The sequence below is a fragment of the Sporosarcina sp. Y352 genome (genome assembly GCF_056786535.1).
Genome location: NZ_JBXCJE010000002.1, coordinates 1 through 57,671, shown reverse-complemented (window position 1 = coordinate 57,671; position 57,671 = coordinate 1). Strand labels below are relative to the sequence as shown.

Below are 57,671 nucleotides of genomic sequence, written 5' to 3'. Positions count from 1 at the left end.
CAAATGTCATCCAGCTATTACGGCGAATGCTTTTGAAACTTTCGCGCACATGCCGACCGAAAGTTCTAGCCTTCATAGTACTCACCTCCGTATTCATCACGGGTAATGAGTCCGCCTTCAATAGCAATAACGCGGTGTTTTATCGCATTTACAATCTCCCTATTATGGGTGGCCATGACAATCGTCGTTCCACGAGCATTAATCTGTTCGAAGATCCTCATGATCTCCCATGATGTTTCAGGGTCTAAATTTCCTGTCGGTTCGTCTGCAATGACAACCTTAGGTACATTGACGATTGACCTTGCGATGGAAACACGTTGTTCTTCCCCACCTGACAATTCATTCGGAAACATCCGCGCTTTTTGCGTGAGTCCGACAAGCCCAAGGACATCATTCACTTTTTTTCGGATTGATTCGGGGGATTCTTCGATAACTTCGAGTGCAAATGCCACATTCTCGTAAACATTCAGTTTAGGTAATAATTTGAAGTCTTGAAAAACGACACCAATCTGCCTGCGTAAATGGGGAATACGATTCTTGCGAAGTGTGGCAAGGTTTATACCATTGATGATAATGTCTCCGCTAGTAGGTGCTTCTTCACGGTACATCATTTTAATGAACGTTGACTTACCGGCTCCACTTGGACCGACCACATACACAAACTCTCCCGGATCGATTTCAATGTTTATGCCATTTGCTGCAACGACGCCATTCGGGTACTTTTTGTAGACATTTTTCATCACAATCATTCTAAAACCACCTGATTATTAATATCTCGCTTTTTTTCCAATAGCCCAATTATAGCATGATTCGACTCTATAAACATTACAGTTGTGTTTCATTTGAAACTTGAAAACCATGTCGGTAATATTCTAATTTATTACTATTGGCATTGTTGTAAAATGTGACAGAGTAACTAACGTATTTGTACTATTCACCCTTTTTAAGGGCAATTCCTCCTTAATATCAATTGTGTAGCGCGTGTTTTTGTCTATTGCTGTATGGATATACGTATTGTTACAGAAGTATGTGATTGGAGTGATTTTGAATGTAGTTGTGGGTTGTAATTCGCGTGTTGATTAACCATTCAATTGCATAACAGGCTGGCGAGAAGGGTTTGTCGGTCGCTGTTTTCACTGGACTATTTTAGGTTCGCTTTCGGCGAATTAATCACGACCGTTTTACCGGGGGGGGGCATCTGTTTCTAGAAGTGACTTAGTCACTTCCAGAAACACATTTTTCGCTAATCCTGTTGTGATTTATCGCCTGTCGCGTACCTACAATCTTCAAGTGAAAATTGTAGCTGCTTTGAAAGAAAAGAATAGATGGTTTTCTATATAGTGTGTAAGTGCCCGAAGATGCAATTTCGGGCACTCTCGCACGCTGTATATTACCACTCTCTGCTAGCCTTTTAAGAGATTGATACTTTCTAATAATATAATAGAGAAACTATAGTCGAAGGCATGAGCGGCCAAAATTGTATCTTTGGCCGCTACTCTCTAGATGAGAATCGAGCTATTCTTTCGTCCCGAAAAGCGACGGTACTTCTTGTACTATTGTATTTGGAAGCGTCGGATGAACAAGCGCCATACGATTACCGAAAAAATAGGCAGGGATTCGACTTTGTCGAATTCCTGCCTATTAAAACATTTCGATAATGATATAGTAGTTTGTTCGATTCAAAGCAAACCAAAAGTAATTTTACAAGAAGGTCCCAGTGTGTAGCCAAGTTATATACTGGTTCTTCCTGGTTATTCAACAGTTGTGTTAGGAATTCGACATTGAATCATGAACTCCTACTCAAGCACAAAAAAAACCGCTGTCAGGAAAAACCCTGACAACGATTTAATTTATAACCTTATTTTTTCGCTGCAAGCCATTTAGAAACTGCGTCGATTTCTGCTTCATCTTTAATAAGTCCGCCTGGCATACTGCCTTGACCGTTAACGATTACGTCGTGAATTTCAGACTCTGACAAACGTGAACCTACGTCACTAAGTGCAGGTGCGCCTCCAACACCTTCGAGGTTACCTCCGTGACATGTAATACAGCTTGTACTAACCACTGCTTCTGCATCTACTGAAGCTGTTTCACTACCTGTATCCGTACCTGTGTCTGTTTCGTCTGCTTTATCGTCGCCGCCGCCACATGCGCCGAGGACAAGTGCAGCTCCGAACATAACTGCTAAAAACTTGTTTTTCATTTTTCTTACCTCCATCTGTTAATTGTTATACTTCATACCACAGTATACCAAAGTAAAACGCATTTGAACCACTTGAAGGTTGCCGATACTGACAAAATGATGACAATTACCGTCGAACCAACTCTTTTCACGCCGACGACAGGCAAACAAACAGCAATTCCTGTCTATATCTTTTACTATACACATAATTGAATGCTTCAAAACCTGTTTGCTTATAAAAAAAAAGCGCACCGAAGTGCACTTCATTTCATTCCATTCAATTACGAAATACGTGACCGTAAAAAGGCATTAATGAACAAATCGATTTCGCCGTCCATGACTGCACTTACGTTTCCTGTTTCTGCACTCGTACGGTGATCTTTCACCATGGAATACGGATGGAAAACGTATGAACGAATCTGACTTCCCCAACCAATTTCTTTTTGATCTCCCCGTATTTCAAGAAGACGCGCTTCTTCTTCTTCGACCCGGATCTGGTAAATCTTCGCTTTCAATAAATTGATTGCGCGATCACGGTTTTTAATTTGCGAACGTTCGGTTTGGCATGTAACGATTGCTCCTGTTGGTATATGTGTCATACGGACAGCAGAATCTGTCGTATTGACGTGCTGACCACCCGCACCGCTTGAACGGTACGTGTCGATTTTGACGTCTTCCATTTTAAGGTCAATGTCTACATCGCCTTCGAACTCCGGCATTACTTCTATAGAAGAGAATGACGTATGGCGACGGCCTGATGAGTCAAACGGAGAAATCCGAACGAGACGGTGAACGCCTTTTTCCGCTTTTAAATAACCATATGCATTATGGCCTTTAATGGATAGCGTTACGGATTTCACGCCGGCTTCATCCCCTGCTTGGTAGTCGAGTGTCTCGACTTTAAAGCCGCGATGCTCAGCCCAGCGTGTGTACATGCGTAGCAGCATGGATGCCCAGTCTTGAGATTCCGTACCACCCGCCCCCGAATGAAGTTCAAGAACTGCATTGTTACTATCGAATTCATCGCTCAGAAGCATTTGCAATTCAAAAGCATCCAATTTTTTCTTGAATTCTTTCAACTCAGCCACAAGATCTTCTTGCATCTCTGCATCGTTTTCTTCACGCAAGAGTTCTTGTGTCATTTCAAGGTTTTCCTGTTCATCTGTTAACTCTGTATACTCGCCGACAACGTCTTTCAACGCGTTTGATTCGGAAATTACTTTTTGTGCAGCTTCCTGGCTATCCCAGAAACCGGGCTCCAGCATTGCTTCATCTAACTCTTGGATTCGTGCCTCTTTGTTTTCTAAGTCAAAGAGACCCCCTAAAGTCCGCTAATTTCTTAGCTGATTTGTCGAGCTCGTTGCGTACATCGGATAATTCCATCATAATAGTTTCCTCCTGAATTTTGAGTTGCTGGGTAGCTTACGCTTTGCCGTGGCAGTTTTTGTACTTTTTTCCACTGCCGCATGGGCATGAATCGTTGCGTCCGATGTTAACCGCACGTCGTACTGGTTTCTTGCGTACTTGCTCGCCATCCTCTTTCGGATTAACGGCTTGCGCTTTCACTACTTCCTCACGCTCAAGGTTGTCGCGAATTTCTGCCTTCATCACGTATTTCGCTGAATCATTTTCGATTGAAGCGACCATTTCCTCGAACATTGCAAACCCTTCCGACTGATACTCACGGAGCGGATCGGATTGTCCATAGGCGCGTAAATGGATACCGTGACGTAATTGGTCCATTGCATCGATATGATCTGTCCATTTCGAATCAATGGCACGAAGCAGGACAACTTTTTCGAATTCGCGCATGCGCTCTTCCGACATTTCCACTTCTTTTTCATCATAACGCTCAATAACCGCTTCATGAATGAATGCCGTCAATTCTTCAACGGATTTCTCTTGCATACTAACAACTGTCACACGGCCATCAGGAAGCAAGTTGGCACCTAGGAAATCTTCGAGACCCTTTAAGTTCCAATCGTCTTGTTTTTCTTCTGTCGTATGAATTGCCACTGCATTGCCGATGACATTTGACAACATTTTTTCTAATACCTCACGGATGTTCTCGGACTCCAGAACTTCATTACGTTCTTTGTAGATGATTTCACGCTGAAGACGTAGCACATCATCATACTGAAGCAACCGTTTCCGTGCATCAAAGTTATTCCCCTCTACCCGTTTCTGAGCAGCTTCAACCGAACGCGATACCATTTTCGACTGAATTGGCGTCTCGTCGTCCATACCAAGTTTTGTCATCATCGATTTCATCTGATCGGAGCCGAAGCGACGCATTAATTCATCTTCAAGCGATAAATAGAACTGTGTGATACCAGGATCTCCCTGACGTCCAGAACGTCCACGGAGCTGATTGTCAATTCGACGTGATTCATGTCGCTCGGTACCGAGAACTGCCAGACCGCCAAGTTCTTGCACGCCTGTTTCCAATTTAATGTCCGTTCCCCGACCTGCCATGTTTGTCGCGATTGTAACAGCGCCTTTATGACCTGCTTCCAAAATGATTTCGGCTTCTCGGCTATGGTTTTTCGCATTTAATACATTATGCTTCACACCGTATTTCGTCAAGTGGCTCGAAATGATTTCGGACGTTTCAATCGCAACCGTACCGACAAGGACAGGCTGCCCTTTTTCATGACGCTCTTTAATGTCTTGAGCCACAGCTTTGTACTTGCCATCCATCGACGCGTAGATTAAATCTGCGCGGTCATCACGGACAAGTGGACGGTTCGTTGGAATTGCAATGACGTTCATGTTGTAAATATTGCGGAATTCCTCTTCTTCCGTTTTCGCTGTACCCGTCATACCGGAAAGCTTATCGTACATCCGGAAGTAGTTCTGGAATGTAATTGTTGCGAGCGTCATTGTTTCGTTTTGCACTTCTAGGCCTTCTTTTGCTTCGATTGCCTGGTGAAGTCCATCACTGTAGCGGCGCCCTTTCATAAGGCGTCCTGTGAATGAGTCAACGATGACGACTTCGCCTTCCTGGACAACATAATCGACATCGATATGCATACTCGCTTGCGCTTTCAACGATTGGTTAATCGCATGGTTGAGCGTCGTATGCTCCAAATCGAATAGGTTTTCGATACTGAACGCAGCTTCCGATTTCTCGATTCCGCTTTCTGTCAGTACGACACCTTTCGTTGACTCATCATATGAATAATCTTCTTCTTTTTTGAGCGATTTCGTAAACATATTTGCTAAACGGTATAACTCGGCCGCTTTGGCGGCTTGTCCCGAAATGATAAGCGGTGTACGGGCTTCGTCAATTAAAATGGAGTCAACCTCATCGATAACCGCGTAGAATAGCGGACGCTGTACTCTATGTTCACTGTAAAGCACCATGTTGTCACGCAAATAGTCAAATCCGAGTTCGTTGTTCGTCGTGTACGTAATATCTGCACTGTACGCTTCCCGTTTCTCTTCTTTTGATAAACTATTTAAGTTTAATCCAACAGATAGACCTAGAAACTCATAGAGCAGTCCCATATCTGTTGCATCACGGCTTGCTAAGTATTCGTTGACTGTTACAACGTGTACGCCATTACCAGCAAGCGTATTCAAATAAACCGCTAGAGTCGACGTCAATGTCTTCCCTTCACCGGTTTTCATCTCTGCAATATTACCTTCATGTAAAGCAGCAGCTCCAATGATTTGCACGCGGAATGGATACATGCCAAGGACACGTCGCGATGCCTCTCGTACGACTGCAAATGCTTCTGCCTGGAGGTCGTCGAGCGTTTCTCCGGCTATAAACCGTTCTTTGAATTCCACCGTTTTTGCTGTAAGGTCTTGATCTGTTAGCTGCTCCATCTGAGTTGCGAGCGCTTCAACCTTGTCCGCAATTTTGTCGAGCCTTTTCAAATCTCGTTTATTCATATCAAACATTTTATTCAATACGCCAAGCATTCAGGTCACATCCTCATTAGGTTCACCCTTTATTTTAACACTGAGAATTGCACGGTGCAAATGGTCTACCTAAAACAACTCTTTTTTAGCCGGGAGAGTTGATGATTTTTGATGGTTTCTACGAGGGTAACCGCATGGGAATGCTTCTCGTGAGAGTACAAGGGTACTTATTAAAAGTCCTTATATACTGGATAAAATTAGAGATTCTACTAATACCGCTTTGCGCTTTGTGGATGCCTCCCGCGATAAGCCGGAAAGAAGCCCACTTTCAGTCTTATCGCTTCGGCTACCACTGAGTCGCGCCTTCGCTGGATAGTCTATTTAAGAGAGCGCATTTCATTATTAGGGATTAGACCCGCAATCTGTAATGCATCTTTCTTGAAAGAGATTAGTATCAAATAGTCAACACTTTATAATCTCAGTCCATACATCTCACTATCGGAACTCCCCCGATAGTGTACACACCAGCGAAGGCGCGACAAGGGGTAGCCGAAGCCGTGAGACTGGATGCGAAGCGCTTATCCAGGCTCAGGGCCAGAGGCATCCCCAAAGCGCCAAGCGATATATATATCACACTCCAAATCACAACTCTCTCTCGATAATGTACACACTAGCGCAGGCGCGGCAAAGGGGTAACCAAAGCGCCAAGCGTTCTACATTCTACAATCCATCTCACATAATTGAAATACAAAAAGAAGACTATCCTGAAGAGTTTCTTCTCTTCTTCAAGATTGTCTCCGCAATTACCTGCTATAATCACACACTATTTCCGCTACCGCTTTTGCCGCTACCAATAGTGCATCTTCATCAATATCCCATTTCGGGTGATGATTAAAATATGGTTTTTCTACTCCTTTTGGTGCACATCCTATATAGATGAATGCGCCCGGGATTTTTTTTGTATAGTAAGCAAAATCCTCAGAACCGGACATCACCGGAAATTCTACGACTTCTTTTATTTCTTTTTCCTCTGATAGTTGTAATGTTTCTATGACTTCTTCCACAATTTCCGGATCATTATAAAGTGGTGGATAATCTGCGACATAGTCTAGCTCGCAAGCAACGCCAAACTCTTCCTCAAGCCCTTTTACGATGCGGTGAATTTCCTTTTCAATCAGCGCTTGCGTTTCATCTGTCATGTATCGCACATCACCTTCAAGCTCCACACTGTCTTTTATGATATTAAAAGTCCCTTTTCCGTCAAACGAACCTATCGTGATTACACCCATAGCGAAAGGGTTTAGGCGACGACTAATAATTGTTTGAACAGCTGTTACAAAGTGAGCTCCTGCGACAATTGGATCATTCGCCATATCTGGAGAAGAACCATGACCCCCTTTGCCTTTAATCACAAGTTTAAAATAAGTACGACCTGCCATAGCTAACCCACTTCGGTATGCTACGACACCTGCAGGATGCGTGGGAAATAAGTGAACCCCGAATACGGCATCTACGTCGTCTAGCACACCAGACTCAACAATGCTTTTTGCTCCACCTGGAGGCGTTTCTTCTGCGTGTTGATGAATAATTTTAATCGTTCCAGTAAGTTCATCCTTTAATTGGATTAAGCAGTCTGCTAATACGAGTAAATAAGCCGTATGTCCATCATGTCCACATGCATGCATGACGCCTGGATTTTTAGATTTGAAAGGCACGTCCGTTTCTTCTTCGATGGGCAGCGCGTCAAAGTCTGCACGTAAACCAATTGTCTTCCCAGGTTTAGCTCCTTTAATCGTGACAATTATTCCAAAACCGTTGCCGACATTTGTTCGAATCTCTACATCCTTTTCGGCGTAGAAATCGATAATATACTGAGCAGTTTGTTCTTCCTGAAATGACAATTCTGGGTTTTCATGTAGGGTACGACGGATAGCGATCATTTCACCACTACGTTCCTCTAGCATTTTCATCAAGCGTTGTTTCACGAGGGATGCACTCCTTTTTCAATATATATGATTAACGAGGGAACAGTAGAAAATACCTTTAACATAAAAATAAGACCTCCAAGTAACGATGCCCCTTGGAGGTCCCTCTGATTTTCTTAGTTAGCTAGTTTCAATAACGCCATATTTACCGTCACTGCGTTTATAGACAATATTTGTGCCATCTGAATCTGCATCAGTGAAGATGAAGAAATTGTGGCCCAACATATTCATTTGTAGAATTGCTTCTTCTTGGTCCATTGGTTTCAAATCGAAATTCTTTGTACGAACAATCGGGAATTCCTGATCTTCTTCAACTGTATCTCCATTTTTTTCTTCGCTTTTATTGACGGAAGCGAAGAAAGCTGCAACGCCTTCGCGTTCGCGGAATTTACGGTTTACTTTTGTTTTAAATTTACGAATTTGACGTTCGAGTTTGTCGACAATTAAATCGATGGCTGCATATAGATCGTTATGACGCTCTTCAGCACGAAGAGTCAAGTTCTTCATTGGAATTGTTACTTCCACTTTTGTTTGCTTATCGTTGTACACTTTCATATTTACATTAGCTGTAGCATTAGGGCCATCTGTAAAATATCTTTCTAGTTTTTGCAATTTCTTTTCGACGTGTTCACGAATTGCTGGAGTTACCTCTAGATTCTCACCGCGGATATTAAAATCAAACATATGAACTCCTCCTTTATTTAAACCATATTGTACTCTTCTACATCTTCCCCATAAAACCCTTCTAAAAACATTTTGAAAATTAAATTAATGTCGATTTGTGACGAATATGTGCAAAAACGTCTATAAATCAACGATGAAAACGCTTCACAAGTCGATTTCGGATTTCCGACGAAGTTTTAGCTCTTCCACAATTAATTTTTCAAGCTCGGCATTTTCATCAAAATCGTAGCCGTACATATACCCATCACTATATGGCTTCTTCCAGACAATTACGCCTAGTAAATCAATCATTTTTTCATGCAACTTAAATTTGAGATGTAAATGCACGGGCTGAGTCCCATCGAGCGGGATATCAAAATAAGTGAAAATCTTAGCACCGCCCGGACTGATATCGATGAGCCGACAGTCTCCAGGGCTCGATTCCCTGTCCCCACCATTTTTAACGACAATCCGCATTTCAGCTTCAAGCGGTTTTCCAAATGTGTATCTAAAATATTCTGTCCGTTTGTAGAGCATATTCCCCACTCCGTTCCATCGCACTGCGATTCGTTTCTTCTATTGATAGCAGACGAGTATGTTCCCCCAGAAGTTTCTAGCTCTAGTATTTATTTCACCAGAAAATAATTGAACTATTCAACAGCTCTTTGTAAAAGGCCCTATTATATGACTATGTTAAAAGAACCCGTTCTCATTTGTTACTCCCTATGATAAAGTATATTTACAGAATTCACAAAATAATGGATTAATAATAGCAATCAACCATTGGTAGGTAAAATCTTTATAGAAAGGTGAGGAAAGTTATGGGTTCGAGAATAATGCATTTGATTATCGCTAATCGAATGGCAGAGTCACTTTCAATAGTAGATAGAACTCCATTTTTACTTGGAGGTCTTGCTCCAGATGCTGTTTCCCCTAAAGACTTATCACATTTCTTTAAAGGTGAAGTACAGGATTATTCAAGAAACGTTGATTATAAAGGATTTTTACAGAAATACAGTTCACAAGTAGCAAGTCATTATATATTGGGTTATTTTACACATTTAATCGCTGATGATCTATGGCTGAAAGGTTTTTATCTTCCATGGCTGAAAAACAGAATGGAAGTAAATAAAGACATGGCCGACTTATACCATAATGATTTCCGATTACTGAATGGAAAGTTACTGGAACACTATGGTGTTACAGATGAATTGAGAATAATGTTAGGTAATTCTACTGCAACCATTGATTTGCAAGAAGTTACGTCTAGAGATGTTGAAGAATTCATTCCTTATGTAATAGGCGATATGGAATACGACAAGGAAGTGATCCATGAAAAACTTAATGTATTTACGTTTGATCAGATAGTTGGCTATATCGAGACATCCGTTGATAAGGGATTAATGAATCTGAGGCCATTATTTACCGACTAAACACCCGCTTAAAGGGACAATCCGTCATCGCTTTCATTGAATAAATAAAAGCCCGAAAAGAGTATTATCCTTTTTCTGGGCTTCTATTTATTGCTTTGTATCGTAAAACGTTCCGTCGCGCGTTACATTGCTGTAGGGATTGACGTAGTTTTTCATCGTATCTTTTTTTGCTTGTGCTTCAGTAATGTCCATCCGTATTAATTTCGAAAAGGATGCCAGTTTTTGCTGAACGACTGTTTCAGTTGCGACAAGTACTTTACCGAACGCTTCTTCTTCCGGTGTGAACGGGCCAACAATCTGCGTTTGCAGTTTATCGCGATCATCGAGAAGTGCTTCGATTCGTGCAATCGTTTCGTCCCGCGTGTCTTCTGTCGTTGCTTTGGTCAATTCTAGTAACTTTTCGGTCACCTCACGCCAAGCGATTAGTGCAGGGCGAATCATATTTCTTCTACATTCGCGTATTGTTTCTGGCGGTTAATCTGAATAACCTGCTTCCACGTATCGCGAAACTCCGTAATAATGGCAGAGGCTTCATCGAACAAAGCACTGTCGTTTTGTATATTGCCGTCCACCAGTCTGCTGTTTGCAAATTCATATAGAACCAGCATGTTTTGAGCAACGGGGTACGTTGTATCAAGCGTCAGCATCAATTCAGAAATGATTGCCTGCGCTTTTTGGATAGACTTATTTTTCTCTTCAATATTGTTGTCATTCATCGCTCTCTTCGCCTGCAAAATGAATTTCAGACAGCCATTGTAAAGCATAAGCGTCAGTTCGCCGGGCGTTGACGTGTTGACTGTATTGTTTTGGTAAGTTGCATAGGGATTGTTGATAGCCATTTATAATCTGTCTCCTTTTAGGTCATTGCCGTAGTTAATAATTATTGAATGCATTCATAAGGCTCGCGGACTGTGAGTTTGCACGACTAATAGCCGTTTCCATTGCCGTAAACTGCTTCCAATAACGGTTTTCCATCATTTTGAGACGTTCTTCGAAACGTTCAATCTGATTGTTCATGTCTTTGAGTGAACGGCCAAGTGAAAACGTATCATTGACAGACCCTGTTTTCCCCGCGCGCTGTGCGATTGACGTTTGCGTACTGTCAACGATTGTTCGGAGTCTCCGTGCAAATCCTTGATTATCCACATTAGCATCGTCTTTTGAGAACAATTCATGCACTTTGCTTGGATCATCACTGATTGCTTTCTTTAAATCTGTTTCATTAATAACAAGTTTCCCATTGGCTGTATAGTCATTTGACGTTGTAATACCAAGACTTTTCAACGTTTGTCCATTTACAGTCCCCATAAGAGCTGTCCTCATTTGCGTCAGCATACTGGAAATAGTAGGATCTCTACGAAGCGTACCACTTTTCGCTTTTTCATCCCATAGTTCAATATCCTTTTCATTCATTTCCTTCCGCTGTTCAGCTGAAAGCGGCTGGAAATCACGATATTTAGGTTCGCGAATTTGTTTGTTTAAGTCTTCGATCAGTTTGTTATATTCGTCTACGTATTTAGTGACGGATTCGAATATTTTATCGGCGTCGGGGGCGGAGTTGAATGAGACTGTTTTATCACCAGGCAGAACTGTTGTCCCATCTTCTCCAAGTGGTGCAGTTACCTGTTTTAACGTTACTTCAAAACCGCTTACTTGAAAGGTATTGGATGACCGTTGTGTCCTAAGACCATTGATTGTAATATCGGCGTTTTGACCAGCTGAGCCAGATCCGTTCAAGGCTGCTGCTGTATTTGTTCCGTTCAATTTCATTGTACGAGCAAAATTTCCGCTCATTACGATTTCTGAGCCTCCAGAAATACCCCCACTATTTTTAGCTGTTACTCCTATTTTCCCTGTGAACGAATCGTAGAAAGCATTTACGCCTGAGTTTTTGTTAATTTTATCAAAAACGGATTGAAGGGTTTCTTCAGTTGGATTAAAAGTTAAGGTATAGTCTTCGCCTAATTCACCTTTTTCATTTATAGCCTTTATAGTTATTGATTGTTCACCAGTTATCCCTAACTCAGACAATTTATTTGTCATGTCCGCACTCTTTGGAAACACACGTAAATCCCCTGCACTTTGCATCGTTGCATTTTTAGCCAACTGATGAATCTGTATCGTGCCCGAAAAATCACTAGTAGATCCCATATTCCTAATCGCTACATCATTTGGTGATGAGATATTCACGGTCTTTGCAGCAAACGATGTTGATAGAATCATCGTATCAAACGTATTTTTACTAAAATCAAATAGCTGACGGTTGGTTGAGCGGTAATCGTCCAATTGCCATTCTAAGTATTGTTTTTTCTGTGTAATTTTATCAAGTGGAATACGGTGTGCTTTCATTAAATCCGTTACCATTGACTCCGTATCCATGCCTGAAGCTAGTCCACTAATTCGCATTTAACAATCACGCCTTTCTTATATTTTCCGATCGACAAGAAAGCCGACAAATTCGCGCATTTCGGCATGGATGTCTAATAGTTTTTTTGATGGGATTTCTCGGATGATTTCGTCTGTGGTTGAATCAACGATTGTTACATAATATTCGTTGAGTTTTTCATGGAATTTGAAGCGCAATTGCGTATTAGCCGTTTCTAAAAACTTGTTTATGCTATCTGTCATTTGCATCGCTTTGTCTAGCGGCAGTTGTTGTTCATTGTCCTGCTGCTGAACTTTCTCCTGAATTGCTTGCACTTGAACGACCGCTGTTTCCATGTCGGGTGCCGTTTTTTCTGCTGATGCATTCACTTGAGTTCGCACTGCTTCCCCATTCATCCGACTCACCATCCACCAAACCTCCCTAAGTTCAAGATCATTCGTTATGATTTATATCGGCTATGGAAAATGGAAGTTGAGTCAATTGGCAATAAAAAATATCAAAAATACATTTACGCCTACCTGTTTTTAAGATTGAATTGTCACCTCTGTTGATTAACGATTTAGTTACATAAACCGGTGGCTAGAAGTGCTTGAAAATCGCCATTTCCACTTGACTATTTCCGGTCCGCTTTCGGCGAATTAATCATGGCAGTTTTACCGAGGGGCAAGGATGGCTAGAAGTGACTCCGTCACTTCTAGCCATCCTCTTTTAGGTAATACTCTTGTGAATAATCGCCTGTCGCGTTCCTACAATATTCAAGTGAAAAATGCAGTTACTTTGAAAAAGTGAATAGATGACTTTCTATAGTGATTGTAAGTGCCCGAAGATGAAATTTCGGGCACTCTTGCACGCTGTACACTGTATTTTTTGCTCTACTCTTGCTTTACTCTATAAGAAAGTGACACTTCCCTAAAAAATAGAAAAACTATAATAGAAGGATTGAGCGGTCGAAATTGTATCTTTGACCGCTTTTCTCCATGTAAGAAGCCGTCTATTCTATCATCCCCAAAAGCATCGGCACTTCTTGTACTCTTGTCTTTGGAAAGCGACGAAGTCGAATCCCTAATTACTTAGACCTCTCGATAAGCATATAGAAATTGTTCATTTCAAAACGATCCAAAACCAACTATACAAGTAGTGCCTGATGTGTGATCAAGTTATTTACTAGTTACTATTAGTTAAATAGCAGGCGTGTTTTATTGTCAGACTTTTCTTAGTAATAAAATTTACTGCAGACCCTTAATAATCGCTAAAAAATACCGAAGTACTTATAAGTGAATTCATTTTAAATATAGAAAGAGAAGGTGCTATATGTTCAAGTCCATCAAGACAAAAATCATCATGACGGGTATGGTGCTTTTTCTAATTGGCATAGCCATTATGACTGCCATTAGCAGTACACAAGTAAAAAACAAAACGGAAGAAAACGTGGTCGCGTCAAGCGCTTCTCTCATTAATGAAATGGGCTTTGCGATTGAGAACTATCTGGGACAATACGAGTTGGGTCTTGCTCAACTATCGACTTCCCCTTTAGTGACAGAGTTTTCAACCGCAACGGGAGATGAACCGGCTGACGATCCACTTCCAAAACTCAATGAATCATTCGAACACTTTATGGAATTATACGAAAATACTTCCGGAATTTATTTTTCTCTTCCTACTAAAGAGACCTACATTATGCCAGTTGCCGATTTAGGCGCTGATTTCGATCCTACAACACGTGAATGGTATATACAAGCAGTTGCAGATCCGGGCGCTGTGCAATGGACGAAACCTTATATAGACCAAGCAACTAGTGAATTTGTAATCAGTGCTTCAAAAGCGGTACAAGCTAATGGGAAGGTCATTGGCGTTGTCGGCCTCGATATTCAGCTATCCGCGTTAACAGACAAGATTTCATCCAGCGATATTGGTTATGACGGTTATCCCGTCCTTTTCGATACGGAAGGAACAGCGATTGCTCACCCGACATTACAGGGAGAAAACTCGATGGAACTTCCATTCGTCGCCGAAATGTACAAAGAGGGCAATGAAAAAGGCGCGATTTACTATGAATATGAAGGTATCAATAAAGCCAATATCTACTCAACGATTCCAAAATTCGGTTGGAAAATCGGTGCCATCTATGATGAAAAAAATATAGATGTACTGGCAAATGACTTGCGTAACTCTATGCTGATTGTGGCTTTGATAACGCTTTTGATCATCTTTGCAGCTCTTTATTTCATGATCAGTCGTACCATTAAACCACTCGGTACATTGAATTCACTTATGAATTCTGTTTCAAAAGGCGATTTAACAGTTCACTCAGACATTAAAACGAACGACGAAATTAGTGAACTTGGGAACAGCTTCAATACGATGATTGACAATATGCATTCCATTATCTCTGTTGTTAATGACTCTGCATCGAATGTGCGTGCAAGTTCCGAAAGTTTGAGCGCTGTCGCAGAGGAGACTAGTGCATCAAGCGAAGAAGTCGCACATGCCGTTTCTGAAATTGCACACGGCGCGTCGAAATCTGCTGAAGATGCAGAACTCGTAACTGAAAAGGCCGACATCCTTGGCCAACAAATTAACGAAATTACAACGAAAGCCGGTGTCATGTCTGATATCGCAACAAGAGCCGGTGAAATGAATACCAACGGCCAAGGCCAAATGCATGAACTAAAACTTTCCTTCAATGACTGGGAAACAAATTTACAGTCCATGTCTGAAGTAATCGGAACCCTTGAGAATAAAGTCAAAGCAATCGGCGGAGTCATGGAAACCATTACGCAAATCTCAACACAAACAAATTTACTTGCGCTTAACGCGAGCATCGAGGCGGCACGCGCAGGTGAACACGGTAAAGGATTTGCGGTCGTCGCAGATGAAGTAAGGAAACTCGCTGAGCAATCAGCTAGGTCAACAGATGAAGTAAAAGTGACCGTCCAAGAATTGCAAACAGAATCTAGACTCGTCTCAGCGCAAATGAACGAAACTCGCGAAAACTTCTTGCGCCAAGGTACGGTGGTAACCGATACGGAAGTCACGTTCAGTGAAATCTCAACGTTGATGGTTGATATGCAAGACTCGATTGACGCTGTGTATGAAGAAATACAGAAAGTGGCGACTCATAAAGACGACGTCGCTGAAACGATCCAAACAATGGCAGCAACATCGCAAGAAACTGCCGCTGCTTGTGAGGAAGTAAGTGCTTCAACAGACGAACAGCTTCGCGCGATTCAATCAGTAACGGATGCAGCGGAGACGTTGACGGAGTTGAGTGAAGAATTGAGTATGGCGGTTAATCGATTTAAAGTTTAAAACAGTGCAAAAGCGCTCAAGACAGTTTCTGTCTTGAGCGCTTTTTTTCGACTAATTCTTAGTAGTAACCCTTTTTTGTATAGAACACAATGCTGAATAATTTCACTTACACCTTTTTTACTACGCACTCTACCTAATTACGCCAACGATAAATACCAATCCAACATATGATTTACTTCACTCTTAACCAATTCAATGAAATCATCGTATATATCCGTAGTATGCGCTTTGTCTAGTGCATCATAGTAAGAAAGGCGATTTTCTGCCTTAATGATAATTGGAGGGAATCCAGCTTTCATTAAGTCCAAGTTAAGTAGTAATCTAGATGCGCGGCCGTTTCCGTCGATGAATGGGTGAATACCCACAAAAATAATATGTAGCATTGCGGCACGCGCAATTGGATGCATAGATTGTGCCTCGCCGTCATGCCAAATAATTAGTTCTTCCATCTTCTCTTTTATGAGAAATGGTTCAGGCGGGACATGCTCTGCACCCGAGATATAGACTTGCTGGTCGCGGTACATCCCTGCGTATCCATCGTCAATTCCTTTTAGTATGAGTCCATGCAAGTTCTTAATTTGCCATTCGGTTAGCAACTCATTATTAGCCACAATTTCTTCTACATACAGTATTGCATCTCGATGGTTGATCACTTCAAGATGCCCCCGCATCGTTTTACCACCAACCGTAATCCCTTCAAGAACGACTTTTGTCTCTTTTAGCGTCAACGTGTTTCCTTCTATCGCATTCGAGTTGTACGTCCACTCCAGTATCAACTTCTCCCGTAAACTCTTCAATGTATAGGGCGGCAAGGGACTTTTTCCATCCAGCAATTGTTTTTTACGATCGATTTCCTGGAACATGTCCGTCCCCCCTTGTCATAAGTCATAGCTCTTTTTATCAGTCACATACATTTCTTCAATCAGGTAGCAGTGTCATCATTATTTGTTATATTACCAATCCTATTATGATATTAGGTTCACTAATCAGGTCGGCAAAGTGATCATTTTGTGCTTTTATTTGATGTATAAGATTATTTTACCTCCGCGTTCAATTAAAGACAATTTTTTGATGAGAGTCTATGTAATGCATAATGACCGTATCCGCTTAGATTTCTGGTCAGCAATGATTTTACAGATATGCAACGCTAGTAGGGACAAGTGATAACATCAGTAAAGTGGCTCATTGATTGGATCCTCTTCTTGTAATTCTAAATAATAGGGAGTTAAACCCAAATAAATAAACAATAAACAACTAAAATAAACGACTATACCTATCAAGGTATTATTGAATATTTGCGATACTAAAATCATAAATGGAATGAGAAATCCAATCAAACCACCTCGTTGCGATGACTTTTTCGTCCGGTATTGTTTTTGTTTACATTTCGGACAAGTGATCTCTCCGTTTTTCATACTACACTTCAAGGCTTCTCCATATGACCATTCTTCATTACATTTAACACAAACAGGCAAACCCTTACCCTTTTTTCGTAGTCTCCTTTTTAGGTAGATATACAGGAGTACAAAGATACTGACAAGGAGAATCGATTTTATGAAATCATTGTTAAGCTCCATCCAAATAGTAGTCGTATCAGATTGATTCGAAGCTGCAGTTTGTGATGGACTTAAAGGTAATGGATCTTTTTGTTGCCAAAGTAAATAACTGAAGCCCAGTGTAAGAATCGTACAAGTTACGAGCACAATACGGTATTTCCACTCACTGCGCCGTTTAGCTCTAATAGTATTTGTATTTGTATTTGTTTTTGCTTTTGTACTAATTTGCTGTTTTCTTTCTTTTGACAACGACAGAGTTTGTAATTCCCTATGTAAATCCACTTTAAATTTATTCATAACGGTACTCCCCCCACTCATAATCAGTTATTCGATTTCCCAGTTGCTTCCGCGCACGCTGTAACCGAGTACGAACTGTCGACTCTGGACAATTTACTAATTTTGCGATTTCCACTGTCGACATCTCTTCATAATAATAAAGAATGAGCACTTCACGATAAGGTACCGTTAACGTAAACAGTGCTTCTACCAATTCCATTTTCTCGGACTTTTCAAGCATTGCACATTCAGGCGACAGACTTTTACCTTTACTTATAACTTTTTTATACAACGTCGTTCTCCGACTCTTCCAACTTCGTAAATAATCATGACTCCGATTGACTGTCATTTTCACTAAGTACGTTTTCAGCGATGCCTCTCCCCTAAACTGGTCCTGTTTTTCGTAAAAGGCAACGAACACATCCTGCACGATATCCTCAGCAGTTGCACTATTTTCCACGTACAAATACGCAACGCGCAATAAATAATCCCCATACTCGGAAATAATCTTTTCAATTTGCAAAACAAATTCCACCACCTTCACCCTACTGACGTATGTCGATTGTTTTCCGACTCATTTAACAATGCTATTTTTTAAAAGACTGATGCCTGTTCGCAACAAAATGAGATTAAAAATCATGCGTTCGGTAGCAACCCGGACTAAAACCCGTACCTCTGCAAGACAAAATAACGAGCAATCAACTATTCGGATAAAAATACAAAAAAACAGAAATCCATCTAGATTTCTGACCCTTCTTTTATTATTATACAGTTGCAGTGAATTTACGTAATCGGCACCCAAAAATTTGTACTTCAACAGGTGAACAGCGTCGTGCGGTTCAGGAGTTAAGTGAAGAATTGAGCATGGCGGTTAATCGGTTTAAAGTGTAAGTAATTGAAAACCACTTAGGGAATTTTGCCCTAAGTGGTTTTTGTATTTAGAACATTTTTCATCATACTCTTCCCATAAATAACTCAATTGTCTAGCATTTTCTGTAACAGTCGGTCATATACATAATTTATTGCACATATACATAGTAATAGGGTTACTTATATCGTTTTTTAACCCTTTAAAAATTGCAAGGGCAGTTCGACAGTGCCTAATGAATGGAGGTGAAAACCAGTGACAACATACGAATTACTAAGCTTACTCATCCAACTATCAGGTGGATGGATTGCTTTTATGTCGGTGTCGTTGTCAGTCATCTTTTTCTTATCAAAAAAGAAGTAACCGTCCCTTCCATCAACGGAAGTGTGAATAACAATTACTTCTTTCTTGTTGACCAAATGCTTCTCTACCAACTAATTACACCATTTTACTTTGCGCAAAATCGCCACTGATTTTGCCCTGCAGATTACTACAACCAGGCTGAGTGCTCAAACACTCAGTCCTTTTTATTCTATGTCGTGTTTTTTATAATATGATAGATTTCAAGAGTAGTGCAACACATAGTGAAATTGTGGATGATAAAGTCTGCATATTTAGGACCTACTGCAAAGCACTTTTTAAGTAACGTTCAATTATTATATGTAACTAGCACTACAAATAGAAACAAATCTAGTAGTATATCCCCCATAAAACTGGCTTAATGCTATAAAATTTTCTTTTAATGTTTCCATATCTTTTGTGTTAGTACCAAAATAATCAAAAAAGCCGTTCTGACAATAAAATCTCCAGAACGATTTTTTTATTTATATTGCACGCTGCATTAGATTTCCATTAGATAAATTTTATGTATGTAAAGCCATCATTTTCTCATCAAGAAAGAAGTAACTGCCCCCCCATCGGCTGAAGTGTGGACAATTACTTCTTCTTTTCCATACAACAATTTTCACCGTCGTACGATGTACAAAACCGATTAGGATTTTGTAGTTACAGTCTACCATTGCAGGACTGAATGTTCAAACAATTAGTTCTTTTACATTACTTGATGAACTATCAACAGAATTGCGATAGTCCACTTCAAAATATGTCCCGATAACCAACTTGACTCATTTAACTTTTATTATTTTGTGCATATTGGATCTGCTATGAGTCAATATGTTAGTTATAATTATTTATATATGTAGCATGTCCTATTAAATGGAATCTTTCTTTTAGTTTCTTCCCCTACAATAGTGACTAAGCGCTAAAGCACGCTTCTTTTCACTAAGTCTTCTGAATCTATTATTCAAATCTTTCATTATTCATTGGACTGAATAGTTAAATAATGGTACGATTTGTATAGAAGTAATCCTAAGATAGATGTATCTTCTCTTACAGTGTGTAAGAATTAGTTCTCCAAAATCTGCCCCTCTCCCATAACAATTTTACATATACATAACGGTTCACATACAACAATTGGATAACTCTTTAATTGTTTTTTTACTTTTCAAGAAATACATTACAATTTCAGTATAGTTATAAGAAAGGTATAACATACACGTGGACACTTTCAAATGAAAGGAGGTGAAAACCAGTGACAACATACGAAATACTAAGCTTACTCATTTCACTTTCGGGTGGATGGATTGCTTTTATGTCGGTGTCGTTGTCAGCTATCTTTTTCTTATCAAGAAAGGAGTAATTGCCCCCCTATCGGCAGAAGTGTGGACAATTACTTCTTCTATTTCCATTCTGGGCAAACTGTTTTTTCAGCCCGGCAATTAACACCGTCGGCAATAAATAGGACTGATTTTTTATCACTCAGTCCTATTTATTCCGATTCAAGTTTTTCATTATATGCAACAAGTACTGCTAATAGAAACAAATCCTTCCTCCCAGTGGCGGCTAGTCGCAAAAAAGCTTTTGATTAGTTTTCTGACTCAATTATGCAGATATCCAATCCAATTAATAGGAGGTTTAAAATGGAGAACTATGCACATGTAATTCCATACGAAATGATTGAACAAGTAGCGGATACAAATGAAATTCCCGCGGGTGTAGAATTAATTCAAGCACCAAGTATTTGGAACAAAACTAAAGGAAAAGGTATTACGGTAGCGGTCTTGGATACAGGATGCGATAGTGAACACTCCGATTTACAAGAACAGATCATTGGTGGTCGGAACTTTACGGACGACGATGGCAACAATCCCGAAATTTTTCTTGATTATAATGGACATGGAACTCACGTTGCTGGAACGATTGCTGCTCGACAGAACGATAACGGCGTAATTGGAGTAGCCCCTGAAGCAAGTTTACTCATTGTTAAGGTCTTGAATAAAGAAGGCTCGGGACAATATGACTGGATCATTAATGGCATCAATTATGCGATTGAACAAAAAGTGGATATCATCTCCATGTCATTGGGGGGTCCTAATGATATGCCAGAACTTTATCAGGCGATCAAAAAAGCGATTGCCAACAATATCCTCGTCGTTTGTGCGGCTGGAAATGAGGGTGACGGCGACGATTCAACCGATGAGTTTGCCTATCCAGGTTGTTATAACGAAGTCATAAGCGTTGGTGCGATTAACCTAAAACGACGCTCTTCCGATTTCACCAATTCTCACAATGAAATCGATTTAGTCGCTCCGGGTGAAAAAATTATTTCTACGTATTTAAACGGAAAATATGCCACGTTAAGTGGAACTTCAATGGCTGCACCACATGTATCGGGAGCACTCGCCCTAATAAAAAATTTGGTCAATAACAGTTTCGGGCGTCAACTTTCGGAGCCGGAGCTATATGCCCAATTAATTAAAAGGACCGTTCCGCTAGGATTCTCACCGAAACTAGAAGGCAACGGTCTCATTTATTTAACAGTCCTTGAACATTTGACGAATGTATTTGAGCAAGAAAACAAAACACTGGTCTTGAATGCATAATAATTCAATTTAATGATATAACCGCATTCAAACATTCAGAAATTAACGATAGCCGCACTAGGAAAATTAAATTCCTGGTGCGGCTATATTTTTTTGGCGGTATCGCTAGTTGGGAAGCTTACCTCATATCTGAAACGATTTCACGGAGTAACTTCGAACAATGGTCTGACATTTGGATCTGCGGCAACATGTTCCGGGAAAATAAACCCCATTGAATCACGCAATAGCTCTATTCCCAATTCCTTGAAACATTTGTCAACAAACTCCGAACACATATATTCAAAATCATCGCTATGTCTCCCAAGTCCTAAACTTATACGTGCAACAATCTTAGCTATCTCGTTTTTGTCATAATTTCGATTAAGTAAATCAATCGCCTTACCACACATTTTCTTTATTTTTTCTCGATCAAAATCAGGACTATCAACTACTTCATGTCGGGCTACATACATTTCCCCATTATACTTTTCCATACTATTTTCATAATTGTAAAGATAATGATATAGGGGGACCACCCTGATACCATCGTCTTCCACACTTTCTAATACGAGTACATGTTCATCCCAATAGACTAACACGGCTATATGACTAAATTCAGAGTTCGACAGTCTTTTTATCATCTCACTGACTAAGTAACGACCGCTACAGAAAAGGAGGTCCCCTGTCTTGATTTTAGTTTTTGCTTGCTCATAAGAAATTTGGTTTATACCGTTAAATTTATCGGTCCCCATTACCAATCGCTCCTCTACCTAATAGTATCTACATATTTCTAGGATTATAGTAGGTGCAGTGACAGGGTGCTTCCACTTAGGTGAGCAATAGCTTTTTTTCAGAGTTTAATATCCCCGGGTACATCAATGACATATCCTATTGTTGATTCTAATTGATTGAGTGGGTCGTGATTACGTAAATCTTCAAAATCAAGACCTGTAATCGCCTCAATTTTTGAAATAGAAACTTGATATGTTTTATATTCTCCATACGCAAATTCCAAATCCTCAATAAGGTTCTTTTGAGTTTGTAAATATGCGGTTGCAGATAGATTTCCATCTTTCTTAACAATGACAGCTATTTTCCAAAACTCTGCCGGTATTTGAACGCCCCTGTAAATAACGTCATCCAACCGAAAAACAGGCCCAGTGAACACCGTCACTTTAAGATTCGCGTTTTTGGCATTGTCTAAAATATAATTCTCCAGATCCAGCCAACTTTGCTGATTCAATTTACTTTGCTGGGGCGCACAATTTGTAAAATGGAACGTATCCTTATTCGCCTTTTCCGCCGAATCTCCCCAAACAGGATCCAGCCTGCGGACAAGATGCCCCCGATCAAGCGAATTATTTTTATATAATTCTGGGCCACACTGGTACTCTGTTTCGATACGGGAATCGAGATACCATTTGTCATTACGGCCAATCTTCATTAATTGATTGCCATCAATATTCACCACCGTATAATACGCTAAACGGCGTGACTTGCTCATGACAATTGAAAAATGCGTATACTGTAAAACATTGCTTCCGTCCTTTAATAAGGCAATATCCTGTTCAAGATCCGACCGGAATTTCGGATGTGGAACTTCATAGGCTTCACCGAGAAATTGAGTGTCATAACCGGTCGCCCCTTCATACCACGAACTGCTTAACTCCTCAACGACCATTTCTTCAGGAGTATGGTCAAGGACTCCCCACTCTTTCACAATGTCATTCAGCAACACTTTTTGATCATCACTAAAATTTGCGCCTTGCTTCACGACGAACTGGATAATACTGCTGATCCGAATCCCTTCATTGGCAATAAATTCAGTCCGGTTCTTTGGATCTGGAACCCCTGCATGGTGGAGGGAAACGACAATCCATTCGTCATTATAGACAGGTGAACCGGAAGATCCTGGCATGGTATCTGTTGAGTAGTGAATATAATCGTCAAATACATCCATAATTTGATTCTCTCTGATTGCTACAGCTTTCGGTGCCCCCGAAGGATGCTGAATGATTGATACGCATTCACCAACCAACCCTTTGCCCGTTTGCGGGATGAGCGGCAAGAAACCAAATTCACTTATATTTGTGCCGTCAGCAGATACTTCCTCTATCGTAACTAGCGTGAAATCAAGATTTTGATCCGTTATAAATAAACGCTTTGGTGTTAGACGGAAGTTTTTCATCGGACGTTCTTTTAAGTCAAGACCGACTTCAAAGTTGAATTGTGCGACGCTGAACTGGGCCGTATCGACGTTCTCCAACACATGATTATTCGTAAGCAATAATGAAGGTGAGACAAGAAATCCTGTAGCATGTCCGAGAACTCTGCCGATACGATCACGGATTTCGATTCTGCAAACCGAATTGGCTGCTTGTAGACCTGCTTCAAGATAAGAAATTGGAAATAGATCATCCCGACCAATAATACGCTCGATTGCAAGTCCATCCCGCGGATCAATAATTGCTTTACGGAGCGCGACCCGCTCAGGCGTATCTACCTCCATAGGGTTTTTAGTTTGCAGTTCACCAGCAATTCGTTCACGCTCACTAGAACGCGAGATGTAACGCTTTAACGCTTGTTGTTGTTGCAAATCTACAAGTTCCACAGTAAGACTTTGAAACTGATCAAGTCGTTTGGTAGACATGTTTCCCCTCCTTAAAATAGTTGTCGTCACTTGATTTTACTTTACGATATATGTTGAACAAATGAATACAAACTAAGTGAATGTGCTTTCTAAGTGTTACAGAAAAGTTGAAATCGCTTGGTTAGATACGACTGGCAAAACACGAGTAGTGTAGCGGCTAAGCTTATAGCTAGGGTCCCCGACCATCGCAGTGGCTTCAATATAATACTTTACTTCAATATATATCCCTACTCCGTTTTTATACTGTTCAGTTAATTCTAACAGTCTTGCTATTTTTCCGAAAGTTACTTATTAAGGATAATTTAAAGTCTTTTTCCAATTATCTATATTTTCATTATGACTTTAGCCATCCGAAACCTGTTTTCACTGCATTTTATCTGGTCCTTATGGATGACGGCGACCAAGTTAAAGCCTGTCCAATTAGCTTGAGGTCTTCTGAATACAAAAAGACGACCGAACATTTCAGCTTAGGTCAATTTTTATTTTACAGAGTACAAATACAATTCCCTACTATTTCCTGTAGATATCATACCACCACCTAGTTATAGTCCATGCTATTCGCACTAAAAAAAAAGCCTGAATACCTTTTTTAAAGGATTCAGGCAAAACGTAGGACTATTATCAAACAAAATGAATAATTGCAACGCAAACTTAATTAACTACTTCTACTTAATTTGTTAATGGATTTTCACTTCTACTTTTGCTGCTACAAACGTATTTCGAAGAAATCCAATCTCCTTAATCTCACACTCAATGACTTCTCCGGCTCCGGCAAACTCTGCCCCCACAGGACTCCCTGATAAGATTACATCACCTGGCTTAAGTGTCATTACTGCTGTAAGATATGAGACCATTTTGCGAATCGGAATGATCATTAACTCAGTCTCGCTGTTTTGTTTTTCTACATCATTCAGTCTAGCTTCAACTTTGACTTGAAAAGGATCAAGCTCTGTTTCAATAACAGGACCTAGAGGCGTGAACGTGTCAAACGATTTACCGATTGTCCAGTGCCCATCTTGATGGAAAAACTGAGGCGCTGTGACGTCGTTTCCAACGGTATAACCAAATATATAATCCAAAACCTCTGATTCAGGAACATTTTTTGCTTCTTTTCCAATCACAATCACTAATTCTGATTCAAATTTTACTTGATCAATACCCTCTGGAATGACAATGTCTTCTTCCGGTCCAATGACAGATGAAGTTGACTTAAAGAAAAAGACTGGAATTTTCGGTAGCTCACTTGGAAGATTTTCCTTTTGGGTTACGTAGTTTGCGCCGATGCCAATGATTTGGTTTGGCTCTAGTGGGGCGAGAAGTGTCACCTCACTCATTGAAAACGCTTCGCCCGTATACTCCCAATCACCAAATATATCACCCTTTATTTCTTTTACAGTATCCTCTGTTATAACGCCTTTGTATACATCAGAACCCTCTACTTTAAATCTAGCAAATTTCATTCTAGCACTCCTCTCACGTTAAATTCTCTTGTAGAACGTATAGTCTGGTTTAGGTACAAATTGGTTCCATTTCGTGCTGATTTTTCAGCTATTATTAATAATAGGCGATAACAAGGCCTCCTAATCGGATAGAATACCCTGTCATAATTCAACACTTTAAACTTGGCAATTCCATCGTAAAACGGCTATTGTTTTACTGTTAATTTAACTTTCGCTTCTAGACGTCGACGGTGCAGAATCGGCTCCGTGTAACCGCTTGGCTGTGCGTAGCCTTTGAATACAAGTTCAGATGCTGCCTGGAACGCCACCGAACCGTCATAGTCCTCAGCCATGGGCAGGTAATCAGCGTCTCCAGCGTTTTGCTCATCTACTACTTTCGCCATACGCTGTAAAGTCTCCACTACCTGGTCTTTCGTACAAATTCCATGATGAAGCCAGTTTGCCATATGTTGACTCGAAATACGCAGTGTAGCACGGTCTTCCATCAGCCCCACATTGTTAATGTCTGGTACTTTTGAGCAACCAATTCCTTGGTCAACCCAGCGAACAACATAGCCAAGGATTCCCTGTGCATTGTTATCCAGTTCTTGCTGAATTTCTTCATCACTCCACTGTGGATTCATTTCAACTGGAATATGCAAAATATCATTCCGCAAATCTCGCACTTCTTTCGCAAGCTCATTTTGTACTTGTGTTACATCAACTTGATGATAATGCAAAGCGTGTAATGTCGCTGCTGTTGGAGATGGCACCCAGGCAGTGTTTGCCCCTGCTTGTAAGTGACCAACCTTTTGCTCAAGCATGTCTGCCATCAGGTCTGGCATTGCCCACATTCCTTTGCCAATTTGGGCACGGCCTTGAAAACCACTCGCGAGACCGACGTTTACATTCGATTTTTCATAGCCTTGCAGCCACTTTGAGGATTTCATTTCATGTTTGCGAATCATTGGACCCGCTTCCATTGAAGTGTGCATTTCATCGCCCGTTCGATCTAAGAATCCAGTGTTGATAAACACAACTCGGTCCTTTACCTCGCGAATACAATTTTTCAAATTCAACGAGGTCCGGCGTTCTTCATCCATTACACCGATTTTAAGGGTATTCCTTTCCAATCCGAGTAAATCTTCAACTCGGTCAAAAAGCAAGTTGGCAAAAGCCACTTCTTGTGAGCCATGCATTTTCGGTTTCACGATATAGATTGAACCCTTAGTTGAATTTTGATAGGGGGCATTGCCTAACAATGAATGCTTCGCTAGCAAGCTCGTGATCACACCATCCAAAATACCTTCCTGGATTTCTTCTCCGTTGTGATCTAAAATCGCATTATTGGTCATCAAATGCCCGACATTTCGGGTAAACATTAGGGAACGCCCTGACAGTGTTACTATTTCTCCACGTGGGGAAGTGTAGCTGCGATCAGGATTAAGAGTGCGCGTTACTGTTTTTTTATTTTTTGTGAATTCAGCAGTCAAATCTCCTTTCATCAGACCTAGCCAATTGCTGTACACGATCACCTTATCTTCCGCATCTACCGCCGTTACAGAATCTTCGCAATCCATGATTGTTGTCAAGGCTGCCTCCATCAGGATGTCTTTAACACCAGCATCATCCGTTTTACCGATTGAATGATTGCGGTCTACCTGAATTTCAAAATGTATGCCATTGTTTGTCAGCAACACAGCTGTTGGATTTTCCTGCTGTCCCTGATAGCCAACTAGTTTTTCCTCGTTTTTCAGTACAGCTTTTTCTCCATCGTTAAGAGTAACGGACAACTTACCCCCGACAATGCTATAGTGCACAGCGTCCTTATGAGAAGAACCATTTAATGGTGCGGCTTGATCTAGAAAGGCCTTCGCAAATTGGATAACCTTGTCACCACGAACCGGATTATAGCCCCTACCTAAATGAGCGCCTCCTTCTTCACTGATGGCATCCGTTCCATATAGAGCATCGTATAGGCTACTCCAGCGGGCATTGGCTGCATTAATCGCATAACGTGCATTATTTACTGGAACGACTAACTGAGGCCCAGCTTGGATAGCGATTGCATCGTCGACTGCTTCAGACTGAACTTGAAAATCTTCCGTTTCTGGTTCCAGATAGCCAATTTCCTCTAAAAATGATTTATACTTTCCAAAATCAAGATCCTTATTTTCACGGTGCCATGTATTGATTTTGTCATGTAGTTCATCTCGTTTAGCTAACAATTCCTTGTTCCTAGGCGTTAAGTCATGGACAAGCTCTGAAAAACCAGACCAGAACTTTTCTTGATTCAATCCACTTCCTGGAAGAGCTTCTACATTAATAAATTCATAAAGAACAGATGCAACTTGAAGATTATTCGTTTGTACATAGTTTGTCATATTACAATTCCCTCCTTTAATTAACCTTTTCCATTTATAAAATGACCGCTTCTTTCAGCTCTTTTTTCACTTCTGCACAGCGTCCCGGCGTCGGAAACAATTTCCCCGCATTTAATAGATTGTCAGGGTTGAACACTTCGCGAATATTCGTCTGAGCAATAATTTCCTCATCCTTAAATACAAAACGCATTTCTTCTTTTTTCTCAATCCCGACCCCATGTTCGCCAGTAATGGTTCCGCCAGCATCGGCACATGCTTGCAAACAAGCACTCCCAGCTATGATTGCCCTTTCGGTTTCGCCTGGAATCCTGGCATCAAAAAGGACAAGCGGGTGAAGGTTTCCGTCTCCTGCGTGAAAAATATTGGCGATGCGCAAACCTGATTCTTGACTAATTTCATCGATTCGGCTTAACACTTCCGGCAGCTTACTTCGAGGAATCACACCGTCTTGCACTAAGTAATCTGGAGAGATTGCTCCCATTGCTCCAAATCCAGTTTTACGATTTGCCCACCATCCCGCTCTTTCCTGCTCATCCTTAGCTGCTCTCACTTCTCGTACATTTCTATTTTTACAAACTTCAAGTATTAGATTTATTTGCTCATCAATCCCTGCAGAAATCCCGTCTACTTCTATCAATAATACCGCCGCAATATCTTTCGGATGTCCTACAGGAAAGGCAGCAGCTTCAACACCCTCGATTGCTGTTTTATCCATCATTTCAAGTGCAGCCGGGACAATGCCTGCTGAGATAATATCCGATACCGCCTGACTTCCATCAGCAACGCTATCAAAATATGCAAGCACCGTTTTCTTACTTTCAGGGTTTTTCAATATACGAACGGTTATTTTCGTTACAATTCCCAATGTCCCTTCTGAACCCGTTAACAAACCAAGCAAATCGTAACCAGGCGCATCTGGAACTCCATTTTCCCCTACTTCAATAATGTCTCCATTTGGCAAAACAACCTCTAGACCAAGGATATGGTTGGTTGTAACCCCATATTTAAGGCAGTGCGCTCCACCTGCATTCTCAGCAACATTTCCACCAATCGTGCAGCAATATTGACTTGACGGATCAGGTGCATAGTAATACCCTTTATCGGAAATTGAGTTTGTCAGTTTCAGATTGACAAAACCAGGCTCCACAACTGCACGTCTGTTTTCAAGATCGACACTGACTAGCTTCTTCATTTTAACTAAACTAATAATCACCTCATTATTTATTGGAATCGCACCGCCGCTTAGGCCAGTACCTGCTCCACGGGCAAGGAAAGGTAACTGATTATCAGAACAGTATTTTACAAGCAGAGAAACTTCCTGTGTATTTTTTGGAAATACAACTGTTTTCGGCAAATGCTTATGAATCGTAAATGCATCGCAATCATACGCCAGCAAATCTTCTTTGTGGTAAATGATTGAACCTGCATCACCGACAATATTGGCGAGATTAATAATATGTTTATCCTTTGTTTCAATCTTTTTTACTGCCATTTCTCTCCCCCCTCAAAACCATCCTCTTTTTGATATGCCCAGTCCAGTAGCTGAACTGTATGAACTACTTTTTGATTTCTTCCGTATTTCTTGACTCCAATTGCCATCTGAAGCATACATCCTGGATTCCCCATTGAAATCATATCTACATCATCAGGGACATTCTCCATTTTGTTTTCGAGGACGGCTCCTGCCATTTCGGGATTAGTAATATTGTAAATACCGGCACTTCCACAACAGCGATCTGCGTTTGGCATATGAATCATTTCGACACCTGGAATAGCAAGCAAAATGTCGCGTGGCTCCTGACGTACGCCTTGTCCATGTGCTAAATGGCAAGCATCATGATAGGTAATGCGCTTGTTTAGTTGTGCTTTTGGTTTTTCATAGCCTGTGTCATGAAGGTATTTTGAAATATCTTCTACTTTTGTGGAAAACTCTTCTGCTTTTGCGTGCCATTCCGGTTCTTCTTCCCGGAACAGTTCCGCGTATTCCTTTAGCATGCAGCCACAGCCAGCTGCGTTAACAATTACTTTTTCAGAATCCTTGAACGCTTCTATATTCTGCTTGGCAAGCTTTCTTCCTGTATCACGGTCTCCAGCATGAACGTGAAGTGCGCCACAGCAAGTCTGAGTTTTCGGGATATGCACATCATTTCCGTTCCTAGTTAAAACGTTGATAGTCGATTCATTGATATCACTGAACATAACATCCATTACACAACCCGTTAAAAATGCCACTTCGTTCTTTGTTTCACCCTTTGCTTTGATAACAGTTTCATTTTTAAATTTTTTACGGACAGATTGTTGCACTTCTGGCATAACCGCTTCCATATCAACTAAATGCTGTGGCATAACATTGATTAGCTTCGTTTTTTGGACGACTTTTTGCATGCCGCTTTTTTGGTAAAACCGCAAAAAGTTTCCGAGTGTATTTAATCGATTTTGATGTGGAAACAGTCCTTGTAGAAAGAATTTGCTTACCGTTCCTTTCAATCCTGTTAATGGGATTGCCTGGCGAATTTGACCACGAGCTTCTTCAATTAAACCACCGACATCAACATCCGCAGGACATGCCGTTGTACATGCACGGCAGTCAAGACAAGCAAAAACGGGATCCATAAACTGCTTATTTACTTCCAGTTTCCCTTCTGCCACTGACTTAATGAGGTGGACACGTCCACGAGGTGAATGTTGCTCCTGTCCAGTCAGTTCATAGGTCGGGCAAGATTCCAAACACATTCCACAATGTGTACAATCTGCCCATTTTTTTTCATCTGGGTGGTCGCTCCACAGATAATTGCTGAAGCTTTTTTGAGTCGTACAGGCTGGGTCTTTTCTAACATCCACTTCTTTCAAAACCATGTTTAAATCCCTCCTACGAATCGATTAGGATTAAGAATTTTGTTCGGGTCAACTTTTGATTTAATCCCTTCCAATAGGAAGAAATACGACGGCTTCTCCCCCCAAACATCCACTTTCTGACGGAGGGATAACGGTAAATGCTTCACAACCAAGTAACCGCCAAGCTTCGTAGCAATATTTCGCAAGTGGTGAATGGCTGCTACGATATCTGCACTCGTGCCTTTTAAATGTACTTGGCACAATCCATGCCCTAATCCACCATGCGCCTCAACTAGTAAATTGAATGAGTCCTTTAACGCTTCACTTTCTCGTATCATAGTAAGAACATCGAGATTAACGACCCCAATTTTCAGAGATGCCTCTGTTTCTTTCCTTGTATGCACTTCTGCACCATTCGGACAAATTGTATAAAACCGATGCCAAAATAATTGAGCTTCAGTTTGTGAAAGAATGTTCATGCTTGTACCCAAAGGCTGGATACTTTGAACAAATTTCTCTTGATAACGCACAGAGCTTTCTACATCCTCAAAAGAGATTGCTAACGAATAAGTAAATTGACCACAAAGCTTTTGGGATAAAGATGGATTCACAACTTCAAGCGTGACAGGCTCCATCGTTGAATCTAAAAGCGTTTTGGAAAACGTTCGAATGTCATCAAGATTTCCTTTTGGGAAACATACGAGGATAAGACTTTCATAGTTTGCGAGTGGACGAAGCTTCACAGTTACCTCTGAGACAACTCCGAGTGTTCCCATTGCACCGATAAATAGCTTGTTCATATCATACCCAGCCACATTTTTTACCACTTTCCCGCCAGAACGAATGACGGTACCATCTGGATAGACGTTCCGTAGTCCTATCACCACGTCACGTGAAGATCCATACCCCAGACGCTTGGGACCGCTATCATTTGCTACAACAATCCCCCCGATCGTTGCCAATTCAGGCCAAGCAGGATCCAATGAGATTTTCTGCTTGTATTTCGCCAAATAGTCTTGCACCTCTTGAAAGGTGGTGCCTGCCTTAACGGTAAGTGTCATGTCACCCACTGTATGCTCGACAATTCCTTTGTAATTCGCCAGTGAAAGGAGGATATCCGCAGATTCCGTGACGCCGCCAAACCCCCTTTTCGTTCCCCCTCCCATTACGGTTACTCTTTTCCCATACTTATTGGCGTATGTTAAGATAGCGGCGATTTCCTCTTCTGAAGTTGGATAAACGCTCAGCTGCCCGCTGTTACCAAGTGGATGGTGTAGATTTTCCCCTTCTTTAATTCGTTCCTTCGGGATAACTGATTGTAAGTCCTTTCCAAGCTCTGTAGCGATCAAGTGCAAACCCCTCCAATTGTTTTGGCATAACAAACACCGCGATACTACTGAAGTCTACTTATTTATGCGACGACTGCTGTAAAACACGACTGTGCAAAAGCTCTTCCTCAACAAAATTCAAATGCTTGCTCATCATGCTATGCGCATTTGTTGATTCCTTTTTTTTAATGGCTTCGTAGATTTCATGATGCTGGTTTTCGATTTTTTTAACCGTGTCAGGATATTTCTTAATGTATTGATGAAAATCAATCATTGATTTTTTAGTCGTTTCTGAAATAAACAGCATAAACTGGATCAAAAATGCATTGCCTGTCGACTTTGCCATAGCCAGATGAAAATGGTAGTCAGACTCCCATTCGTTGACAGATGGATTAAAAATGCATTCCTCCATCTTCAGCAAGTCTTCCTCCGATCGGTGTCTGGCAGATGCTTCAGCTATTCCAGTTTCTACAATTTTTCTTACTTGAAAAAGCTCGATTATATCTTTCGAACTGGGAAGCAATAAATGATAGTTAAACAATTTAGACGAATCAAATTCACAAATATATGTCCCTTCCCCTTGCTTCACATTTACAATTCCCTTTCCACTTAGCGTTGTGATTGCATCTCGTACCGCAGATCGTCCAACACCAAACAAATCACACAGCTCACGGACAGACGGTAGCTTCTCACCTGCCTGAAACGTGCCCATTTCAATTAGCTTTTCAATTTCTTCTGTCACTGATTCAGACACTTTCTTCGTAGAAATTTTTTCAACAATCACGAGTCCCCCACCTTACTTAACAGACATCACATATCCGACAAGTTGTCTCATAGCTTTAAGTAAAACTCATATATTAAAATCATCGCTATGTCTCCCAATCACTAAACTTATGTCTGCAACACTCTTGGCTATCTCGTCTTTTTCATAATTTCAATTAAACAAATCAATAGCCTTAACGCACATTGTCTTTATTTTTTCTTCACCAAAATCAGGACTGCCAACTACTTGATGTAGCGTTACATAGCAACTACTGAGCGCTTGTTCTAACGAGCAACGCGGATTGGTCCATTATTACCGCCAATAAACTTGCCTAAATCAAACGTAAATATCGTAACTTTAAATGTTGATTATTTCACTGTAATAAAACGCCTCCTAACTGCAATGAAATATGGGAAATAATACGTAGATGACCGTATTACCTTACGTTTCACTCTGTGAGTTTAGAAGGCGATTGCATTACTCTATGATGTTGCTTTTCATGATGTCCTAGGAGGACGCTGATAACGATATGATTTTTGCAAAATAATGTTAGGAAATACTTTTAACTGCATTAGTCGATCTTACTACTCCGCTATCTTTCAATAATTCAATTTGTTCTTGTGAATGACCTAATTCGGAAAGAATATCCTCAGTATCCGCCCCACAATCTGGTCCTACCCACTTCACTTCCCCAGGTGTCTCACTAAGTTTAGGGACAATTCCAGGCATAACCATATCCCCAAGGCGCTCATCAGCTAAGGTTAAGAACATGTCACGTGCTTGATATTGTGGATCAGCCAAGATGTCTTCGATATTATAAATTGGCCCGGCTGGAATCGAACCTTCATTTAACTTTTCCATCACCTCAGCCAATGTAAATTTACGCGTCCATCCTCCAATTTCAGCATCTAGTCGATCCATTTCACTCACTCGTCCTTTATTGTCTTGAAGTAGTGGATCTTGAGCTAAGTCGTCACGTTCCATCACCATTGTTAAACGGGAAAATAGCGAATCACTATTTGCACCAATTGCTATCCACTTGCCATCACTTGTTGGATAGACATTTGAGGGAGCCGTAGATACATGTTGATTCCCCGTTCTTTCACGTATACTGTTAGCATGTACATATTCTGGAACCATCCCTTCCAAAAAACTAAAAATCGCTTCAGTCAATGCTACATCTACAATTTGACCGTTTACACCATTTTGCGCATCTCTATGATAAAGTGAGAGTAGTGTACCTATGACTGCGTAAAGAGCGGCAATTGAATCTCCGATCGCAAGACCTACTCTTACTGGTGGCTTATCGGGAAATCCAGTTACAGAACGAATCCCTCCCATAGATTCTGCGATGTTTCCGAAGCCAGGTAAATTTCGATATGGACCCGTCTGACCGAAACCAGAAATACTCGTAATAATCAATTTTGGATTTAGCGCTTTCATGTCCTCGTGAGATAAACCCCATTTTGCAAGTGTCCCAGGTTTAAAGTTCTCTAGAACAACGTCTGCTTCTTTAATTAACTCTTTCACAATATCTTGACCTTCCACTGAACGTAAATCTAAGGAAATAGATCGTTTATTTCTTGTTTGCACTAAACTCCAATAAGAATCCTGCCCAGGCGCATGTGGTCCCCATTGTCTTAACTGGTCACCTTTTAGTGACTCTACTTTAATAACATCGGCGCCGAACTCTCCAAGAAGCCTTGTTGCAAATGGACCAGCTACGAAAGCTCCCAATTCGATCACACGTATTCCCTGTAGTGGTTTACTCATCATATTTACCCCCATTTTGTTGATAGATAAGTAGTTGATAAGTGGCTTTTCTTATCCTCACTATTAATAATGCAAGTTTCATGCCAACAAAAAAACGAGACAAACATACTTAAAATGTACCTTATTTAGCTAGTAAGAAATGCTATCTACGTCTCACGCAACGTCACGCAACATACAATGCGACATACAATGCAACGTAATATCCTTATTACATGAATCCAATTAATATCTTCCACTCTTTTAAAAAAGCTCCTGGAAAAGGTCATTTCTGCCTTTTCAAGAGCTTTAAAAAACAACCTTTTACAGGATTCTCGTTTAAATATCTATAGAATATTTTTTTAATTTTCTCCAAAGGGTTGAACGGTGCATCGCCAATCGGTCTGCAGCACGTACCATATGGCCTCTTTCTTCATGTAACACGCGCCTAATTTCGTCCTCTTCATTTTCTTCTTGTTTATTTATAATCGATTCAACCGTTCCATCTGTCTGTGGAGCTATTGACTTCTCTGTCGAAACCCATACATCCGAACTAAATAATTCAAACGGTTCTCCAGCATCAGCTAAAACAATTGCACGTTCCAATAAGTTACGTAGTTCACGAACATTTCCTGGCCACGAGTACGCTTGCAATTTTTGGGTGTCTTCATTTGTCAATTGATCATAGTATGTTTTTTTCCAATCATGCAAAAAAGCATTAATCAGATGTGGTATATCATCTAAGCGATCCCGTAACGGTGGAATTGTTAATACTAATATAGCAAGCCGGAAATACAAGTCCTCTCGAAATAATCCTTCATTCATTTGCCTAATTAAATCCCGGTTTGTTGCTGCGATAATTCTTACATCTACTGGGATGACCTTATTGCCCCCAACTCGCATCACTTCTCTTTCTTGCAACACGCGAAGTAATCTCGCTTGAAGTAATAGAGGCAACTCTCCCATCTCGTCCAAAAAAATCGTCCCATGATGGGCAAGCTCAAAGAGGCCAGGTTTACCCCCTCGTCTAGCTCCTGTGAAAGCACCTTCTTCATAGCCGAAAAGTTCACTTTCTAGGAGTGTTTCAGGTAAGGCTGCACAATTTAACGCAACAAACGGGCCGTCTTTCCTATTACTTGCCATATGAACCCCTTGTGCAAGCATCTCCTTACCCGTTCCCGATTCTCCTTGTAAAAGTAAAGTCGAATCAACGGTGGCGTACTTTTTGGCCAATTCGATGAGCCTTTTCATCGGTTGTGATTTTGCAATGATTTGTTCCAATGTCCACTTCGCATTTAAACCTAGTTGATTTATTTTACGCCTGATTTTTTCCTCGTATTGCTGTAATTCTGTAATATCACGGACCGTGGATATAGCACCGATCAATTCGTTCTCATAGTAGATTGGTGCGCGGTTAATAACGGCTGTATGCTGTCCTACTTTACGTAATTGGTCACGTTGAACACTTTTTTCCGCGAGCACCCGTAATAGCCCTGGCTGTACTGGGTTAACTTCTGACAGTAGCTTGCCAATCGCCTCTTTAACCGGTACACCAAGAAAGTCTGCCGCTGACTGATTGTAGATTATGATTCGACCTTCAATATCAACTCCGGTAATTGCGGACTGGGAAAGGTCAACAATCGATTGATAGAATTGAATTTGTTTTTCCATATCATTGTTCATTTCGACCCCTCCTAAACTCTTCGCTGACTCTAGTATAGGTCATTTTCCTTTTTAAAGAAATTAGAAATAGGCGGAAGACTGTTCATCCTTCAAAAAATTGCACGATAATTCTAACGAGTCAGAATTTAGGTCTTACTTTCAGATGATAAATGAATCGGAAACACCGGAAAAAGACTAATCCCAAAATAATGGGATTAGTCTTTTTCCGGTGTTTCTTTTTATACCGAATTTGTTTTCTTCCATCGAAGCAATCTAGACTCCAAGAGCGAGATTGTTGCATTCAATGATACAGATACAATTATAAGAACCGTTAGTGCGGCAAACGTACCTGCAGTATCAAAATTCCCTGCCGAGTATTGAATTAAAAATCCGATTCCTTTGTTAGAGGCAACAATTTCTCCGACTACGGCACCAACTAATGCATAAGGAACAGATAACTTTAAACCTACAAAAACCCAAGTCATTGCAGAAGGTAGAATCACTTTTAACATAATCTGTCTTTTGTTGGCACCCATTAAGCGAACGTCATCAAGCAAGTCATTATCTACGTCTTTTACACCTGCATATGTGTTAAAAAACACGAGAAAGAAGACGATCATTCCAGCAAAGATAATCTTCATCTCAATCCCAATACCAAACCATAAAATAAACAACGGTGCTAATGCGATTTTAGGCAAACTGTAAATCGCTGTAATAAAAGGATCTAACACTTGTGCCGCAAAAGCCCAACGACCTAATATAAAACCAACAAGAATCCCTCCAAAAGCCCCTAAGAAAAACCCAATAAATGTTTCTTGTAACGTAATACTTAGATGGAAAAACAAATCTCCTGATGTTGCCCATTTGTTTAATGTACTTATAATATCAATCGGTGAACTAATCCAAAATTTATCGATGAGCCTCCCTGATACTACTTCCCAAATAATGATGAAACTTACGAGAATTGCTAGACGAATGCCATTGATTTTTAGTTTTTTCATGAAGGGAGAGGCAGTCTGGTTTATCATGCCCTCTACTATAAGCAACGCTTGCGAGTTTGCGTTTTTAGAGACAGAAGTTGGTTGAGAACTCATTTTGCACCCACCTCCTCCACAAACTCATCACTTAACGAACTCCACAGCTTTGCATGCACATTCATGAATTCTTTATTATTACGAAGGTTGAAAACGTCTCGATGAGCAGGAAGATTTACCTTTTCAATAACTTTAATCGTCCCTGGGCTTTTACTGAAGACAGCAACCCGCTGACCTAATGCTACCGCTTCATCTAGATCATGTGTGACAAAGATAATCGTTTTCCCCGTTTCCTTCCAAATCTCAAGCAATTTTTTTTGCAAAACCAAACGCAATTGCGCGTCCAATGCACCAAATGGTTCATCTAGCAAAAGGGTTTCCGGATTATAAACAAGCATTCTAGCTAAACTGACACGTCTCCTCATCCCCCCAGATAATTCCGAAGGATAGTACTTTTCAAATCCTTTCAGTCCTACCATTTCAATATAGACAGCACTCTCCTTTTCTCGTTCCTCCTTTCCTAAACCTCTAATTTCAAGGGAGATTTCGACATTTCCTTGTACTGTCCGCCAAGGTAAAAGGTTATCTTTTTGGGTCATATAACCTACTTTAGTATTTATTCCCTTTACATTTTTCCCTTTATACTCCACATGTCCACCATTCGGTTTCATTAAACCTGCGCACATGTTAAGAACAGTTGATTTACCACAACCACTTGGACCAATCACAGTTAAAAATTCACCTTGCTCTATATGAAGATTTATATCTCTTGCAGCAAGGAATGGTTGACCATCGCGCTCAAATACTTTAGACACATTCTTAAACTTAATCATGATTAACCCCCATTATATTATTTTATTGAGTATTTTCTGCAAACTCATTATTGATTACTTCCTCAAAAGGCAGGTCGATGCCTCCAAACTTTATATTTTTCTCGTACCCTTCTTTCGTGATCACTGGCGATTTTGCAAATGCTGGATAGTTATTTTCAAATGCAATATCGAATATTTCTGGATCGATTCCTTCAATATATTTTTTCAATATCTCCTTCGTACCATCTCTATCCGATTCAATGAATTTACCTGACTTTGCTAGCGCGTTCGTTACTCTTTGAAATAACTCTTTATTTTCTTCTAAATCCTTAGTTTGCGATACGAGCGTCAAATAAGTTAATCCGTCATATTCTTCGACTTCTCCTTTACTATAGTTAAAGAGAATGATCCCATCTAGCTTTGTAGCCATATCCGTTGTTGGTGACGAATATACGAATGCCTGAACATCTTTATTTTTAAACGCAGCAAGCTGAGCATCCGCCTGCCCTAAAGGAATTAGTTCTACCTCTCGATCCGGATTAACACCTTCTGATTCTAATAGATTACGAATAATATGATCTGAACCGCTTCCGGGCGAACTAATACCAATCTTCAGTCCTTTTAAAGCTAATACCTTTTCCTCCATTGAAGAATCTGCTGTTACACCTTTTTCAGCTGCGATGTCTTTATTTAAAACAATATTTGTACCAATTTGATTAAATAGCGAGCCAATTGCTTTGACATCTTGACCACTTTCAATCGCTTTCATCGTATCGACAAGAGCAACCGTAGCTATATCCGCTCCCCCACCTATTACAGCAGTAAGTGCTTTTGATCCACCACTTAGTGTAACCCTTTCCACGTCTAAGCCTTCTTCTTCAAAATAGCCATTATCCAATGCAACATAAATTGGCGTAAGCATAAACCCTGTGTTCCCTTCTGCAAACACTACTTTTTGAATCTCCTTTTCACTATCTTCAGAGTTTGAATCCCGCTCTACTTCACTAGCTGTTTCAGATTTAGCCTTACCACAAGCCGATAAAGAAAGGACAATCAATAAAAACACAATAGGAAACAAAAACATTTTCTTCATAACAGACAACTCCCCTTTTTAATGTTAGACCATTTGATATAATATTCAGTCAATTTATTTCGTAGATATCCTTCATTTTGAAGTTACTGCTTGCCACTCTTTTGAATGAAGGTCGGTACTTTTACCCGCTTTCATCAATTGTCCCGGAAGTGATTTCCCTAACTTTTCTTCTAAGTTCCGGGAGATTAGAAGTAATTTATCAATATCCATATTTGTTTCATACCCCATTAAATGAAGCATATGAACGATATCCTCTGTACAAATATTGCCCGATGCGCCCGGGGCAAACGGACAGCCACCAATTCCCGCAAGTGAGCTGTCGAATTGAGTGACACCCGCTTCTATACCTGCTAGTACATTTGCAGCCCCCATTCCCCTTGTATTATGAAGATGAAGTTGTAATGTAACTCCAGGAAATCGCTCAAGAATTAATTGGCATGTTTGTTTTACCTGATTCGGATGAGCCATTCCAGTCGTGTCAGCTAACAGTATAGACGTAATTCCCCAATCAGTTAATTGTGTCACGACAGGGATTAACCGGTCAGGTGAATAAATCCCCTCAAAAGGACAGCCGAAAACCGTTGCAATTCCGACATTTATGGGAACATTCACTTCATCTGCACGCCTCACTAGGGATTTAATATTTTCCAAGCTTTCTGAAACAGAGCGGCGGCTATTTTTACCGTTATGCGTTTCACTAAGCGAAAAAGTAAAATTAATCTCGTCTGTCCCTGCGGAAATTGCTCGTTCCACACCTTTTTCATTTAGTGCAAGCGTACAAAATGTCACATCATCTGGTCTGTCACGCAGTCCACGCATAACCTCTTCTGCATCACTCATTTGTGGAACGTATTTTGGATGGACAAATGAAGTGACTTCAAACCTTTTCACCCCTGCATCCATTAAATTTTTTATAAGTGAAATTTTATACTCTGTCTCAATGAACTTCGGTTCAATTTGGAGACCATCCCTTGATACGACCTCTGTCATTGTAATCTTCATTCCCATTTTCCTACCCCTTTTCAAATTTGCTTTATTCTATAGACAGCTACATCTAAAAAATAAGCAGCACCGTTGTGGCTGTGTTATACACACTTATTAGCATAGTTCTCCTCTTTATTTTCGGAGTATTGCGACAACTTAATTCACACGTTTTCCGTTTTATACTCTTTCTCTAAACTATAGAGCAGCCCCTCTGAATTTAACGTGAGGTCAAGCTCAAGAAAGCTTAAATCGTTAACATAATGCCCTTGTTTTTCAAGATCTTGTTTCATATAATCGACTAATCTATTTTTAATCTCTGCTGAACTTATTTCTTGCGAATATTCGGAACGCACAATCGTATCAAATGCTTCTACGGTTTCTTTCACTTTCTCAAACGCAACTGTAGCTGGCTCTGTTACCCCAAAATGTCCATGAAAGATTTTTTTTGCGCCTAGTTTCTCAAGCTTAGCAATTGATGATAATACAGCATTTTTATCAAAATCAGAAGGAGACGTCGCTGGAAAAATAAATTCAAAGTCAAGTCCAGTATATTCTTTTACATACCTATTCCCAACTGTATCTCCAGTAAATAGCCCTTGCGAAACAGAGTCCAAAATAGAAAAATGATGTTTTGCATGTCCTGGAGTATCATAAAACGTTAAAACTCTTCCATTCCCAAGTGTAAGTGTATCCCCATCCTCGCGAACTAGCACTCTCTCTTCTGGTACAGGCAAGATCTCACCGAATATTTTTTCAAGGTCATCACCGTAAATAGAACGTGCACCAATAATAAGTCTACTCGGATCAACAAGGTGTCTTGCCCCCCGTTTATGGACAACAATCGTTGCATTCGGGAAGTGTGGCAAAATGGAACCTACCCCTCCCGAATGATCTAGGTGAATGTGAGTGACTACAATGTATCGAACGTGTTCTGGATTAACCTTTAATTCTTTAATCCCTTCTAAAATAAATGGTATTCCGTGGGAGGTACCTGTTTCGATAATGGCAACTTGCTCTTCTTGAATAACATAACAACCTGTTCGACCACGTCTTTCCCCCTCCATCGTATCAATCAGGGTAATATGGTCCCCTAGCGAATATAAAAAAGGTTTTACTTTTCCCATGTTACGATCACCCCTATTAAACTTTTTATATCATATCATTTTAATAAGAACCCTCGTATTGCTTAATCTTCTCTTCTTTTTCGAGTGTTATCCCAATGTCATCCAGACCTTTCAATAAGCACTCCTTTCGATAAGGATCGACATCGAAAGGAACTTGGAAGCCTTGCGTGTCAATAATCGTCTGCTTTTCTAGGTCTACCGTTATTTGATAACTCTCATGTTCATTTATTTTTTGAAAAAGTTGTTGTACAATATCTTCAGAAATCTTAATAGGTAAGATTCCATTCTTAAAACAATTGTTGAAAAAGATATCAGCGAATGCAGATGCAATAATAACTTTAAATCCATAATCGGATAATGCCCAAGGAGCATGCTCCCTAGAGGATCCACAGCCAAAGTTGGAACCCGTTAGTAAAATATTAGATCCTGCATAAGCTGGTTTATTTAATACAAAATCTGGCTTTTTCTTCTCTTGTTCGTCAAAACGCCATTCATAGAATAGATATTGCCCAAAACCTGTACGTTCGATTCTTTTCAAAAATTCAGTAGGTATAATCGCATCTGTATCTATATTTGGACGATTTAGTGGAGTAACCACACTAGTTACCTTTTTAAATGGTTCCATCGCTAATCACCTTCCTAGTTAAATTTCCATTCGCGTACATCCGTAAAGTGGCCTTGGATAGCCGCGGCTGCAGCCATTGCAGGACTAAGTAAGTGGGTCCTGCTATTACGACCCATGCGCCCTTCAAAATTACGATTCGAAGTAGAGGCGCAGCGTTCTTTAGGAGCAAGTACATCTGAATTCATACCTAGGCACATGCTGCACCCAGATTCACGCCATTCAAAACCTGCCTCTAAAAAGATTTTGTCTAGTCCTTCTCGTTCTGCTTGTTCCTTTACAGATTGGGATCCCGGCACAATTAGTGCATTGACTAGAGGAGAAACGGAATACCCTTTTACGACTTTCGCTACATCATGCAGATCTTCAATTCGTCCATTAGTACAGGAACCAATAAAAACTTTATCTATTTGAATGTCTTGCATTGGTGTTCCAGCAGTAAGTCCCATATAATCAAGCGCTCTACTAGCCGCCTCTTGTTCAGTTTTCGTCGCAAAGTCGTCTGGGTTTGGAACACTTTGCATAATATTTGTTCCCATCCCTGGGCTTGTGCCCCACGTTACTTGTGGTACGACTTCATTTGCCTGAACGGTAATTGTTTTATCGTACGTTGCTCCTGGATCAGTATCAAGTTGCTTCCATTTGGCGATTGCGCTAGTCAACTCCTCCCCTTTAGGCGCATAACGTCGGCCTGCTATATAGGCAAAAGTTGTTTCATCTGGCGCGATTAATCCCGCTCTAGCCCCCGCTTCAATTGACATGTTGCATACAGTCATACGCTCTTCCATAGTCATGTTTCGAATCGTTTCTCCCGTATATTCGATGACATAACCGCCACCAAAATTGGTACCATACTTTGAAATGATAGACAAAATTAAATCTTTTGCGGATGTACCTATAGGCAAGTCTCCGTTTATAGTAATCTCTAATGTTTTTGGTTTTTCTTGTTGCAAACATTGGGTAGCCAAAACATGTTCCACTTCACTCGTACCTATTCCAAAAGCTAGTGCACCAAATGCACCATGAGTTGAAGTATGGCTATCTCCGCAAACAATTGTTTTACCTGGTAAAGTTAAACCTAGTTCAGGACCAATAATATGTACGATCCCTTGATCTCGACTCTCAAGACCCGCTAATGGTATATTAAACTCTTTACAGTTTTCATAAAGTGCATCAATTTGTTTTTTTGCAATTGGGTCAGTAATATTGAAACGATCTTTTGTTGGAACATTGTGGTCCATTGTCCCGAACGTTAAATCAGGTCGGCGTACTTTTCTCCCAGCCAGTCTTAGCCCTTCAAACGCTTGTGGTGTTGTTACTTCATGAATTAAATGTAAGTCAATGTAAAGAAGGCTTGGTATCCCTTCTTCCTCTTCAACAATATGGTCATTCCAGATCTTTTCGAAAATTGTTTTTGGACTCACTTTGCTCACCTCTCATAATGAAATTTGTTAGTAGCAATCTATATATGCAAGTTACATGCCAATGAACCAACACTCCTACTACCGCTCATTCTTATCTTATTTTTAGCCACTCATCGTTGCAGTGCAACAACACCAGATTCAACCGCAACGCTTTGGTTGCAATATCGTTGCATATTTTTATATCATAGAACACCTGAACAGAATCTTATCGTGTGGTAAAGCCTTCAAAAATTGAAATTACATTGCCACTTTCTAAAAACTCCCCATTGTTCCATACTTCCTGTCCAAGGACGCCCACTAACCTCATTTCGCATTCCCACAGAAAATTTGGTCAGAATCTTTTAGTGGTATGCAAATGCAATGTGCTACGATGGCTATATTTGCGGTCAACTTTTAAATGTTATTTTTTCAGTGGCCTCGTTCCGACAGGCATAAGACAAAAATAAAAGGCAACCAAATATTGAACTGGTTGCCTTCTTTTCTACGCAATTGTCGTTTCCCAGAATTGTCGAATGAAAAACTTTTTTCACATTGTTGTCTCCTTTCTCCCACTTTTCTTCTATATAAAGAATAAAGGGGATATTCTTTATGACAACTTACCTTTCTGAATACGCACACTTCACAAACAAACACGATTTGGACGCTGCGACAAGACAACATGTACTCACAAACTGGAATGAAATGAACCAAACAGAGAGGGCTGTTCTTGATATGATTCGCCGTTACTCCGTCAAATATGGCGCTGCACATTTGAAACACGAAACAATAGAAAAGGCCATTAAGAAATCCAATGCAACGGTACGACGCGCCATTCGCAAGTTAGATAAGCTCGAAATCATCGAACGCATTCACTATATTCGTCCCGTCATGAGCGGTCTAGGCGCTAACATTTATGTCATTAAACCTACTAGTGACCAGTCGAAATTGAACACCCCAGCAATAGACGAAAAGCCTTCTGTCAGTAAAGTTGAACCTGCTAAACCGCAAAACGAAGCTTTTCTTTCTAAAGCGTTAAGTAATAAAGATCTTAAAAGAACGTCTCCTACGGAAATTGTGCCCACTACACTTTTCGGTAAAATGAAATCTCTTCTTTCTTCAACAATCGGAGAAAGTAAATTGGCACGTAATTTTTATGGTGTCTACCGAAAACAGTCCCTGCAAATGCTTAAGTTTAGCATCCACGAAGAAAAAGTAGAGCTGTTCGAGCAATTGGCGATGCAAGCACTTCGTATTTCAATTCAAACAACCAAATCGAAAACTATCCGGAATCTGCCTGGTTATTATTCAGGTGTTTTGCGCGAGCTCATCGACAAGGCTTTATTCAGCGAGGCATTTATGGATTATGACGTGCCATTTGAGGGATTTTTCTACCGATGAAATAAAGTAGTTGATTTGCGTTTTTAGTGACCCAAACTGCATGACACAACAACGAACAATCCACACCTCTAGATAAGTAATTAAATAGGGTTGGTTGGAAACCTCCCTGTTTGTTGGACACTTTGATGCTTTCGTTGGACACTATGCCGAGTTGGTTGGACAGCTCTCGGCTTTTGTTGGACACTTCGAAGAGTTCGTTGGAAACCTACCTGTTGGTTGGACACTTTGATACTTTCGTTGGACACTGTACCGCGTTAGTTGGACACCATACCGAGTTGGTTGGACAAATCTCAGCTTTTGTTGGAGACTTCGAGAAGTTCGTTGGAAACAATTTATTAGCGTTTGACGCCACTGAAATTACCAGCAAGTGTCATTGGTGCCTCTAGGTCGACTAGGAATAACACAACGGTTGTATCCTTTGTCATTTGGATTTTGGTTAACTCTTCCGCAGTATCTGAAATTGCATCACCTTTACGTAGGATTTCCCCATGTGCAGCAATTTCGCCGGCCATTACATACAGCCAAGGTGTATAGCCAGCCACAAACGGTAATATAAAGGCTTCGTCTGTCTTTCCATGCACATCGTAAACAATGATTTGCTGACGAAGTTCAAGTGGGGCATTTGATTCTGTTGGTCCTGCAATTAAACGCCAATCACTGACTTCAGGTAGTTGCATTTCCGCAAATTGAACGCGTGGCTCAAAATCCTTTTCCGACGGACGTATAATTATTTGGAGCATTTCAACCGGACCTGTTGGTGTTGATTCCTGATGGAAGAAGCTTTTCCCAGCCCCCATTAGCATTTGCTTTGTGGGTGAGCAAGATTCTTTCAAGCCTGTTGAATCTTCATGTAGCATTTCGCCTTGCCACATATAACTTATAATTTCATCATTTATGTGTTCATGCATCTTTATCGTTATACCTTTTCCGATATTTGCATGATCAATTCGGCTAAGTGGACCAAATGCATAATCCTCTTTTTCCAAATTCCCATCGATTAAACCGGGTCGACGAATTTGTAGAGAAAAAGGACCTCTACCGTTTGAATTAGCTTGTTCATTCCGTAAAATATTCACTTTCCATACACTCCTTTATTTGCTTTTTTTGTAGTTAAAAACCATATCTGTGAATTACACAATGATGAACAATTCACACCTTTGGATACGTAGTCAACGTAATAAGATTCTAACATGAATATCTGATTTTTCTTTTAATATTACTCAATTGCAGTGAATTTACATAATAGCTTCTTGCACAGGTAGACGAAGTTTAGCTACCTTTTATAGATGAACGGGAAACCGTGGATTTTCATCATAAGATTCGAGAGTGCCTCATACCATTTATTGATAGGGAGTGATCTTATATGAATAAGCGCGATGATGGGAAGAACAGCAAAGACGAGCAATTAGAATTTTTTCGGGTTGATGATAAAGGCAAGACACTTACAACCAATCAAGGGTTAAAAGTGTCAGAAGATGAATTTTCATTAAAAGCGGGCGTGCGGGGGCCGACTATAATGGAGGATTTTCATTTTCGCGAAAAAGTAACGCACTTTGACCACGAACGAATTCCAGAAAGGGTTGTTCATGCACGTGGTTTTGCCGCGCACGGAGAATTTCAGTTATACAAAAACATGGAAAAGTATACAAGGGCGAAATTCTTGCAAGACACTTCCAAAAAGACGCCCGTATTTGTCCGATTTTCTACTGTAAATGGAGCCCGTGGTTCTGCGGATACGGTTCGGGATGCCAGAGGATTTGCGACTAAATTCTATACAGAAGAAGGAAACTATGATCTAGTTGGGAATAATATCCCTGTGTTTTTCATCCAAGATGCTATTAAATTCCCAGATCTCGTACATGCCTTCAAACCGGAGCCTAATAATGATATCCCGCAAGCCTCTACCGCCCACGACACGTTTTGGGATTTTGTCGCTAATAACCAGGAATCTGCACATATGATTATGTGGATTATGTCAGACCGCGCCATTCCACGTAGCTTTAGGATGATGGAAGGATTTGGTGTCCATACGTTTCGCTTTGTCAATGATCAAGGAAAAGCCCATTTTGTGAAATTCCATTGGAAGCCTGCATTAGGAGTTCATTCTTTTGTCTGGGACGAGGCTCGTAAACTGACAGGCATCGATCCTGACTTTCATCGTAATGACTTATGGGATGCCATTGAAAAAGGGGTGTACCCGGAATACGAATTAGGCGTTCAGATTCTTGCCGAAGAGGATGAATTCAGTCTGGATTTCGATATACTGGATGCGACAAAGATTTGGCCGGAAGAAGACATTCCAGTAACCCTCATTGGAAAGATGACCCTGAATCGGAATGTAGACAATTTCTTTGCTGAAACGGAACAGGTTGCGTTTCATTTGGGCAATGTTGTACCTGGAATTGATTTTACGAATGATCCATTATTACAGGGGCGCCTGTTTTCGTACTTAGATACGCAATTACTCCGTCTGGGTGGACCTAACTTTCATGAAATACCAATTAATAGACCGGTTGTACCGTTCCATAACAATCAACGGGAGGGCTTCCATCGCCAGACCATCAATCTCGGGAAGGTGAGTTATCACCGAAACTCTTTGGCTGGTGACACCCCGGCGCCTGCAAGTGTGGAGGAAGGGGGATATGCCTCCTATCAGGAAAAGGTGGAAGGCGTTAAAATCCGTGCCCGAAGTGACAGTTTTGCGGACCATTTTTCTCAGGCCACCCTTTTTTGGAACAGTATGAGCCCACCTGAAAAAATGCATATCATTGATGCCTTCAGCTTCGAACTAGAGAAAGTCAAAAGTGATTCGGTCAAACAGCAGGTGGTGGATATGTTTGCCAATGTGAGTCTTGAATTAGCGACCGCCTTCGCGGTAAATATCGGGGTAAATCCGCCTATTGGGGGCGGTTCGACCATAACAAAATCTTCCCCAGCCCTCAGCCAGGAAAATACAACAAAATCAGAAAAAACACGTAAGGTCGCTGTGATACTGACGGAGGGCTTCAATGGTCCAGAGGTTCAATATGTACTCGACAGATTGATTAACGAAGGCCTTATGCCGGAAATTATCAGTGAAAACATTGGACCAGTGCAGGGTACAAATGGAGTTAAGGTAAAAGCGGAACATACCTTTCTAACTGCGAAGTCGGTGTTATTTGATGCTGTCTATATGATAAGGGGAAGTAACAAAAGTAAAATGTTCAACAAGGATGCAGCCTACTTCATTGATGAGGCATTTTCACACTATAAACCGATTGGTGCGACCGGTGAAGGCATCCAATGGCTGGAAGTAAATGATTTTGAAGGTGAACCAGGAGTAATTTCGGATACTGACATTACAGATTTTGTGACAGAATTTATTGAGGCGATTGCTGCCCACCGTTTCTGGCAGAGGAAGTTAGTTTGATTACATTCCATCAGAAAAAGAGAGCATTCTAAATTCAAAATGAGGATAAGAGGGGTACTACTATCGGAATACGTACCTTCTATCTCCTCTTATTTTTTTGTTTGACTTCTTTTGTTAAGTGACCCGCATCTGTGCATGACACAATGACAAACAAATAACGTATATGAATAAACATAAATAAGAATCAGATATCCGCCTAGACGTCTAACCCTTCTTTTATTATTATACAGTTGTAGTGAATTCGCAGAATAGTCCCTGCACAGGTACGCAAAACTTAAAAAAAGGACTGCCCTCAAAGTCATTCTTGATGACTTTTGGGACAGCCCTTTTGTTTGATACATAATCATAAAGCACTCTTTTATATATTATTTCGATAGTTCTTCTGCATCTAAGATAGGATCATGAAGTTGTTGTCCTTCTATAGTAGAATTAGGTTCATTTGGTACTCCATGTTTTGCCCAGTAGGAAGCGAGAAAAGTTCCCGTTATTACTTGCCATGCAGACGCGAATGCACTTGGTAATGTAGCTAGTGGTGTGAAATAAGCAGCAGCTAAAGCTACACCAAGACCGGAGTTCTGCATTCCCACTTCAATGGATATTGCACGTTGGTCTTGGCGGGATAGTCTTAAAGCTTTCGCTGCATAGTATCCTAATAAAAGTCCAAAGCCATTATGTAGTAAGACTGCTACGAATACTAGTATTCCTGCAGTTGCAATATTTTCTTTATTGTTCGCAACAATTGCAGATACAATAATGGTAATCGCAACAATGGAAACAAGGGGTAAAACAGATTCGCTTTTACTGGTAACAGTAGGTAGGAATTTATTAACTAATAAACCCAATATAATTGGAAGAATGATCACCTGTATTATTGATATAAACATAGACTTTGGATCAACAGGCAACCATTGCCCTGCAAAAATGAATAATAGAAATGGTGTCATAATTGGAGCAAGTAATGTAGAAACAGTTGTCATGGTGATGGATAGAGGAACATTTCCTTTTGCCAAATAGACCATTACGTTAGAAGAAGTACCTCCGGGAACGCTGCCAAGTAAAACCAAACCAGCGGCAAGCTCAGCCGGTAATTTTAACGAATAAGCAATAACAAATGCAATAGTTGGCATAATAGAAAATTGTGCAACTACTCCTATTAGAACAGGAATTGGATTTGTAAAAACCAATCTAAAGTCGGTTGCTTTCAATGTAAGGCCCATGCCGAACATTACGACCCCAAGTAAGATGCTTATATACGCACCAAATGAAGAGAACAAACTTGGAACCATAAAAGCTAGGATTGAAAACACGATTACGATTAGGGCAAAATATTTACCAGCTAACATACTAATTTTGTTAAGAGCCTTCATTTTAAGCCTCCTTTTCAGAGCCTATTTTAATACTTTATAGGCGAACTTGAATGGCAACATTGTTTGAGGTTGATTTCATTACTTCGATTCCTGTTAGAACCGAAACTGTAAAAGTAATTTGATTGATCCCAGGATGAGAAGTCAATGCAGATCCAATTTCTCCTCCATATCCTATAATACGTTGAAATGCCCCTTTAGGAAGTTTTTCATGGAACCATTTTGCTGAATTAGTGAACTGTAGCACTCGGCATAACATAATGACAAACAATTCATACCTCTTAATATGTATTCAAATCACTTGAAGAAGCAACAAAAGCCCAAGGAAGCTATTCCAAGGGCTTTTGTATTTCAGTGTTGATACTATCCTTTATTCGTTTTTATTTAGAATCCTGCTAAGTATTGTGTCGGCACTGTTGTTTCTTTCTTCAATTGCTTAGCAGCTTCCAATGTCCAATAAGGATTTCTCAGCATGCCTCTTCCAACTGCAATTAGGTCTGCTTCTTCATTTCCGATGATTGCATTGGCTAGGTTTGGATCATCCAATCTACCGACGGCCATGACTGGTATCTGAAGCGCTTCTTTGATTTGTCTGGCTAACGGGGCTTGGTAAGCTACATGTGTTCCAGGTCTCCCCCAAGCTGCGATTTGACCCTCTCCACCAGAAGAGACGTCAAACATATCCACTCCAGCTTCCTGATAAACGCGAGAGAACTCAATGCTTTCGTTTATTCCATAGCCGCCTTCTACATATTCCTTTGCAGAGATACGCATCATTAGTGGCATATCAGCAGGCATTTCCGCTTTAGCTGCTTGAATGATTTCGCGTCCAAACTTGGTCAGATCCTGTCCATATTCATCTTCCCTTTTATTTGTAAGTGGGGAATGAAATTGATGAATTAGGTAACCATGTGCACCGTGGAGTTCGATTGAATCAAATCCAGCCTCAACCGCGCGTCTTACTGCTTTACGGAACTTCTCGACCATATCTTTTACTTCAACTGTTGACAGCGCTCTTGGTGTTTTGGACTTCTCGTCGAATGCTATTGCAGAAGGCGCTACGGGCACAGTTGCATCTTCTGCTTTACGACCAGCATGTGCAATCTGAATCCCAACCTTAGCTCCATAGCGATGACAAGCTTCCACTATCTTGGCCAAAGCAGGTATTTGATCGTCAGACCATAAACCCAAATCATAATCCGAAATTCTTCCGTCAGGCTCGACATCCGTCATTTCAATCATGATAAAACCTGCTCCACCGATTGCTCTGTTGACATAGTGCAGATAATGCCAGTCATTGGCAATGCCATCTTTCTGGTCAACGGAATATTGACACATTGGTGGCATGACAACTCGGTTTTTTAACTCCAAATTCTTTATTTTGAATGGACTAAATAAATCTTGCATTGCAAAAACTCCCTCGTTTAAATATATATGCATTACGCATGCATTTATATTAAAGCTATATATTCTCCATGTCAAATCAAAGTGCTTCTATTGAGCACTTTGATAGTTCATGGCACTTATAGCTTTTCCAATAATTGTTTTGTTATGCCTTCAATATCAATAGCAGAGAGGTGTAATCTTAGTATTTCATGGAAAGAGACTAGACTTTTTTGCAGCTTTTGCTCACCTAGGTTTGTAAGATGCGTATAGGTACCTCTACGGTCATCTGTACAAACATGCTTTTCTAAAGCACCGCAGCTCTTCGCTTCCATATTACCCACTAATCTGGAAAGTGCACTCTGACTCAATCCAATCATCTCTTGCAATTGCTGTAATCTCAATTTCTTGTCAGGCGCCATGGAAAGATGATAAAGCACGTAGAATTCTTTTAGGGATAAACTGTATTCAGCCTGCAACACGTTTTCCAATTCTTTCTTCACTTTATTTTGTATTGCGTCTATGGATAACCAGTAATTCATAAAATCATGATTCGTTGTCATATTACATTCCACCTATTCTAATTCAAACAATTCTGTACTTCAAACTTAATTATAGAGTAATCAAGCGTTATACTCAATTCAAACCATATGCATGTAGCAAGCATATGGTTTGAAAACCCGTACCTGTGAAAGACAAAAAGACGACAATTCGCACCTCTGTATAAGTATTCGTAGTACAAAGATTTTCACACGAATATTTGATTTCACTTTTATTATTATTCGATTCTAGTGAATTTGCTGAATAGTTTCTTGCACAGGTAGGAGAAATTATTAATTTTCGTAGAGAAAGAGCAGGTCACCACGAAAATGTATATGCCATTCTGTTTATTCGCATACTGTTGAGCGGAGGGAGTGATAATGTTGGTTTTAGATAAGGGTACAAAGGTTAATTTATTTTTACTTCTAATTGTAACCCTCGTTTTTATATGGTCAGCCTTTAAGCCAGCAGAAATTTTGACGTGGTTGGCAGAGGTTAGCCCTGCCGTTGTCGTTTGGATTATTGTCATTGCGACTTACAATAAGTTTCGACTCACTTCTCTCTCTTATTTCATCATTGCCCTATTATCAATTCTTACGTTTATCGGGGGTCACTACACATACGAAGAGGTTCCCCTTTTTAATTGGATAAAAGATGAATTTCATTTGAATCGCAATCATTATGATCGATTTGGACATTTCCTAAAAGGTTTAAGTGTGATTGTAGTGAGAGAACTATTGGTACGTCAAACTCCATTAACCAAAGACAATTGGTTGTTTGGCATTGCAACCAGCATTGTGCTTGCCATTGCGGCGTTGTACGAAATCATCGAATGGTTGAGTACCCAATTACCAAATGCAGGAGAAGGGACTAAAGACTTTTTAGGTATGCAAGGCGATGTGTGGGATGCACAATGGGATATGTCGCTTGCCTTAATTGGTTCTATTCTGTCGTTACTCATTTTTTCAAAACTACATAACAAGCTGTTAAAAAAACTAAATCACTTTAGTACGGTACCAAAAAAGTCGTGAATCATAAAACATTCGTGATTTTTTTTTAGTGATGAAGGGATATTCGGTTTTACTAGATTGAATCGGTCTTAAATCCTTTTGTTATGTTAAATCCTCCTTTGGTCTTTTCGCACGAGACGATGATTCAAGGGATGGAGAATCTATTTTCATGATTTTCCTGATGGATATTCCTGATAAATACGGGCGATTTCAAAAAAGAAAGTGAAGAATTGCAGGGGCCAATTAAAAACCGTACCAGTGCATGACACAATGACGAACAATTCACACATATGAATGAACATACAAAAGAGTCAGATATCACCCTATACGTCTGACCCTTCTTTTATTATTATACAGTTGTAGTGAATTTACAGAATAGTTTCTTGCACAGGTTCGCGAAATTTATTCACCTCATATAATCTTCCACCAATTCATAGCAACGTTCCTCCGTAAGGGTTGCCATGGTGCCTATGTATGCAAGGGGTTCTGCGCTGCCACCTGCAAATTTGGCGCTTTCTGCGTTTGCGGTACGGTCGCGGTAGGCAATCCATGAACGTTGTTTTTCCCGGAGGGCGTTCATTTCACTTTCGGAGAGTTGGGTTTTTAAGACTCCGTAAATCTCATTGAGTGCATCGTCCCAGCGTTCGTATCTCTCGGATTCTGCTTCAATCAAGTCTGAGGTGACACCGTCTTTGATTAGATAATCAAGATCCGACAAGCTAGCTTCGATTTGGTGAAGTTTTTGAAAATACTTATCTCGTTTACCAGAGGGTGTCTGTCTTTTCTTTTCAGCGACGACTTGTTGCTTCTTCTTTGCAGCTTGAACGCGTTCTTGCTCAGCAGCAGCGGCGTCTAGCTGTTTTTTCAACTGGACTGCAACATCCTCCTCTAGGCTCGCAAGCTCGGTAGAAAAATGGTCGAGCATTGCCTTCTTCTCTTCATCTTGCTTTACCTCAGCAATCGCCGCCTGTGCTGCTTTAGCATCTCCTCCATCAGCAGTTTTCTTAATTTCCGCGAGTTGGTTTGCAATTGCATCGAATAACGCCCGTTCTCCCTCAACTTCTTCAACGATTCTCTCAAGTTCCTTGCGAAGGCCAGTTACTAGATCTTCTGAATTTAAGAGTTCGCGTGCTTTCTCTTCGGCATCTTCCAAGTTGCCTTCTTCAACGTCATGCTTCACTTCTAATAACTCATTCACATCTTTATAGTACTGGTTTGCGGTATCATCACTCGGTTTTTCATCTTTGGCAAGTTCAAAAGACCCCAACGCCTTCTGAAATTCTCCATTGGCAAGCGCCAGCTTTCCTTGCTCCATTGCTTTGTCATACATCCCGTTAGTACACCCGACCAACAAGCCGGCTAACACTAAAGTTGTACCCAACCGTCTCATAAGCCACTCCCATTCGTTTGCTGTTCGCGATATGCCATAAACTCTATATAGTATGTAATCGTTCTTTTATAATGATTGGTTGTATCCTTATAATGCTCTTGAATCTGTCGCAGCATCTGATCCGTTACAGCTCGTTCACCGCTATAGATATTGTATCTTTGCAGATTAAGGAGACGGTTATTGTATTGCATTGCAGAACGATCCTTGATGTGCCGTTCTCCTGGTTTGACTGTGTGTCTGATTTTCAGGTATTCCATAAATTCCATCTGTCTTTCCCCCAGTGGATTCGTGATAAATTAAATATGTTTAGATTCTGCAGATTCCTATACCCCATAAGAAGTCGGCGTATGAAAAACTAGTATACAGGAAATTTTACCTATAATGGAACAATAAGTAATTAATAGAGTATTGGATACAGCAGTCGTTCCAGAGAACTGAATTCATTCTTCAATGTATCCAGTTCTCCATTCAACCTCTCAATTTCAATTGCTGAAAGGTTTTCTACTAAAGCGTACTCAGCTATTCTCTTCATTTCATGCAACTTGACGTTCATCTCATCCAAGATACGAACCTGTTCCACCGTCCATTGGAGTTGTTGTTCCAGGTGTTTCTTTTGTTCTTGTTGTGCTTGATCCATCTTGTTTCCTCCTAGTTAGCAGCTTCTAAGTAACTATTAAAAATCGGGTACCCTATACGAAGGGATTGCCTCAGCATTTCTTAATAATATGTGTCGTATCTATATCATTTATATCGGCCCAATTATGAGTTATTCAAATAGGTGTTGGGGCAAGTTGTTAGGAACCGGCTGCATTACGAAGTAGGTAAGAAGAATAGCTCGTTTTCAATTCCAGGCACTGATTAATAAATCAAAAAAGAAGACGACAAATGTTACAGTCGACTTCCCTTTTCACTTTATGAGATTGTAGTGTATTGCCCCATAGTTTAGTTAAAATCAGTAACCACAAATGTTCCTTTAGTAGCGAAATTGCTCATATCTTCAAAAATTCCCTCAACCTCGGAAAGTTTAATGTTACGTGTCACCATTTTTCCTGGTTGTAAACTCCCTTGGGCTACTTGTTCTAAAAGAGGAGTGAATCGACCTGCAGGGATACCCAATGTTGTGATGAATGATTTTTCATTGAGTACCATGTCATCTACTGGGATTGATATAAAGCCAGCCTCTTTTTTCGTTGTAACGCCAATCTGTAAGTGACGGCCGCCTTTTCTCAAGCTATTGATACCGTTTAAACATGTTTCAGTTATCCCTAATGCATCAACAGAAACGTCGGCTCCACCTTTCGTAAGTTCTTTTACAGCTTCTACTGGATTGTTATTTCTACTATTGATTGTGTAATGTGCGCCAAGTTTCTTTGCAAGTTCTAAATTATCATCATTTATATCTACCCCAATTACATATGCGCCCATTGATGCAGCGATATGAATGGCAGATAAACCAATGCCGCCACACCCATAAACGACAACCTTTTCCCCAGGAAGTACGTGTACGCGGTCAATAATTCCATGATATGCGGTCATAAATCGGCAGCCTAGTGCTGCTGCATCCGCGAAACCAATATTTTCAGGCAAATGAATCGCATTTCTATCCGCTATAGGTACAGCAACATATTCACCATAACCGCCTTGATAGGCAGTTCCAGGTACAAGGAAAGAATCACAGAGATGTGTGTCACCCGCTATGCAATATGGACATGTTCCATCACTTCCTGAAAACGGAATGATTACACGATCTCCTCGCTTGAAATTCTTCACATCACTTCCGACTTCCTCCACAACTCCAGAAAACTCATGACCAATGATTGGTTGGATAATACCATGGTCTCCAACCCAAACATGCCAATCACTTCTACAAACACCGTTTGCCATCGTCTTAATTAACATTCCGTCTTTCTTAAATTCTGGGACTGGAACTTCTTTCACTACCGCTTTTTGAACACCTTCAATAACTAATGCCTTCATCAATTTATCCCCCTTTTTCTCTCTCAGAAAATAGTAAACGCTTTCATAACTTTATGTTACACTATTTAGTGAAGAGGGAATATTCCCATTTTAGCAGGGGTTATATCCCCTAAAAGGAGTGGTTTTGTGGTTCAAGTTTCCCTTATTAATGAACAGTTGGAGTCTATTAAGAACCTTTCTTCACAAGAAAAGCAAATAATTGCAGTACTTGAGGCATATAGAGATTGTTTCCCTGTTTTGGATGCTAAACTTTGCCGTTATTCCCCAATTGGATATTTGGCAGAAGGCATTATTTCTTTAGAACAAAATCAAATTAAATACATTCATGACTTAAGATTTGATATCAGAACTTTACCCGGGATTATGACCGCAATAAATGAAAAGGAAGCAAAGCACTATAGAGACCGTGAACTATTTGAAAAAACGAGCAGTAATTATGTAATTCATTCAGAGATTACATCTTTCCTGGTCACACCGATAGTTAGTAGGTCATTAGTAATAGGAATAATATACAGCGAAAGACCCGTGGAAGATGCAGAATTTAACGAGGAACTATTATCCAACATAACGGCATTCGGCAGGCAGGTAGGATTGATATTACAATCACCACTTCAAAATGAAAACCATCAATTATTAAGCAATCGGGAGCTCCAAGTCCTTACGAAAATTTCTGCAGGCAAAACAACGAAAGAAATCGCCGTGTTTCTAGGAATCAGTGAACATACCGTTAAAGATTATGTGAAAATGGGCTTAAAAAAATTAAACGCAACAAATCGGACGCATGCTGTGGCGGAGTTATTTAGGAAGGGTATTCTACCGTAATTTGTTGATTAGATAAATGAAGGAGGTGAGTTATAGGATGAACGAATCAGGGAGATTTCATAATTACATCTGTGGTAAGTTGTTGGGCGACGGCTGCATTACGAAGCAGGACGGAAGAAAACCTCGCTTTCAGTTTATGCATCGAACAGAGGACGTTGGATGGACAGAATACTGCTATGATCACTTGAAAAACTTCATACCTCTATCTCCCCCGACCTATCGGAAAGTGATGGATTTACGAATCAAAAAGGGCTATTCTGAAAGCTATATTGTGCAATCCCGGACCGATGAAGTGATTACAAATTTGTATATACAATGGTATCCAAACGGAAGAAAGGTCCTTCCAGTCGACTATCTTGAAAAGCATTTGGATGAACGAGCATTGGCGTGGTGGTACCAGGATGATGGCCATTTAAAGATAGTCAACGGAACTGTTAATAAAATCATCTTATCGACTGATAGTTTTTCTAACGAGGAAAATAACCGGTTGATTCAATTGCTTCTTGAGAAATTCAACCTCCGTTTTGTTATGGACGGACAAAACCGAATTCTACTCTATGACCAGTTTCAAATCATCTATTTTCTCCAACTTGTCTCACCCTGGTTGCATGAATCGATGAACAGAAAAGCTTTGCCTGTGCAACCTCTCCGACCGATTGCAAAGCGAACTACAATTTACCTACCGGCTAAGTTCAAATTAGTGAAACCAACATCTGAAATCAATGAAAAACTGAATGGTCTACACAACTTGTTTGACGATTCTCAACAGATAGTGTGCATCCATAAAACTTTCAGGATATTCAATCGGTTATTGGAAAGTAAAGAAGTACTTAGTGGATATCAGATTGTTATTGACGATAATCATAGGAAGACACTTGCAAACATTCGGCAGCAAACTGGGCTGACGATTAGTCGACTGTGTGAGTATTGTTTTTCAATTTAGTAACCCGTACCTGTGGTCAAGCCCCTTAAAAATGGACATGAAACAATTGCTTAAATCGTGCCACTAAGCACTCATATGATACTTAGCTAAAAAAGATGACGGTG

The 57,671-nt window shown here is 40.4% G+C and carries 49 protein-coding genes (1 of these 49 running past the window's edge); 8 read left to right on the top strand and 41 right to left on the bottom strand.

Translation table 11 applies throughout. The annotated features are described in order from the left end of the window. The 8 genes from ftsX to AC1TO6_RS03225 form a co-directional block, all read right to left on the bottom strand. A protein-coding gene (gene ftsX / locus AC1TO6_RS03260; RefSeq protein ID WP_482100173.1) for a permease-like cell division protein FtsX crosses the window boundary here: on the bottom strand, positions 1 to 76 show its beginning. 809 nt of this gene lie to the left of the window's left edge; 76 of the gene's 885 nt are visible here — the first part of the coding sequence; its start codon is at positions 74 to 76; the stop codon falls past the left edge of the window. Next, entirely contained in the window at positions 66 to 749 is a 684-nt protein-coding gene (gene ftsE, locus AC1TO6_RS03255; protein WP_482100172.1) for a cell division ATP-binding protein FtsE, read from the bottom strand. The genes ftsX and ftsE overlap by 11 nt, the downstream gene beginning before the upstream one ends. A 1,109-nt stretch (positions 750 to 1,858) precedes the next feature. Then, positions 1,859 to 2,203: a cytochrome c551 gene (gene cccB, locus AC1TO6_RS03250; protein WP_482100171.1), complete on the bottom strand. Its 345-nt coding sequence runs from the start codon at positions 2,201 to 2,203 to the stop codon at positions 1,859 to 1,861. A 260-nt stretch (positions 2,204 to 2,463) separates the two neighbouring features. Then, positions 2,464 to 3,565, bottom strand: a protein-coding gene (gene prfB, locus AC1TO6_RS03245) for a peptide chain release factor 2 (RefSeq protein WP_482100597.1) whose coding sequence is annotated in 2 segments (ribosomal slippage) — positions 2,464 to 3,492 and positions 3,494 to 3,565 — 1,101 coding nt in all. Because the reading frame shifts where the segments join, the coding sequence is not laid out codon by codon here. 39 nt (positions 3,566 to 3,604) lie between these two features. Then, positions 3,605 to 6,112 carry a preprotein translocase subunit SecA gene (gene secA / locus AC1TO6_RS03240; protein ID WP_482100170.1) on the bottom strand — a complete coding sequence of 836 codons (2,508 nt, stop codon included), beginning with the start codon at positions 6,110 to 6,112 and terminating at the stop codon, positions 3,605 to 3,607. 743 nt (positions 6,113 to 6,855) lie between these two features. After that, positions 6,856 to 8,022, bottom strand: a complete 1,167-nt coding sequence (locus AC1TO6_RS03235) for an amidohydrolase (protein ID WP_482100596.1) — start codon at positions 8,020 to 8,022, stop codon at positions 6,856 to 6,858. A gap of 135 nt (positions 8,023 to 8,157) precedes the next feature. Then, complete coding sequence (hpf, locus tag AC1TO6_RS03230; RefSeq protein ID WP_482100169.1) at positions 8,158 to 8,721, bottom strand: ribosome hibernation-promoting factor, HPF/YfiA family; 564 nt, start codon at positions 8,719 to 8,721, stop codon at positions 8,158 to 8,160. A gap of 144 nt (positions 8,722 to 8,865) precedes the next feature. Beyond that, entirely contained in the window at positions 8,866 to 9,237 is a 372-nt protein-coding gene (locus tag AC1TO6_RS03225) for a PilZ domain-containing protein (protein WP_482100168.1), read from the bottom strand. 284 nt (positions 9,238 to 9,521) lie between these two features. On the opposite strand from AC1TO6_RS03225, the gene AC1TO6_RS03220 reads away from it, so the two are divergent. Continuing rightward, entirely contained in the window at positions 9,522 to 10,133 is a 612-nt protein-coding gene (locus AC1TO6_RS03220; RefSeq protein ID WP_482100167.1) for a zinc dependent phospholipase C family protein, read from the top strand. A gap of 87 nt (positions 10,134 to 10,220) precedes the next feature. Here AC1TO6_RS03220 and fliT read toward each other — a convergent pair whose 3' ends face one another. From fliT to flaG, 4 genes are read right to left on the bottom strand one after another with little or no spacing between them, the layout of a single operon-like run. After that, positions 10,221 to 10,574, bottom strand: a complete 354-nt coding sequence (fliT, locus tag AC1TO6_RS03215; protein ID WP_482100166.1) for a flagellar protein FliT — start codon at positions 10,572 to 10,574, stop codon at positions 10,221 to 10,223. Next, positions 10,571 to 10,972, bottom strand: coding sequence for a flagellar export chaperone FliS (gene fliS, locus AC1TO6_RS03210; protein ID WP_482100165.1), 402 nt, complete (start codon positions 10,970 to 10,972; stop codon positions 10,571 to 10,573). Before fliS ends, fliT begins: the two co-directional genes overlap by 4 nt. Before the next feature lie 34 nt (positions 10,973 to 11,006). After that, a complete protein-coding gene (gene fliD / locus AC1TO6_RS03205; protein WP_482100164.1) occupies positions 11,007 to 12,539 on the bottom strand; it encodes a flagellar filament capping protein FliD in 1,533 nt (510 codons plus the stop codon). Between the two features lie 18 nt (positions 12,540 to 12,557). Next, complete coding sequence (gene flaG / locus AC1TO6_RS03200) at positions 12,558 to 12,926, bottom strand: flagellar protein FlaG (RefSeq protein ID WP_482100163.1); 369 nt, start codon at positions 12,924 to 12,926, stop codon at positions 12,558 to 12,560. Between the two features lie 904 nt (positions 12,927 to 13,830). On the opposite strand from flaG, the gene AC1TO6_RS03195 reads away from it, so the two are divergent. Further along, the gene (locus AC1TO6_RS03195; RefSeq protein ID WP_482100162.1) at positions 13,831 to 15,828 is read left to right on the top strand and encodes a methyl-accepting chemotaxis protein; all 1,998 of its coding nucleotides are present in this window, start codon (positions 13,831 to 13,833) and stop codon (positions 15,826 to 15,828) included. Positions 15,829 to 15,965: 137 nt separating this feature from the next. Here AC1TO6_RS03195 and AC1TO6_RS03190 read toward each other — a convergent pair whose 3' ends face one another. From AC1TO6_RS03190 to AC1TO6_RS03180, 3 genes are all read right to left on the bottom strand, one after another. Continuing rightward, the gene (locus tag AC1TO6_RS03190) at positions 15,966 to 16,691 is read right to left on the bottom strand and encodes a Fic family protein (RefSeq protein WP_482100161.1); all 726 of its coding nucleotides are present in this window, start codon (positions 16,689 to 16,691) and stop codon (positions 15,966 to 15,968) included. 306 nt (positions 16,692 to 16,997) lie between these two features. Next, positions 16,998 to 17,681 (bottom strand): TIGR04104 family putative zinc finger protein, encoded by a 684-nt coding sequence (locus AC1TO6_RS03185; protein ID WP_482100160.1) that lies wholly within the window; start codon positions 17,679 to 17,681, stop codon positions 16,998 to 17,000. Further along, positions 17,674 to 18,183 (bottom strand): RNA polymerase sigma factor, encoded by a 510-nt coding sequence (locus AC1TO6_RS03180; RefSeq protein WP_482100159.1) that lies wholly within the window; start codon positions 18,181 to 18,183, stop codon positions 17,674 to 17,676. Before AC1TO6_RS03180 ends, AC1TO6_RS03185 begins: the two co-directional genes overlap by 8 nt. Positions 18,184 to 20,507: 2,324 nt before the next feature. On the opposite strand from AC1TO6_RS03180, the gene AC1TO6_RS03175 reads away from it, so the two are divergent. Continuing rightward, positions 20,508 to 21,470, top strand: a complete 963-nt coding sequence (locus AC1TO6_RS03175; protein WP_482100158.1) for a S8 family peptidase — start codon at positions 20,508 to 20,510, stop codon at positions 21,468 to 21,470. Positions 21,471 to 21,610: 140 nt separating this feature from the next. Here AC1TO6_RS03175 and AC1TO6_RS03170 read toward each other — a convergent pair whose 3' ends face one another. The 17 genes from AC1TO6_RS03170 to leuC all read right to left on the bottom strand — a co-directional run bounded on the left by AC1TO6_RS03170 (position 21,611) and on the right by leuC (position 43,352). After that, the gene (locus AC1TO6_RS03170) at positions 21,611 to 22,201 is read right to left on the bottom strand and encodes a YiiX/YebB-like N1pC/P60 family cysteine hydrolase (protein ID WP_482100157.1); all 591 of its coding nucleotides are present in this window, start codon (positions 22,199 to 22,201) and stop codon (positions 21,611 to 21,613) included. A gap of 98 nt (positions 22,202 to 22,299) precedes the next feature. Next, entirely contained in the window at positions 22,300 to 24,099 is a 1,800-nt protein-coding gene (locus AC1TO6_RS03165; protein WP_482100156.1) for a DNA/RNA non-specific endonuclease, read from the bottom strand. 677 nt (positions 24,100 to 24,776) lie between these two features. Further along, positions 24,777 to 25,559 (bottom strand): fumarylacetoacetate hydrolase family protein, encoded by a 783-nt coding sequence (locus AC1TO6_RS03160; RefSeq protein ID WP_482100155.1) that lies wholly within the window; start codon positions 25,557 to 25,559, stop codon positions 24,777 to 24,779. 185 nt (positions 25,560 to 25,744) lie between these two features. Beyond that, entirely contained in the window at positions 25,745 to 27,922 is a 2,178-nt protein-coding gene (locus AC1TO6_RS03155) for a malate synthase G (RefSeq protein ID WP_482100154.1), read from the bottom strand. Positions 27,923 to 27,956: 34 nt separating this feature from the next. Next, positions 27,957 to 29,414, bottom strand: a complete 1,458-nt coding sequence (locus tag AC1TO6_RS03150; RefSeq protein ID WP_482100153.1) for an FAD-linked oxidase C-terminal domain-containing protein — start codon at positions 29,412 to 29,414, stop codon at positions 27,957 to 27,959. Further along, positions 29,405 to 30,778, bottom strand: a complete 1,374-nt coding sequence (locus AC1TO6_RS03145; RefSeq protein ID WP_482100152.1) for a (Fe-S)-binding protein — start codon at positions 30,776 to 30,778, stop codon at positions 29,405 to 29,407. The genes AC1TO6_RS03150 and AC1TO6_RS03145 overlap by 10 nt, the downstream gene beginning before the upstream one ends. Positions 30,779 to 30,780: 2 nt before the next feature. Continuing rightward, positions 30,781 to 32,106, bottom strand: a complete 1,326-nt coding sequence (locus AC1TO6_RS03140) for an FAD-binding oxidoreductase (protein WP_482100151.1) — start codon at positions 32,104 to 32,106, stop codon at positions 30,781 to 30,783. Positions 32,107 to 32,164: 58 nt separating this feature from the next. Then, positions 32,165 to 32,869, bottom strand: a complete 705-nt coding sequence (locus AC1TO6_RS03135) for a FadR/GntR family transcriptional regulator (protein WP_482100150.1) — start codon at positions 32,867 to 32,869, stop codon at positions 32,165 to 32,167. A gap of 528 nt (positions 32,870 to 33,397) precedes the next feature. Further along, positions 33,398 to 34,621: a CaiB/BaiF CoA transferase family protein gene (locus AC1TO6_RS03130; RefSeq protein WP_482100149.1), complete on the bottom strand. Its 1,224-nt coding sequence runs from the start codon at positions 34,619 to 34,621 to the stop codon at positions 33,398 to 33,400. Positions 34,622 to 34,936: 315 nt separating this feature from the next. Beyond that, positions 34,937 to 36,280 carry a sigma-54 interaction domain-containing protein gene (locus AC1TO6_RS03125; RefSeq protein WP_482100148.1) on the bottom strand — a complete coding sequence of 448 codons (1,344 nt, stop codon included), beginning with the start codon at positions 36,278 to 36,280 and terminating at the stop codon, positions 34,937 to 34,939. A gap of 218 nt (positions 36,281 to 36,498) precedes the next feature. Continuing rightward, complete coding sequence (locus AC1TO6_RS03120) at positions 36,499 to 37,353, bottom strand: ABC transporter permease (protein ID WP_482100147.1); 855 nt, start codon at positions 37,351 to 37,353, stop codon at positions 36,499 to 36,501. Beyond that, entirely contained in the window at positions 37,350 to 38,126 is a 777-nt protein-coding gene (locus AC1TO6_RS03115) for an ABC transporter ATP-binding protein (protein WP_482100146.1), read from the bottom strand. The genes AC1TO6_RS03120 and AC1TO6_RS03115 overlap by 4 nt, the downstream gene beginning before the upstream one ends. Positions 38,127 to 38,148: 22 nt before the next feature. Further along, a complete protein-coding gene (locus AC1TO6_RS03110) occupies positions 38,149 to 39,198 on the bottom strand; it encodes an ABC transporter substrate-binding protein (RefSeq protein WP_482100145.1) in 1,050 nt (349 codons plus the stop codon). 72 nt (positions 39,199 to 39,270) lie between these two features. Continuing rightward, positions 39,271 to 40,206 (bottom strand): hydroxymethylglutaryl-CoA lyase, encoded by a 936-nt coding sequence (locus tag AC1TO6_RS03105; protein ID WP_482100144.1) that lies wholly within the window; start codon positions 40,204 to 40,206, stop codon positions 39,271 to 39,273. Between the two features lie 137 nt (positions 40,207 to 40,343). After that, entirely contained in the window at positions 40,344 to 41,306 is a 963-nt protein-coding gene (locus AC1TO6_RS03100; protein WP_482100143.1) for an MBL fold metallo-hydrolase, read from the bottom strand. Between the two features lie 40 nt (positions 41,307 to 41,346). Then, positions 41,347 to 41,931, bottom strand: coding sequence for a 3-isopropylmalate dehydratase small subunit (leuD, locus tag AC1TO6_RS03095; protein WP_482100142.1), 585 nt, complete (start codon positions 41,929 to 41,931; stop codon positions 41,347 to 41,349). Positions 41,932 to 41,945: 14 nt separating this feature from the next. After that, a complete protein-coding gene (gene leuC, locus AC1TO6_RS03090) occupies positions 41,946 to 43,352 on the bottom strand; it encodes a 3-isopropylmalate dehydratase large subunit (RefSeq protein ID WP_482100141.1) in 1,407 nt (468 codons plus the stop codon). A gap of 588 nt (positions 43,353 to 43,940) precedes the next feature. On the opposite strand from leuC, the gene AC1TO6_RS03085 reads away from it, so the two are divergent. Then, the gene (locus tag AC1TO6_RS03085; RefSeq protein WP_482100140.1) at positions 43,941 to 44,729 is read left to right on the top strand and encodes a hypothetical protein; all 789 of its coding nucleotides are present in this window, start codon (positions 43,941 to 43,943) and stop codon (positions 44,727 to 44,729) included. Positions 44,730 to 45,064: 335 nt separating this feature from the next. On the opposite strand, the gene AC1TO6_RS03080 is transcribed toward AC1TO6_RS03085, so the two are convergent. Next, positions 45,065 to 45,805: a pirin family protein gene (locus AC1TO6_RS03080; protein WP_482100139.1), complete on the bottom strand. Its 741-nt coding sequence runs from the start codon at positions 45,803 to 45,805 to the stop codon at positions 45,065 to 45,067. Positions 45,806 to 46,092: 287 nt separating this feature from the next. Here AC1TO6_RS03080 and AC1TO6_RS03075 point away from each other — a divergent pair, with 287 nt between their 5' ends. After that, the gene (locus AC1TO6_RS03075) at positions 46,093 to 48,138 is read left to right on the top strand and encodes a catalase (protein WP_482100138.1); all 2,046 of its coding nucleotides are present in this window, start codon (positions 46,093 to 46,095) and stop codon (positions 48,136 to 48,138) included. A 365-nt stretch (positions 48,139 to 48,503) separates the two neighbouring features. On the opposite strand, the gene AC1TO6_RS03070 is transcribed toward AC1TO6_RS03075, so the two are convergent. From AC1TO6_RS03070 to AC1TO6_RS03055, 4 genes are all read right to left on the bottom strand, one after another. Next, complete coding sequence (locus tag AC1TO6_RS03070; protein ID WP_482100137.1) at positions 48,504 to 49,505, bottom strand: bile acid:sodium symporter family protein; 1,002 nt, start codon at positions 49,503 to 49,505, stop codon at positions 48,504 to 48,506. Between the two features lie 34 nt (positions 49,506 to 49,539). Further along, complete coding sequence (locus AC1TO6_RS03065) at positions 49,540 to 49,773, bottom strand: aldehyde dehydrogenase family protein (RefSeq protein WP_482100136.1); 234 nt, start codon at positions 49,771 to 49,773, stop codon at positions 49,540 to 49,542. Positions 49,774 to 49,886: 113 nt separating this feature from the next. Beyond that, positions 49,887 to 50,909, bottom strand: coding sequence for an NADH:flavin oxidoreductase/NADH oxidase (locus AC1TO6_RS03060; protein ID WP_482100135.1), 1,023 nt, complete (start codon positions 50,907 to 50,909; stop codon positions 49,887 to 49,889). Between the two features lie 116 nt (positions 50,910 to 51,025). Continuing rightward, positions 51,026 to 51,448: a MarR family winged helix-turn-helix transcriptional regulator gene (locus AC1TO6_RS03055; RefSeq protein ID WP_482100134.1), complete on the bottom strand. Its 423-nt coding sequence runs from the start codon at positions 51,446 to 51,448 to the stop codon at positions 51,026 to 51,028. A 357-nt stretch (positions 51,449 to 51,805) separates the two neighbouring features. Here AC1TO6_RS03055 and AC1TO6_RS03050 point away from each other — a divergent pair, with 357 nt between their 5' ends. Next, on the top strand, positions 51,806 to 52,456 hold the full coding sequence (locus tag AC1TO6_RS03050) for a DUF2238 domain-containing protein (protein ID WP_482100133.1): 651 nt from the start codon (positions 51,806 to 51,808) through the stop codon (positions 52,454 to 52,456). A 385-nt stretch (positions 52,457 to 52,841) separates the two neighbouring features. On the opposite strand, the gene AC1TO6_RS03045 is transcribed toward AC1TO6_RS03050, so the two are convergent. The 4 genes from AC1TO6_RS03045 to AC1TO6_RS03030 all read right to left on the bottom strand — a co-directional run bounded on the left by AC1TO6_RS03045 (position 52,842) and on the right by AC1TO6_RS03030 (position 55,802). Continuing rightward, positions 52,842 to 53,825: a lysozyme inhibitor LprI family protein gene (locus AC1TO6_RS03045; protein WP_482100132.1), complete on the bottom strand. Its 984-nt coding sequence runs from the start codon at positions 53,823 to 53,825 to the stop codon at positions 52,842 to 52,844. Next, complete coding sequence (locus AC1TO6_RS03040; RefSeq protein ID WP_482100131.1) at positions 53,822 to 54,091, bottom strand: hypothetical protein; 270 nt, start codon at positions 54,089 to 54,091, stop codon at positions 53,822 to 53,824. Before AC1TO6_RS03040 ends, AC1TO6_RS03045 begins: the two co-directional genes overlap by 4 nt. Positions 54,092 to 54,222: 131 nt before the next feature. Then, the gene (locus AC1TO6_RS03035) at positions 54,223 to 54,462 is read right to left on the bottom strand and encodes a hypothetical protein (protein WP_482100130.1); all 240 of its coding nucleotides are present in this window, start codon (positions 54,460 to 54,462) and stop codon (positions 54,223 to 54,225) included. 305 nt (positions 54,463 to 54,767) lie between these two features. After that, the gene (locus tag AC1TO6_RS03030) at positions 54,768 to 55,802 is read right to left on the bottom strand and encodes a zinc-binding dehydrogenase (RefSeq protein WP_482100129.1); all 1,035 of its coding nucleotides are present in this window, start codon (positions 55,800 to 55,802) and stop codon (positions 54,768 to 54,770) included. A 126-nt stretch (positions 55,803 to 55,928) separates the two neighbouring features. Here AC1TO6_RS03030 and AC1TO6_RS03025 point away from each other — a divergent pair, with 126 nt between their 5' ends. Beyond that, positions 55,929 to 56,624, top strand: a complete 696-nt coding sequence (locus AC1TO6_RS03025; RefSeq protein WP_482100128.1) for a helix-turn-helix transcriptional regulator — start codon at positions 55,929 to 55,931, stop codon at positions 56,622 to 56,624. 37 nt (positions 56,625 to 56,661) lie between these two features. Beyond that, the gene (locus tag AC1TO6_RS03020) at positions 56,662 to 57,567 is read left to right on the top strand and encodes an endonuclease (protein ID WP_482100127.1); all 906 of its coding nucleotides are present in this window, start codon (positions 56,662 to 56,664) and stop codon (positions 57,565 to 57,567) included. Positions 57,568 to 57,671 lie beyond the last annotated feature (104 nt).

Coding starts and splice junctions, on each gene's coding strand:
- AC1TO6_RS03130 (WP_482100149.1), bottom strand. CDS start 34,621: ATGAGTAAACCACTACAGGGAATACGTGTGATCGAATTGGGAGCTTTC.
- cccB (WP_482100171.1), bottom strand. CDS start 2,203: ATGAAAAACAAGTTTTTAGCAGTTATGTTCGGAGCTGCACTTGTCCTC.
- AC1TO6_RS03045 (WP_482100132.1), bottom strand. CDS start 53,825: ATGAGACGGTTGGGTACAACTTTAGTGTTAGCCGGCTTGTTGGTCGGG.
- AC1TO6_RS03175 (WP_482100158.1), top strand. CDS start 20,508: ATGGAGAACTATGCACATGTAATTCCATACGAAATGATTGAACAAGTA.
- ftsE (WP_482100172.1), bottom strand. CDS start 749: ATGATTGTGATGAAAAATGTCTACAAAAAGTACCCGAATGGCGTCGTT.
- AC1TO6_RS03060 (WP_482100135.1), bottom strand. CDS start 50,909: ATGCAAGATTTATTTAGTCCATTCAAAATAAAGAATTTGGAGTTAAAA.
- AC1TO6_RS03100 (WP_482100143.1), bottom strand. CDS start 41,306: ATGGGAAAAGTAAAACCTTTTTTATATTCGCTAGGGGACCATATTACC.
- AC1TO6_RS03035 (WP_482100130.1), bottom strand. CDS start 54,462: ATGGATCAAGCACAACAAGAACAAAAGAAACACCTGGAACAACAACTC.
- AC1TO6_RS03075 (WP_482100138.1), top strand. CDS start 46,093: ATGAATAAGCGCGATGATGGGAAGAACAGCAAAGACGAGCAATTAGAA.
- AC1TO6_RS03235 (WP_482100596.1), bottom strand. CDS start 8,022: ATGAAAATGCTAGAGGAACGTAGTGGTGAAATGATCGCTATCCGTCGT.
- hpf (WP_482100169.1), bottom strand. CDS start 8,721: ATGTTTGATTTTAATATCCGCGGTGAGAATCTAGAGGTAACTCCAGCA.
- AC1TO6_RS03145 (WP_482100152.1), bottom strand. CDS start 30,778: ATGGTTTTGAAAGAAGTGGATGTTAGAAAAGACCCAGCCTGTACGACT.
- AC1TO6_RS03160 (WP_482100155.1), bottom strand. CDS start 25,559: ATGAAATTTGCTAGATTTAAAGTAGAGGGTTCTGATGTATACAAAGGC.
- AC1TO6_RS03050 (WP_482100133.1), top strand. CDS start 51,806: ATGTTGGTTTTAGATAAGGGTACAAAGGTTAATTTATTTTTACTTCTA.
- fliD (WP_482100164.1), bottom strand. CDS start 12,539: ATGCGAATTAGTGGACTAGCTTCAGGCATGGATACGGAGTCAATGGTA.
- AC1TO6_RS03110 (WP_482100145.1), bottom strand. CDS start 39,198: ATGAAGAAAATGTTTTTGTTTCCTATTGTGTTTTTATTGATTGTCCTT.
- AC1TO6_RS03055 (WP_482100134.1), bottom strand. CDS start 51,448: ATGACAACGAATCATGATTTTATGAATTACTGGTTATCCATAGACGCA.
- AC1TO6_RS03020 (WP_482100127.1), top strand. CDS start 56,662: ATGAACGAATCAGGGAGATTTCATAATTACATCTGTGGTAAGTTGTTG.
- AC1TO6_RS03165 (WP_482100156.1), bottom strand. CDS start 24,099: ATGTCTACCAAACGACTTGATCAGTTTCAAAGTCTTACTGTGGAACTT.
- AC1TO6_RS03150 (WP_482100153.1), bottom strand. CDS start 29,414: ATGGCAGTAAAAAAGATTGAAACAAAGGATAAACATATTATTAATCTC.
- AC1TO6_RS03105 (WP_482100144.1), bottom strand. CDS start 40,206: ATGGGAATGAAGATTACAATGACAGAGGTCGTATCAAGGGATGGTCTC.
- AC1TO6_RS03115 (WP_482100146.1), bottom strand. CDS start 38,126: ATGATTAAGTTTAAGAATGTGTCTAAAGTATTTGAGCGCGATGGTCAA.
- AC1TO6_RS03030 (WP_482100129.1), bottom strand. CDS start 55,802: ATGAAGGCATTAGTTATTGAAGGTGTTCAAAAAGCGGTAGTGAAAGAA.
- AC1TO6_RS03190 (WP_482100161.1), bottom strand. CDS start 16,691: ATGTTCCAGGAAATCGATCGTAAAAAACAATTGCTGGATGGAAAAAGT.
- AC1TO6_RS03195 (WP_482100162.1), top strand. CDS start 13,831: ATGTTCAAGTCCATCAAGACAAAAATCATCATGACGGGTATGGTGCTT.
- secA (WP_482100170.1), bottom strand. CDS start 6,112: ATGCTTGGCGTATTGAATAAAATGTTTGATATGAATAAACGAGATTTG.
- AC1TO6_RS03155 (WP_482100154.1), bottom strand. CDS start 27,922: ATGACAAACTATGTACAAACGAATAATCTTCAAGTTGCATCTGTTCTT.
- AC1TO6_RS03225 (WP_482100168.1), bottom strand. CDS start 9,237: ATGCTCTACAAACGGACAGAATATTTTAGATACACATTTGGAAAACCG.
- AC1TO6_RS03120 (WP_482100147.1), bottom strand. CDS start 37,353: ATGAGTTCTCAACCAACTTCTGTCTCTAAAAACGCAAACTCGCAAGCG.
- AC1TO6_RS03070 (WP_482100137.1), bottom strand. CDS start 49,505: ATGAAGGCTCTTAACAAAATTAGTATGTTAGCTGGTAAATATTTTGCC.
- AC1TO6_RS03185 (WP_482100160.1), bottom strand. CDS start 17,681: ATGAATAAATTTAAAGTGGATTTACATAGGGAATTACAAACTCTGTCG.
- fliS (WP_482100165.1), bottom strand. CDS start 10,972: ATGGCTATCAACAATCCCTATGCAACTTACCAAAACAATACAGTCAAC.
- flaG (WP_482100163.1), bottom strand. CDS start 12,926: ATGGTGAGTCGGATGAATGGGGAAGCAGTGCGAACTCAAGTGAATGCA.
- AC1TO6_RS03125 (WP_482100148.1), bottom strand. CDS start 36,280: ATGAACAATGATATGGAAAAACAAATTCAATTCTATCAATCGATTGTT.
- AC1TO6_RS03170 (WP_482100157.1), bottom strand. CDS start 22,201: ATGGGGACCGATAAATTTAACGGTATAAACCAAATTTCTTATGAGCAA.
- fliT (WP_482100166.1), bottom strand. CDS start 10,574: ATGATTCGCCCTGCACTAATCGCTTGGCGTGAGGTGACCGAAAAGTTA.
- AC1TO6_RS03220 (WP_482100167.1), top strand. CDS start 9,522: ATGGGTTCGAGAATAATGCATTTGATTATCGCTAATCGAATGGCAGAG.
- AC1TO6_RS03085 (WP_482100140.1), top strand. CDS start 43,941: ATGACAACTTACCTTTCTGAATACGCACACTTCACAAACAAACACGAT.
- AC1TO6_RS03040 (WP_482100131.1), bottom strand. CDS start 54,091: ATGGAATTTATGGAATACCTGAAAATCAGACACACAGTCAAACCAGGA.
- leuD (WP_482100142.1), bottom strand. CDS start 41,931: ATGGAACCATTTAAAAAGGTAACTAGTGTGGTTACTCCACTAAATCGT.